General features: G+C 30.1%; 44 protein-coding genes. 21 read left to right on the top strand and 23 right to left on the bottom strand.

From position 1 onward, the window contains the following. The 6 genes from hypB to ACRBBL_RS24425 form a co-directional block, all read left to right on the top strand. A partial coding sequence (gene hypB, locus ACRBBL_RS24450) for a hydrogenase nickel incorporation protein HypB (RefSeq protein WP_431371724.1) occupies window positions 1–356 on the top strand: 356 nt, incomplete at its 5' end. 13 nt (window positions 357–369) lie between these two features. Then, complete coding sequence (hypF, locus tag ACRBBL_RS24445) at window positions 370–2,619, top strand: carbamoyltransferase HypF (RefSeq protein ID WP_431371723.1); 2,250 nt, start codon at window positions 370–372, stop codon at window positions 2,617–2,619. Between the two features lie 4 nt (window positions 2,620–2,623). After that, window positions 2,624–2,947: a HypC/HybG/HupF family hydrogenase formation chaperone gene (locus tag ACRBBL_RS24440; protein WP_431371722.1), complete on the top strand. Its 324-nt coding sequence runs from the start codon at window positions 2,624–2,626 to the stop codon at window positions 2,945–2,947. 18 nt (window positions 2,948–2,965) lie between these two features. Continuing rightward, a complete protein-coding gene (gene hypD, locus ACRBBL_RS24435; protein WP_431371721.1) occupies window positions 2,966–4,060 on the top strand; it encodes a hydrogenase formation protein HypD in 1,095 nt (364 codons plus the stop codon). A 23-nt stretch (window positions 4,061–4,083) separates the two neighbouring features. Next, entirely contained in the window at window positions 4,084–5,145 is a 1,062-nt protein-coding gene (gene hypE, locus ACRBBL_RS24430) for a hydrogenase expression/formation protein HypE (protein WP_431371720.1), read from the top strand. Between the two features lie 3 nt (window positions 5,146–5,148). After that, the gene (locus ACRBBL_RS24425) at window positions 5,149–6,243 is read left to right on the top strand and encodes a hypothetical protein (protein WP_431371719.1); all 1,095 of its coding nucleotides are present in this window, start codon (window positions 5,149–5,151) and stop codon (window positions 6,241–6,243) included. Here the strand turns inward: ACRBBL_RS24425 and ACRBBL_RS24420 are convergent. The 9 genes from ACRBBL_RS24420 to ACRBBL_RS24380 all read right to left on the bottom strand — a co-directional run bounded on the left by ACRBBL_RS24420 (window position 6,232) and on the right by ACRBBL_RS24380 (window position 20,260). Further along, window positions 6,232–6,933: a sulfite exporter TauE/SafE family protein gene (locus tag ACRBBL_RS24420; RefSeq protein ID WP_431371718.1), complete on the bottom strand. Its 702-nt coding sequence runs from the start codon at window positions 6,931–6,933 to the stop codon at window positions 6,232–6,234. The genes ACRBBL_RS24425 and ACRBBL_RS24420 overlap by 12 nt on opposite strands. A gap of 885 nt (window positions 6,934–7,818) precedes the next feature. Continuing rightward, on the bottom strand, window positions 7,819–8,586 hold the full coding sequence (locus tag ACRBBL_RS24415) for a hypothetical protein (protein ID WP_431371717.1): 768 nt from the start codon (window positions 8,584–8,586) through the stop codon (window positions 7,819–7,821). A 4-nt stretch (window positions 8,587–8,590) separates the two neighbouring features. Continuing rightward, window positions 8,591–9,103: a hypothetical protein gene (locus ACRBBL_RS24410; RefSeq protein WP_431371716.1), complete on the bottom strand. Its 513-nt coding sequence runs from the start codon at window positions 9,101–9,103 to the stop codon at window positions 8,591–8,593. Beyond that, the gene (locus ACRBBL_RS24405; RefSeq protein ID WP_431371715.1) at window positions 9,096–13,058 is read right to left on the bottom strand and encodes a hypothetical protein; all 3,963 of its coding nucleotides are present in this window, start codon (window positions 13,056–13,058) and stop codon (window positions 9,096–9,098) included. Before ACRBBL_RS24405 ends, ACRBBL_RS24410 begins: the two co-directional genes overlap by 8 nt. Continuing rightward, entirely contained in the window at window positions 13,058–15,355 is a 2,298-nt protein-coding gene (locus ACRBBL_RS24400; RefSeq protein WP_431371714.1) for a hypothetical protein, read from the bottom strand. The genes ACRBBL_RS24405 and ACRBBL_RS24400 overlap by 1 nt, the downstream gene beginning before the upstream one ends. Before the next feature lie 37 nt (window positions 15,356–15,392). Then, the gene (locus tag ACRBBL_RS24395) at window positions 15,393–17,348 is read right to left on the bottom strand and encodes a DUF3732 domain-containing protein (protein ID WP_431371713.1); all 1,956 of its coding nucleotides are present in this window, start codon (window positions 17,346–17,348) and stop codon (window positions 15,393–15,395) included. Continuing rightward, window positions 17,348–17,884, bottom strand: coding sequence for a three component ABC system middle component (locus ACRBBL_RS24390; protein ID WP_431371712.1), 537 nt, complete (start codon window positions 17,882–17,884; stop codon window positions 17,348–17,350). Before ACRBBL_RS24390 ends, ACRBBL_RS24395 begins: the two co-directional genes overlap by 1 nt. After that, window positions 17,874–18,989, bottom strand: coding sequence for a hypothetical protein (locus ACRBBL_RS24385; RefSeq protein WP_431371711.1), 1,116 nt, complete (start codon window positions 18,987–18,989; stop codon window positions 17,874–17,876). Before ACRBBL_RS24385 ends, ACRBBL_RS24390 begins: the two co-directional genes overlap by 11 nt. A gap of 137 nt (window positions 18,990–19,126) precedes the next feature. Continuing rightward, a complete protein-coding gene (locus ACRBBL_RS24380) occupies window positions 19,127–20,260 on the bottom strand; it encodes a hypothetical protein (RefSeq protein WP_431371710.1) in 1,134 nt (377 codons plus the stop codon). 30 nt (window positions 20,261–20,290) lie between these two features. Here ACRBBL_RS24380 and ACRBBL_RS24375 point away from each other — a divergent pair, with 30 nt between their 5' ends. The 12 genes from ACRBBL_RS24375 (at window position 20,291) to ACRBBL_RS24320 (ending at window position 31,998) form a co-directional block, all read left to right on the top strand. Then, complete coding sequence (locus ACRBBL_RS24375) at window positions 20,291–20,806, top strand: hypothetical protein (protein ID WP_431371709.1); 516 nt, start codon at window positions 20,291–20,293, stop codon at window positions 20,804–20,806. Between the two features lie 84 nt (window positions 20,807–20,890). Continuing rightward, a complete protein-coding gene (locus ACRBBL_RS24370) occupies window positions 20,891–21,337 on the top strand; it encodes a hypothetical protein (RefSeq protein ID WP_431371708.1) in 447 nt (148 codons plus the stop codon). A 4-nt stretch (window positions 21,338–21,341) separates the two neighbouring features. Continuing rightward, window positions 21,342–22,847, top strand: a complete 1,506-nt coding sequence (locus ACRBBL_RS24365; protein ID WP_431371707.1) for a hypothetical protein — start codon at window positions 21,342–21,344, stop codon at window positions 22,845–22,847. Window positions 22,848–22,859: 12 nt separating this feature from the next. Beyond that, complete coding sequence (locus tag ACRBBL_RS24360; RefSeq protein WP_431371706.1) at window positions 22,860–23,591, top strand: hypothetical protein; 732 nt, start codon at window positions 22,860–22,862, stop codon at window positions 23,589–23,591. Next, complete coding sequence (locus tag ACRBBL_RS24355; RefSeq protein WP_431371705.1) at window positions 23,588–23,860, top strand: hypothetical protein; 273 nt, start codon at window positions 23,588–23,590, stop codon at window positions 23,858–23,860. The genes ACRBBL_RS24360 and ACRBBL_RS24355 overlap by 4 nt, the downstream gene beginning before the upstream one ends. A gap of 573 nt (window positions 23,861–24,433) precedes the next feature. Next, entirely contained in the window at window positions 24,434–26,194 is a 1,761-nt protein-coding gene (locus ACRBBL_RS24350; protein ID WP_431371704.1) for a helicase HerA domain-containing protein, read from the top strand. Next, window positions 26,191–27,057 (top strand): replication-relaxation family protein, encoded by an 867-nt coding sequence (locus ACRBBL_RS24345; RefSeq protein WP_431371703.1) that lies wholly within the window; start codon window positions 26,191–26,193, stop codon window positions 27,055–27,057. Before ACRBBL_RS24350 ends, ACRBBL_RS24345 begins: the two co-directional genes overlap by 4 nt. 180 nt (window positions 27,058–27,237) lie before the next feature. Next, window positions 27,238–27,780, top strand: coding sequence for a hypothetical protein (locus ACRBBL_RS24340; protein ID WP_431371702.1), 543 nt, complete (start codon window positions 27,238–27,240; stop codon window positions 27,778–27,780). 17 nt (window positions 27,781–27,797) lie between these two features. Then, window positions 27,798–28,610, top strand: coding sequence for a hypothetical protein (locus tag ACRBBL_RS24335; protein WP_431371701.1), 813 nt, complete (start codon window positions 27,798–27,800; stop codon window positions 28,608–28,610). Further along, complete coding sequence (locus ACRBBL_RS24330) at window positions 28,611–31,049, top strand: hypothetical protein (protein WP_431371700.1); 2,439 nt, start codon at window positions 28,611–28,613, stop codon at window positions 31,047–31,049. Continuing rightward, a complete protein-coding gene (locus ACRBBL_RS24325) occupies window positions 31,039–31,506 on the top strand; it encodes a hypothetical protein (protein WP_431371699.1) in 468 nt (155 codons plus the stop codon). Before ACRBBL_RS24330 ends, ACRBBL_RS24325 begins: the two co-directional genes overlap by 11 nt. A 306-nt stretch (window positions 31,507–31,812) precedes the next feature. Beyond that, entirely contained in the window at window positions 31,813–31,998 is a 186-nt protein-coding gene (locus ACRBBL_RS24320) for a hypothetical protein (RefSeq protein WP_431371698.1), read from the top strand. Here ACRBBL_RS24320 and ACRBBL_RS24315 read toward each other — a convergent pair. The 3 genes from ACRBBL_RS24315 to ACRBBL_RS24305 form a co-directional block, all read right to left on the bottom strand. After that, the gene (locus tag ACRBBL_RS24315) at window positions 31,995–33,386 is read right to left on the bottom strand and encodes a hypothetical protein (protein WP_431371697.1); all 1,392 of its coding nucleotides are present in this window, start codon (window positions 33,384–33,386) and stop codon (window positions 31,995–31,997) included. The genes ACRBBL_RS24320 and ACRBBL_RS24315 overlap by 4 nt on opposite strands. Before the next feature lie 132 nt (window positions 33,387–33,518). Further along, a complete protein-coding gene (locus ACRBBL_RS24310) occupies window positions 33,519–34,955 on the bottom strand; it encodes a hypothetical protein (RefSeq protein ID WP_431371696.1) in 1,437 nt (478 codons plus the stop codon). Further along, entirely contained in the window at window positions 34,948–35,292 is a 345-nt protein-coding gene (locus tag ACRBBL_RS24305; RefSeq protein WP_431371695.1) for a hypothetical protein, read from the bottom strand. The genes ACRBBL_RS24310 and ACRBBL_RS24305 overlap by 8 nt, the downstream gene beginning before the upstream one ends. Window positions 35,293–35,727: 435 nt before the next feature. Here ACRBBL_RS24305 and ACRBBL_RS24300 point away from each other — a divergent pair, with 435 nt between their 5' ends. Beyond that, entirely contained in the window at window positions 35,728–36,615 is an 888-nt protein-coding gene (locus tag ACRBBL_RS24300; protein WP_431371694.1) for a tyrosine-type recombinase/integrase, read from the top strand. Here the strand turns inward: ACRBBL_RS24300 and ACRBBL_RS24295 are convergent. Continuing rightward, window positions 36,607–37,485, bottom strand: coding sequence for a tyrosine-type recombinase/integrase (locus ACRBBL_RS24295; protein WP_431371693.1), 879 nt, complete (start codon window positions 37,483–37,485; stop codon window positions 36,607–36,609). The two genes, ACRBBL_RS24300 and ACRBBL_RS24295, sit on opposite strands and share 9 nt — an antisense overlap. A gap of 15 nt (window positions 37,486–37,500) precedes the next feature. Continuing rightward, a complete protein-coding gene (locus ACRBBL_RS24290; protein WP_431371692.1) occupies window positions 37,501–38,043 on the bottom strand; it encodes a JAB domain-containing protein in 543 nt (180 codons plus the stop codon). A gap of 184 nt (window positions 38,044–38,227) precedes the next feature. On the opposite strand from ACRBBL_RS24290, the gene ACRBBL_RS24285 reads away from it, so the two are divergent. Both ACRBBL_RS24285 and ACRBBL_RS24280 read left to right on the top strand, forming a co-directional pair. Next, window positions 38,228–38,521, top strand: a complete 294-nt coding sequence (locus ACRBBL_RS24285) for a hypothetical protein (RefSeq protein WP_431371691.1) — start codon at window positions 38,228–38,230, stop codon at window positions 38,519–38,521. A 39-nt stretch (window positions 38,522–38,560) separates the two neighbouring features. Beyond that, a complete protein-coding gene (locus tag ACRBBL_RS24280; RefSeq protein WP_431371690.1) occupies window positions 38,561–39,349 on the top strand; it encodes a DNA adenine methylase in 789 nt (262 codons plus the stop codon). Window positions 39,350–39,397: 48 nt separating this feature from the next. Here ACRBBL_RS24280 and ACRBBL_RS24275 read toward each other — a convergent pair whose 3' ends face one another. From ACRBBL_RS24275 to ACRBBL_RS24235, 9 genes are all read right to left on the bottom strand, one after another. Continuing rightward, a complete protein-coding gene (locus ACRBBL_RS24275; protein WP_431371689.1) occupies window positions 39,398–40,114 on the bottom strand; it encodes a hypothetical protein in 717 nt (238 codons plus the stop codon). Continuing rightward, window positions 40,083–41,510, bottom strand: a complete 1,428-nt coding sequence (locus ACRBBL_RS24270; RefSeq protein WP_431371688.1) for a hypothetical protein — start codon at window positions 41,508–41,510, stop codon at window positions 40,083–40,085. Before ACRBBL_RS24270 ends, ACRBBL_RS24275 begins: the two co-directional genes overlap by 32 nt. 3 nt (window positions 41,511–41,513) lie before the next feature. Continuing rightward, window positions 41,514–43,850 (bottom strand): hypothetical protein, encoded by a 2,337-nt coding sequence (locus tag ACRBBL_RS24265; protein ID WP_431371687.1) that lies wholly within the window; start codon window positions 43,848–43,850, stop codon window positions 41,514–41,516. A gap of 588 nt (window positions 43,851–44,438) precedes the next feature. Continuing rightward, window positions 44,439–45,248, bottom strand: coding sequence for a hypothetical protein (locus ACRBBL_RS24260; RefSeq protein ID WP_431371686.1), 810 nt, complete (start codon window positions 45,246–45,248; stop codon window positions 44,439–44,441). A 3-nt stretch (window positions 45,249–45,251) separates the two neighbouring features. Beyond that, window positions 45,252–47,282, bottom strand: a complete 2,031-nt coding sequence (locus ACRBBL_RS24255; protein WP_431371685.1) for a hypothetical protein — start codon at window positions 47,280–47,282, stop codon at window positions 45,252–45,254. 224 nt (window positions 47,283–47,506) lie between these two features. After that, complete coding sequence (locus tag ACRBBL_RS24250) at window positions 47,507–48,766, bottom strand: HNH endonuclease (protein ID WP_431371684.1); 1,260 nt, start codon at window positions 48,764–48,766, stop codon at window positions 47,507–47,509. 77 nt (window positions 48,767–48,843) lie between these two features. Continuing rightward, window positions 48,844–49,701 carry a hypothetical protein gene (locus ACRBBL_RS24245; protein ID WP_431371683.1) on the bottom strand — a complete coding sequence of 286 codons (858 nt, stop codon included), beginning with the start codon at window positions 49,699–49,701 and terminating at the stop codon, window positions 48,844–48,846. A 72-nt stretch (window positions 49,702–49,773) separates the two neighbouring features. Further along, on the bottom strand, window positions 49,774–50,979 hold the full coding sequence (locus ACRBBL_RS24240) for a phage integrase SAM-like domain-containing protein (RefSeq protein ID WP_431371682.1): 1,206 nt from the start codon (window positions 50,977–50,979) through the stop codon (window positions 49,774–49,776). A gap of 593 nt (window positions 50,980–51,572) precedes the next feature. Then, window positions 51,573–52,391 (bottom strand): T9SS type A sorting domain-containing protein, encoded by an 819-nt coding sequence (locus ACRBBL_RS24235; RefSeq protein ID WP_431371681.1) that lies wholly within the window; start codon window positions 52,389–52,391, stop codon window positions 51,573–51,575. Between the last annotated feature and the right edge of the window lie 101 nt (window positions 52,392–52,492).

Raw genomic sequence — 52,492 nt, 5'->3', positions numbered from 1 at the left:
TAGACCAATTCGATTTGCCAAATATTGACTTACTTTTCATAGAAAACGTTGGTAATTTAGTATGTCCAGCATCTTTTGATTTAGGAGAAGATTACCGTGTGACACTAATGGCAACAACAGAAGGTGATGACAAGCCTAAAAAATACCCACGCATGTTTTTAACAAGTGATATGATGTTAGTATCAAAATCAGACCTTCTGCCCTATTTACCATTTTCTGTCGAAGCAGTAACTAAAGACGCTCATGAAGTAAATCATGAATTAGAAGTCATTCAAATTTCTTCATTGTCTGAAGAAGGTATTGACCAATGGTGCGATTGGTTGGTTGAAAAAGTGAAACAAAAACAACAAGCATAATTTTTTATTATTGGTGAATAAAACATTTAAAATACAAATTAAAGGACGTGTTCAAGGAGTTGGATTTCGTCCCTTTATTTTTAATCTTGCTATAGAACACCAACTGTTAGGTTTTGTTTCAAATAATGAAAACGGGGTTATTATTTATTGTAATGCTTCAAAAGAAAAAGCAAACGATTTTTTTGAAGCTATTCTTAATAAGAAACCAGAAGTTGCAGTAATAACATCGTATACAATTGAGGAAGATATTTATGTTGAACATGATGTTTTTAACATTATTCCTTCTAAATCAAATACACAAATAAATATACCATTAACACCAGATTTTGCAGTTTGTAAAGCTTGTAAAACTGAAATTACTGATCCAGAAAATAGACGCTTTAATTACGCTTTTACAACTTGTGTACATTGCGGACCACGTTATTCAATTACCACAAAGTTTCCTTTTGAAAGAGCACACACTTCAATAGCTAATTTTAAAATGTGTAGTGATTGTGATGAAGAATATACCAATCCAAATGACAGACGATTTCATTCGCAAACCAATTCTTGTTCAACCTGTGGTGTGCAATTATATTTAACAAATAATTTAGGAGATAGTATTAAAGAAGATAGTATTAGCAAGGTCTCTCAATTGCTTTCCGAAGGAAAAATTATAGCAATTAAAAATACCAACGGTTATGTGTTGTGTTGTGATGCTTCTAATCCAGAAGCCATTAAAGGGTTAAGGGAACGAAAGAAAAGACCCAATAAACCATTTGCTGTCTTATATCCTTCAATTGAATTAATTAAAAAAGAATTTGAATTATCTTCTTATGAAGAAACAGCTTTGCAATCTAGAATTGCACCAATTGTAATTCTTAAAAACACTAAAAATATAAGTATTTCGGTAAATGCTATCGCGCCAAATTTAAATCAAACAGGTGTGATGCTCCCATCGTCTAGTGTATTAGAATTGATTATAAAAACCTTGAATAAACCAATGGTTTGTACAAGTGGGAATAGTCATGGTTCACCAATTATTTCAATAGAGAAAGAGGCGAATAAGCAATTAAAGGACATTGCTGATTATTTTTTGCATCACAACCTCGACATTCAGTTTCCCCAAGATGATTCTGTGGTTAGGTTTGCCAACGAACAGAAAATTTTACTGAGACGTTCAAGAGGTTTAGCACCAAATTATATTAACGCTAAGATCAAGTCTAGAGAATCCATTTTAGCTATGGGAGCACATTTGAAAAGCACTTTTACATTTGTTCCTAATGCGCAAACATATGTGAGTCAATATTTCGGAAATCTCGATAGTTATGATGTTTTAGAACGTTACAAGGCAACGATTAGCCAATATGTAGATTTGTTTGAAACAAAACCGAGAACTATTCTTATTGATAAACATTTGCAATACCAAAGTAGCATTCTTGGAAACGAATTTGCTTCAGAATGGAATACTAGTATTCAGGGAATTCAACATCATAAAGCACATTTTGCAAGTGTATTAGGAGAGCATAATCTATTTGCTTCCAAAGAAAAAATATTAGGTGTCATTTGGGATGGAACTGGCTTAGGAACTGATAATGCTATTTGGGGAGGTGAGTTTTTCACTTATCAAAATAATGGAATAGAAAGATTATCCCACTTTGAATATTACGATTGGTTAGCGAATGATAAAATGGCAAAAGAACCACGACTGGCATTGTTTACTCTTTTAGATGATGATTCTAAAGCTATTATAAAGCATAAATTTTCTAAAACAGAATGGAGTATCTATTCAAAAACTATTAAAACGAATACCTTAAAAACTTCCTCAGTAGGTAGACTATTTGACGCAGTAGCTTCGGCATTAAATATTGTGGATATTAACACCTTTGAAGCTGAAGCTCCTATGCGACTTGAAAATTGCGCAAACACTTATTCTAAAAGCTATTACATTGATTTTTTACATAAAAAAACCTATGATAGAGTTCCATCAAAGTATATTATTGAGGCAATTGTAAAAGCGTATAGAGAAGGGTTTTGCAAAGAACGATTGGCTTACAGTTTTATCTATACATTAGCCAAATCTATTATAAAAATTGCTAAGGAGAATCAAATAAAAACGATTGCTTGTAGTGGAGGTGTTTTTCAAAACTCATTATTAGTTTCAATATTAATGCGCATGATGAAAAAAGAAAAATTAAATTTAAAATTAAATCGTAAATTGTCTGCTAATGATGAGAATATATCATTTGGACAATTGATGTATCAACAACATATAAAAAATTAAAGAAATGTGTTTAGCAATCCCAGGAAAAATAAAGAGTATTGAACTACAATACGGTGGTGCATTACGAATGGCAAAGGTTAATTTTGGAGGTATCACCAAAGAAGCCAGTTTAGAGATGTTACCATCTGCAGATATTGGAGATTATGTGTTAGTTCACGTTGGTGTTGCCATAAGTAAAGTGGATGAAGAAGAAGCAAAAAAAACCTTTAAATACCTAAAAGAAATTGGTGAATTGGGTGATTTGGTAGATGTGGATAACTATATACCTGAAGATACAGTTTCTGGAGAGATTTCATTAGATGAAGTCACTAAACGCATGGATAAATAATTTATAAAAGGTGCTAGTATGAAGTATATGAAAGAATATCGAGATCCTGAATTAGCAAAACAATATCTCGAAGAAATTAAGAAAACTGTAACGCAATCTTGGTCTATTATGGAAGTTTGTGGCGGACAAACGCACAGCTTAGTTAAAAACGGAATTATAGATATGTTACCAAAAGAGGTGACTATGATTCACGGTCCAGGTTGTCCTGTATGTGTAACACCTTTAAATTTAATAGATAAAGCCATTCATTTAGCATTAAATGAAAACGTGATTTTATGCTCGTTTGGTGATATGCTTCGTGTTCCTGGCTCTAAAATTAATTTGTTGGAAGCAAAAGCAAAAGGTGCAGATATTCGTATTTTATATTCGCCTTTAGAAGCTGTAAAGATTGCAGAAGATAATCCTGATAGAGAAGTTGTTTTTTTTGCTGTAGGATTTGAAACTACTGCACCAGCAAACGCATTATCTGTTATTCACGCGCACAGAAGAAATTTAAAAAACTATTCTATTTTAGCATCTCACGTATTGGTGCCACCAGCAATAAAAGCGGTGATTGATGATGATGAAAGTAAGATAGATGGTTTTCTAGCTGCAGGTCATGTGTGTACTATTATGGGAAATGCTGAGTATTATCCTATATCCGAAAAACACGAAGTCCCAATAGTTGTTACAGGTTTTGAACCTTTAGATGTACTACAAGGTATTTTGATGGTGCTTCGCCAATTAGAAGCCAATAAAGCTAAAGTTGAAAATCAATATTCGAGAATCGTTAGAGAAGAAGGTAACATTGAAGCACAAAAAATCATTTCTGATGTTTTTGAAATTAAAAACCAGATTTGGCGTGGTATTGGTGAAATTCCAGAAAGCGGTTACGCTGTAAGAGAAAAATACGCCAATTTTGATGCCAATAAAAAGTTTTCTATCACTATTGAGGAAGCGCCAGAACATCCAGATTGTATATCTGGTCAAATAATGAAAGGCATTAAAAAACCTTTTGAGTGTGCTCAATTTGGTAAAAAATGTAAACCTTCATTTCCTCTTGGCGCACCAATGGTTAGTAGTGAAGGTGCTTGTGCAGCTTACTATCATTTCTCTGGCTTAATCGAAGCTTAATTTTTAATCAAATAACCCCTTAAATGTCGGATTCAAAAAAATTACGAATGCAATTGCAATGTCCAATGCCTAAGTTAGACTTTGATGTTATAACACTTGGTCATGGTAGTGGAGGCACATTAACAAATAAACTGTTAGATAGCGGTGTTTTCGATTTATTAAGTAATGATATTCTTGATGAAAGACATGATGGTGCTTTCCTAGAAATGAATGGAAAAATGGCATTCTCTACTGATAGTTTTTTAGTCTCACCTATTTTTTTTCCTGGCGGAAATATTGGAGAATTAGCAGTTAATGGTACAGTTAACGATTTGGCTATGTGTGGCGCTATTCCTAAATATTTATCCTTAAGCTTTATTATTGAAGAAGGACTAAAAATGACTGAATTTTGGGAGATTTTAGTTGCTATTAAATATGCTTGTGAAAAAGCAGGAGTAAAAGTTGTTACTGGAGATACTAAAGTTGTTGAAAAAGGAAAAGGAGATAAAATATTCGTCAATACTTCAGGTGTTGGTAACATTCATCCTAAAGCAAATATCAGTGAAAAAAACATAAAAGTTGGCGACAAAATTATCGTTAGTGGAAACATAGCAACACACGGAATGGCAATTATGTCTGTTCGTGAAGGTCTAGAATTTGATTCAACAATTGAAAGTGATACAGTAAATTTAAATCACACCATTATAAACTTACTTGAATTGTTTGGGCAAGACATTCATTTGTTAACAGATCCAACTCGTGGTGGTGTAGCTACTGTTTTAAAAGAAATTGCGCTATCCTCTAATATTGGGATTGATATTGCACAACGTGATTTACCAATAGATAATCAGGTTGCAAGTGCTTGCGAATTATTAGGTTTAGACCCATTATATGTTGCTAATGAAGGCTTGTTTTTAAGTTTTGTAGATGCTTCTATTGCTGACCAACTTTTAGAAACGCTACAAAAAGACAATAACGGTAAACACGCAAAAATTATAGGAACTGTTGTTGAAGCACACCCTAAACAAGTAATAATGGAAAGTGCTATTGGCGGAAAACGTGTTGTTAGTATGCTTCCAGGAGAACAATTACCTAGAATTTGCTAATTTATGGACTATACTACTTTAGGTAACAAAGTTACCAATTCTTATATTTTTAAAGGCTCAAAGCATAAACCATTTTTAGCACCAAGAGGTGTCTTTGTAGCTAATAATATGTTATTTGTTTCAGACACTGGACAAAACCGTGTGTTCATTTGGAATAGTATTCCTACTTCAGAATTTAAAGAACCTGATGTTATTTTAGGTCAAGAAGCGATTGCAGATTCTGGCAGAAATTCAAATTCAGATGTATCTTCAAAGACCTTGCATTATCCTTCTGGTATTTGGAGCGATGGAAAAAGACTAGTTGTTGCTGATGCTTGGAATCATCGTGTATTGATATGGCACACAATACCAACAACAAATGCACAACCAGCTGATGTTGTGTTGGGGCAACCTAATTTTGAAAACAATCAACCTAATGTAAAAGGGCAAGCTGCGAATCCAGAAGCAAATACTTTAAATTGGCCTTATGGTGTCTTTTCTGACGGAAAGAACCTGTGGATTGCAGATACAGGAAACAGACGTGTTTTATTCTTTGATAGCATTCCTACAGAAAATTTTGTAGAAGCAGATAAAGTCATAGGAAAGTTGAATTTCAAAACTCGTGATTACGAAAACAATGAACCTATTTGGCCTTATTCAATTAAGGTAAGCAAAAAAGGCGTTTTAGCTATTGCTGATACACAATTCTACAGAGTTCTAGTTTGGAATAATAAAAATGATGCTTTTAGTAAACCTGCGAATATTATTATTGGACAAGACAATTTTGATAATGCTGGTCAAAATCAATTTAGATTAGCACCAGAATCCAACACTTTAAATTGGACGTATGATGCCTGTTTTTACAAAGATGGTATTTTGGTAAATGATACAGGAAATAGCCGAATTCTTGTATTCAATGATATTCCGAAGGAAAATAATAAAAATGCAGATGCTTTAATAGGAAGACCAAACTTTAATATTAGCAGTGAGTTTAAAGCAAATATGCATGGAACTAGTAGTGCTATTTATTGGCCATTTTCAATTACTACCGAAGGCGATAAATTGTTTATCGCAGATACAGGGAATCATAGATTAGTAATTTGTGATTTACAAACTTAAATACAGCCAATAAAAGCCAATCACAATAGCAAATAATCCACCTGCAAATCGAATACCTTTGAAGAAATTACCATTATGCTGATGCTTTGAATAGGACGCTAATTTTCCTAAAATTAAAGCATATGCAGACATTGCTAGTACTGTTCCTACTGCAAATCCTATGATGTATTGAGCACCATCAAAGTTATCTTTAAAACCTAATACTGGTAATAATAATAAAAAATGTGCTACACCTGCTAGTCCATGCAGAAAGCCAATTCCTAAAGAAGATAGAACGTTTTGCTTTACAATTTTATCATGTGTATGTTGGTGACTTTCTTTATGATTATACTCGTGTTCATCAATATGTGCATACGTTTCAGTTTCAGTATGTACATGTGGTAGCTGATGTCTCTTTTTCTCATTAAAAATACGGTAAAATGCCCAAAGACCAACACCAATTAAAACAATCGCAACTAACTGTTCGCTATATTCTGAAATAGTTTCAATAGGAATAATATCTTTAAACAAAATAAATAAAACACCTATTAAAAGCATTCCTAACAAATGCCCAATTCCCCAAAATAAGCCAATTTTCCATGCTTTCCTTTTAGTTTCTATAACTAGAGGTGTAACTGCAGCCAAATGATCTGGACCAGAAATAACATGCAACATTGAAGCTAGTGTACCAGCAATTATGGGGAGATTCATCATTTAAAATATTTAAGAGTTAAATATAAATAAAAAATTAATAAGGTCAATTATTTTTAATTCTACTGCTTTTTAATTAATTGATGAACTGTAAGTCCTGTTTCTTTTTTTCAAGATTAAAAGTTAATTTGTCTAACTCGAAATCTCACAACCTGATGTCCACTTTTGATTTAAAAAATTAAGAAATCAGATAACGAATAATAATTATCTAGGCTTGGACAGCAGATTAGAAAAAATGTGCTTGTATTCATTAGTGCCAGACAAGTATAACATAAATTAAAAAAAATCATTGCAGATTTTTACTATATTTGAACATTATTAATCATCAAATGATAAAAATCTAAACGCATATACAAACGCATATAGATTGTCTATTATAAGTAGGGTTTTAAAAAGTTAATTAACTGATAATCAGATATGATTATTTTAGTAATTGAGTTCATAACCCGGAGGTCTCGGGTTCAATTCCCGATCTCGCTACAAGTATCTAAAGGGCTTCACAGAAATGTGAAGCTTTTTTATTTTTATGAGGTACAACATAGGTACAACAAAACAAATCACTTTACACCTTCAATTCTCTAATTTTTAATGAGTTAACCTCATTTTTTTAGATTCCATTCTTTCTGCGTTATTATAATCACATTAGATTTCTAATATTTTTAGATACAATAAAAAGCTACAATGTTTTATACGAAAAGTACATAAAACTTAGTATTCAAATTACTGTCGAAATCTTTTATTCTATTCATAGTGCTTACTAGAACTGATTGAAAATGTAATGAAACAGTTCATAACACGAAGTTTAGTAATCCCGTTCTAATTACTATTTCCAACCATTAACTCTTATCTTTTGGTAAACTTATTCTATTTAATAAGTTATGATAGTTACTTTTTTTTAAGATATTCATTAACTTTTTTATCAAATAATTTCTTGTCTATCCGATTCAATAAATAGTTTTTTAGAGAATAATCATTAAAAAGACCTGACTCTCTTATTTTCTTACTTAACTCCTTTTTTTTCACATCATCATCTTCAATAGTATTAAGCTTGTCGTAGTAAATATATAATAAAGGCGCTATAGTATTTGAAGATAGGTTTAATTTTAAGGTATTATAGTACTCTCTTTTCTCTTCAGCACTTATTTCTGATTCAAATATTAAATCAATTATATGATTAACAAAATTAAAATATCTTACAAAAACATCTTCATATGTATTTACCAAATTACTATTTAATATTGAAGATGAATCCGTTAAATCAAACTCCTTATCTGGTGAGAAATTTTCACGAAGATATTTATAAGTATCTGAGATAAGTTCTAAACCATTATTTTTAAGATATGTTTTGCCGCTGGGATTATCAGCATTATGATGTTCAAGGAAAAAAATAAAATTATTCAATGATAAAGTAAGTTTACTCGTGAAATTGTTTTTATATAAAACTGAGAAATATAACATCACTCCAGTAAATGTAATTATTACACCTACAGAACCTAATAAAATAGTTGCTAAACGTGATAAATTATTTAAATGCAATAATGAAGAGTCAAAAATACCATATCTAACAAAATAAGTTAAAACTATACCGATTAAAATAATTATGGCAGTATAAAATAAGTTAGTGGCAAATTTTCTTGTAAACTTTGGTTTCATAAGGTTAAGTTAGTAAATTATTCAAATCTTCAATAAAATCGTCATGTAGAAGACTTAATTCAAATTTTTTCTGAACATAGGTGAATGTTATTTTTTTATCTAAAAACTGCTTATTTAACTTTATAAAGTAAGGTTCTATCAATTCTTCTTCATATTTAGTACAAATTATAATCTGTTTATTAAATGCATTGAGCGTTAGATCAATTTGCGGTAAAATTAAATCCTTAAGTATATTAATACCTTGTTGTAATTTTTGTGATTCACTTTTTGCTGGATATAAATTTAAATCACAAAGTAGAGTTAAATCACCTTTTACTTTAGATAATAAATGACCTATTTTCTCATTAATGGGTTTGTAGTTATTTTTAGGCTGATTGACTTGCAATACTTCCGTAAACTCATTAATTTCATTATACTCATTAACCACATTTCTATAATCATCAATACTATCAAATACATCTTTAATTTGATTATACTGATTTTCTCTATCTTCTATTATTAAATAATATTTACTCATTTCTTTTAAACTTGTAAGTTACATAAAAATATTTATCATCTATATCATATACTGGTATTGGATATTGTAAGTTTTTGCATATTAGATAATTTAAATACAATCCCTTAGGTTTTTTATCCCTATAACCATCTCTTTTTATTTTCCTTTTATCATTATCATTTAAATCATCTGGGTTACTCATCAAATTATAAATTTTAAGCTCTTTATTACCAAATAAATCATTTGATAATTTTATAAAAATGTCTTTACCTGGTATACCATTCTTTTTACAATTTATAAAAACCTCTTTCATTAAAGTTAAAAAAACATTCTTGTTCATTGTAATCTCAAAATCAATGTCATTAGAAATGAAATCGATTTTTCTAACAGAATCTTTATTCTTAGCTAGTTGCCCCTTAAATACAAAATCAAAATATTCTTCTAATTTATTTTTTATTAGATATGGTTTCCTTTCTTCTTTGATATTTTTTGATAAGTCAGGGAAATACTCTTTAATTTTATGTTTAATATCTAAATCCAACATTAAAAAATTTGCGTATTTCTTATAAAAGATAGACTCCCATTCTTTAATATGGCTATGACTAATTCTATGTAATTCATTAACTGTAAGGTCTTCACCGTGCTCAGGAGCCGAATAATCAATGAGTCTATTTTGTTCTTCTACAAATGCCCTAAGACTATCATTGATTAAATGATTATTTATAAAGTTTCTAATATCTTCTCTTAAGAGTAAGAGTAATCTAAGTTGCTTAGGATCAAAGCGTTTAAAATGTAATGTATTATTACTTTTATTAACTGTATTATTATCATAGAAACATAAAACTGCAACAGGCGTAGATTTATAATTTAATTCTTTTTTAGACTTATCTTTATTTATTTTTGCTATTCTTAAAAAGAAAAGGTTTTTATATTTTTCCGAACCTGTTACTTCTATTTTATTTTTAAAGTCAATCTCTTCAATACTATCCTCTTCATATGACTTACGATAATGATATTCGTCTTTATCACAAAATGAAACCTCAAAAGTTGAACGAGGCTTATGCGTTTTTAATTCATAAATACCATTAAACATTTGATTAACTATACTATTTTCAATTTTTTCTTTGCCTATAAGGCTATGTTCCTTAGATGTAGAATATTCGCCAATTACATTTAAATTATCATAATTAGTATCGTTTTCTTCTCCCTTATATTTTACAACCAAAAAAGCTCCTCCATTATTAACACCTAAGATTTTACAGGATAGTTCTAATATTTTTTCAATTTTCTTTTTAATTCCCGTATTACCAAGACCACTTTTTTGTTTAATATCATTGCTTATTAACGATTTTGCAATAATTAAATACTTAAATGATTCAAACAGAATTTGTTGAGGATTATGTTCAGGCATAGGAACATTGTTATTAAATTTTGATAGCATTTGCTTAACACCTTGAAAGATATAGATGTCATTCTTATTATACTCTTCAAGCCTTTCCTCTATTATCTTTACATCCTTGCTATCAAAATTAATTATTAACTTAGCATCAGACTCTAATTCATTAATAAACTTGTCACAAAATGTTTTAAAGATGAAAGTATTTTCTAATACTAGTAATCTCAATAAATGTAAAAAAGGGTTATCATAGTCATTTCTTAAATTAACTTTCTCGTCACCATTTTTATTGATTATATCAAGCATTTTCTTAATATTTTTCACCAACTCTATAGCTTTTGCTTCGTGATCCACAATTAATTCTTGTATGAGACCAACATAATAGGTTGTAAAACCAAATATATATATGTTTTTAGGCTCAGTTTTAATTTCATAATTATTTGACTGTATACTCCATTTATACTTATTTGAATAAGATTTCTGGGTAACCGAAAAACTTTTTAGTAAAATTCTTATAGCTTTAAGCATATCGATTGAATAAATATAATTCATATTCAATTTAGTTGCTCTTTTTAATAAAAATTTAAAATTATGATACTCAGAATATTTAGTTAGATTGTTAACTCTAAAAAAATCTTCTTTGTTCCAATTATGGCTACATATGCTATTTACTAAATTAGAAAGATCTAATATAACCCATTGAAATGCAGATTTCTTAATATTATGATACCTAACATAAGGTTCTATAGTACATATTTTTAATAATATATTTTTTAATTCTGTTTTATAAATTGAATATGTTTTCAAAAAACCTTTGATAGATTCTCTTCTTCGAAAATAACGTAGCAGTTCTTTATGATCGCTATTTTGAAAGAAGCAAATTATTTTATCCTCTTCAGAATAAATAAAATTATTTTCTTCTTCCGAACAATTGAAAAGATTATTTAACTCGTGCTCTAGTAAAAATTGAAATAGACTTTTGTGTTCGGAAATTTTATCATCAATATTTGCAGTTGTATTTAAATTTAAAGGTTTGAATTTGCTCTCTCTCTCCTTAAAATGCATTTGCATCATATCAAGAACAGAATTTTTGGCTAAATTTTTAAATGCTGACTTTAATCTTGTATATGGATATTCATTTCTATATGGAATAGGCGGTACATTAGTTCTTAAAAAGTATAAAAAGCTTTTACTATTTGGCAATTTAGAGATTAACTTCTTCTCATTAAAATAACCCAACCTATTTATTAAACATAAAGCAAAATCTACTCCCTTATGACCTCTTATATTTTTCACATAAAGATTAATTAACCCAAATGAATCACCTGTTGCCATAACATCATCTACAAACAAAATCTTATATGCAGATTGCAAAATACTCTTATAGAAGATTTGAAAATTATGTATAAGTTCGTTCTTTACGTCATATTGTATAATCGTTGCATTATCACTAAAAAGCTTATCATTAACCAAATTTACAAAACCAGAGTTTGAACCACCAGTTGGTGTAATAATGACTATATTATTAGAGCTTCTAAAATCTGGAATAGTTTCTCTTTCTTTTTTCAACCATACATCGCCAACATTCACTTTATTATTCCTCAAAAACTGACCAGCCTTGATATAATAGATATAATTAGAATCATTTTTTTTAAAATGCTCTCGTAATACAATTCTGTTTTTATTATTAGCAAAATTTAATTCATCAAAAATATCTGATACATTGTCGCTCTTCGCTCTAGGGTATTGAAATATTAAATCAGGTACAAGGGAGTTTTTATCAGTTTCTATGAGTACTTTTTCTTCTATAAGATTTAGTGACGCATCAGATTTATTAGGATAACATTGAGAACAATTATATGTTTTCACCCAATCAGTATTTAAAGGAACAAAGTATTTAACTTTTACAATCTCTTTTTCAAAAAATTTATCTAATTGAGGTTTTATATCTATAATGCCTTTATCAATTTCTGCTTTTTGCCAACCATATTCATACTCAATATCTTTATCATTAAACTTATGATTTCTATTATCATTAGGGATAAACGAATCTTTATTTCCAATTACTAAGCAACTAATATAAGGTTCTAAAAAATTGACATTTTGTTTAGCATATTTTTTTTGTAAAGTGTTTTTAATTTCTGACTGAACTCTTAATGAGGTCGAAAAAGTAGTACTAATAGGTGTTATAAGAATAATATTTTCATTTATTTTATTGGGGTTTTTAGAAAAAAGTTTATCGCGTTTATAAATATGGTGATTGAATTTCTCAAAGTTAAAATCAACAAGATATTTATCATTTAGAATTTTTCTAATACTACTTACTAATAACTCAGAGTACATTTCATAACCAATCAATGTAATTTTATTTTTTTCAGCTAAATCTTTTATAAAAGAACTGTGATTTTCTACAATATATTTGCTTATTAAAAAAGCAAAACGATTTGCGAAAAAACTATTATAAAATAACCTTTTAGCATAAAAATAGTCCGTTATATGAATACGTGAACCTAATTTTAAATGGCCCCCAAAAATTTTATACCCCTCAATTCTTTCAAAATATGTTTCTCTTTTACTCATTAAATCTTGTCTTTAATTTCAATATTCAGAAATGAATGTGCCGTTTTTTCATATATAGTTAGATACTCGTCTGCCTTTAAAAGTAATTCAAAATTTAACAACCTTCCTTCTTTTAAAATGTTATTCGTAAATAACATTTCTTCATTGGGTAAGTCTTTCTCATCATAATCTGGTTCTGTTATTAAAAACATATTCAAATGATAATTAGAAATATTCTTATTCAACTTCACATATTTCATGTAATCTTTAGAAGTTAATAAATCATTAAAGTAGAATATGTTATTATTGTTAACTACCTCAACAAAAAACAGAATAAAGTCATTATCACTCCAAAACCCAAATTTAGTATCTTTAAATAATTTATTGAGGCTTATTATTTCATTATGTATATTTTCATTTACCCTTTTAATAATAATATTGCTATTTTTTTCAGGATTTTCTATATGCAAAGAACCTAATAGTCTAACCCAATCACTTGAATTATTTATGATATTTGAACATTTTTTTGCATCAATTACGACAACAATATCTTTAGAGTCTTTAATGACTGATATAGAATGATTTATTAACTCCTTTGCTCTTTTGATTTTTTCATATTTATCTCTTTCTGTGATAATAGATAAATCAATATCCAATAAAGCTATTGAATTTGAGAAATCAGTTTTAACATTTCCATATTTATAATTAAATAACTCTACAAATAAAGTCGAATCTGAAGTAGGTAAAATAGCTACAACTTCATCTTCTGATACTGCACCTCTATACTCATCAAAAGATTCATTTACAGGTATATTTATATTATAGTTTGTTCCTAACTCTATTGTATTATTAACTTCATCTGAACTCATATTTATTTGTTTGTTATTAAAACTTATATAAGATGATGCTGATGAAATATCCTTTAATCCATAAGAAGAAGATCTAATTATTCCATTTTTTTTATCTAAAATTAAATTAGAAAAAATTAGCAACCCTAATCTTGCATATACTCGTTTTACTTGATGGTTTAGATAAATATTTGTAAAGTCTAAAAATCGAGATATATTAAACATTCCGCTTTTTAGATTCTGCAAGTCTTCTTCTAATAGCACTTTAGATGAATCATCGCTCATTAAAATTAAAGATTCAATATTATTATAATAAGTCTCTAAAACTGAATCTTCTCCTAAATCAAGAACATTGATTTGTAGAATGTTTGGTTCATTCTCTAATGTATCATCCTTCCAATTCGTTAGAGTTTGATTTTTTTCACTATTAGTAATATCATTAAAACCTTCATTGCTTAATACTCGAACTGTTATAGCTCCTTTAAAATCCGATTTAGTACCTGAAACGTGTTCAATAATATTCTTTGAAAGTTCTTCAATACCAAAAGAAATGTCTGTGGTGTATTTTATAATATATTTTAAGTGGCTTAAATACTGTTTTTTATATACTTCGTAACCCTCAAGATCATCGTTTGGGTCAATTAATTTTGAAGCATCAAAGAGAGTGCTATTTTGAACGAGAATTGAAAATATAAATACTTGAAAATAGTTAAAGTTATAAAATTGACTTTTCTCTAGAGTATTGCTTATGTCTTGTATTATATGTGTAGCTGTACTTCCCTTTCTAATTTTACCAAAACTAAACTCATTCTTTCTTTTTAAAGAGTCACTAACTGTTTCATTATATTTTTCTTGGATTAAATACCTTAGTATATTTAGGTGCGAAAATGCTTTAAACATATACCTCCAAGCATAGTTTACAGCATCAGTATCAAATAATGATTTTAATACAGCTTTTTTAAACTCTTCTTTTCGAGTTATTTCCTTAAAAATAGTTTCTAGTTGATTTTTTATTTTCTGCCTTTCAATAAATTTTAGTAGGTCACTATCATTTTTTCTTTCTTCAATAAAAAGTCTGTCATAGACTTCTTGGTTAATTAAAAGAGGTGGTAAAAATTCTTTAGAGCCCTCAAAAAAATACGCTTGTCTTTTACCTTTATTAAATATATCAAGAAATAGTTCATAAGGTGCTTTTCTTAAAACACCAGAATACTGAACGGATAAACGTAGCACCTTAGACGCAGGCTCTTGATTTGAAAAATCTATTCTTACTTTATTAATATTATGTTTTTTACAAATAAGACTTAAATAAGTATATAATAATTCATCCAACCGATTCACCTCATTTGTGAAAGTGATTTGTATAGCTAAGACTGTTTTTTTTTCTAATAGTAGTTTTTTATATGGTTTAATGAGATTCTCATTAATCACATTTAGTGAAACTATATTTTTATTAATTTTTATATTCAACCTTTCTTATTTTTGTGTTTATATTTTCTATTAAAAGTTATATCAAAGCCTCTTCTTCTTGACCTGCCCACCACCTTTTTATTACATAACTTTCATAATTATATTCATCTTTTAAATTTAGATAATCAGCATGATCAGTCACTATGACTTGAGGTAAATAACCAGATTCTTTTTTTACATCCTCAATTTGATCCAAAATTGTATTGTATATATTATCTACTTTTTCAAATTCTTTATTTCGACTTTTTTTATCATCTATCGAAGGTTCATTTGGAAAATAAATTTGACTTGGTTGATCTAAAAACAATACGCTTGGTATTTTTGATTCTTTTTCAATTGTAGAAAGTTTTAAAAAACTTAGAAATACTCCTATATGGCTGGCTAACCAATTAGACCCACTACCCAATTCACTTAGACGAACTCGTGTTTTATTTGTATTATCAAAAATTGAAAAAGTAAATTCTCTAATATCAAATTGAGAATTAACGGGTAAAAATCTATCTTCAAAATCTAAATTCGAACATATTTGACCAATATTTTGATTTAATAACCTCTGCGCATTATTTAATTTACTTTCAATATCAAAAACACCTAATTCTACCTTGAGTCGATCAATAGCCTCCTTTATATTTTTAAGTTCTTCTTCATAATTAGATAATAATGAAGAATTAGTAATGTTATCAATTATTAAATCGAGTTTTGCTTTTGCATATATAGCCCTATCACTTGTAGATTTGAAACTTTCTATATCTTTAAATTGTCTTTCTAGATATTTTATCTGTGAATTTACTTTTCTTAATTCATTATCATATCTGTCCTTTTCAATTTTTAATTTTTGAAGTTCAGAACTATAATCTTCTTTAAAATCTTTCGTTTTCTTTAATTCCTGCTCCAAATCCTGACGAGCTTCATGTAGTTTTTTTAGTTCCTCTACAATAATTTCACTACTATCTTGACCACATAACGGGCAATTGCTTTGTCTATCTTTTATTTGCGAACCTTTTTTAGCTTTATCCCTTAGCTCAAGTAAACTGACTTGGTAATTAACTGTGTAGTTATCATATAATTCTATGTTTGCAATTCTCTTTTGAATTAAATCTCGTTTAGCCTTTAATTTATCTCTATATTCTTTTTGTTCTATATATCTAGTTGATAAAGTTTCGCTAACAAAGGTTTTTTCATTGTAATCAGGTAATTGATTTCTTAAAATTAATAATTCTTGAACTGAATAAGCTGCTGAAAAGCTTTTTCCAATAATTGAATAATAATTTTTGAAATGAGCGTTCAACTCTTTAGTTTGCTTTTCAATTTGCTTCTCTTCTTTCTCTTTTAATTTCAACAATCTATTCTGCTTATCAAGAAGTAGTTCTTTTTCTCTGATGTAAGAGTAATACTTATCTCCTACCCAACCTAAAAAAACAGGTAATTGACTAATTGTATCTTTCTTTCTTATCGGGTCATCAAATCGACTAAATAAAGTATGTTTACTTGCTATTAAGTTTTGATGCTGAAACATAAAAGAAGTTAAGTTTCTAATACTTGCTGTATGCCCTTCTTTTTTTGAATTTAGAGTTTCATTTGTATTCTTAACATTGACACCAAAGAATTGAGCTATTTGTTTTTTTACAGAGGTAAGTTTTTGAGGTGAAGAATTATTAAAATAAGATAAATCTATGTCCTCAATTTTAGTATATTCTCCTACAACATTACAATACATATTTAAATTCCCGCCAGAATCAAAACGCCTTCTTCCTATTATTATAAATTCACCTTGTTTCTCAATAATAATAGCATATAGCTCAGTCCAATCATGTATCTTACCTCTTGGAATAGAAGAAAACTTACTACAAAAACAATAATCTACTATTTCTATCAAGGCACTTTTACCTGTTTGTGAAGCTCCTGTTATAATATTTAAGCCTTGCTTTAGCGGTACTATACGTTTCTCTTTATCTCCTCCAAAAAGGAGAATATCTTTAATGTAACAATTCATTAGATTCTACTTATTTGACATTTTCTATAAAGATTTGAAATTGATTCTTTCCCAAAAACAACACCTAAATTGCGCATGCATTTGTAATAATCAAAAAGAAAATCTTCTGTATCCTTTGTTTTTGTATAGTCATACATTTTGAGAGGAATAATTTTTGCATTTTTAATACTAAAACACCCCCCATTATAAGCTATTAATAAAACCTTATTCATTAATTCTTTATAGTTATGATATTTTTCTTCAATTACTACCAAAGATGTTTTATTCATTAATGATTCATTGTAAGTTTCAAATATTTTATCTTTTTTATTTTTGGCCTTGCTTGCAGGCGCATAAAACAATGAATCAAAAGTACTTGAAGAATTCGCAGAAAATAAAATTCCATTCCGAATACTTTTGGTCAAGATAAATGGTAGAATAAGATACATAACATTAACATCTAGTTTTTCTTTTCCATAACCTTCAAAGAAATATGGTAAGGTTTTACTTAACCAAAAAGGGTTCTCTGTAATATTTTTAATATTTTCAATCTTCATCTATTAACCACCTATATAAACCATCATCTACAATTGAATGAATATTTCCCCGTTGGAAAAATGTTTCATTATCTATAGATTCTAAATCAATCAAATCAATTTTATAAAGACAATTAAAAAAGTTTTTCTTTGACTTTTGAATTTTTTCGCCAGACTCTAGTTCTATTAATTTCTTATTACCGTTGAGGTATCTATAAAGCTCTCCTCTTCTGTAATTCATTATGTCTTGTTCAAAAAGAATATTTTCATCTATTAAATCAATGATTGTGTCATATGTCCTACAATAATCACCAATCCCAAGTTCAATTTCAGAAACATCTAACTCAATTTTCTTCATTTCATCAACAAAAACAGTTTCTTCATAATCTTCTATGGAAATATCATCATATTTTTTGAGTAGCTTTGGTAACTTTTTCTTAGTACTATAAGCTGAATGTTTTAAGACTCTATGCAACTCAGAAATATTTATTTGCCATTTATCATCTCCTTCCAAACCTTTACGAAAAATGAAGTATATAACATCACTTATAATTGTTTTCGTCATAGCTTTTGTATGAAGTTTGAATAAATCAAGTTTTTCTAATTCCTGATATTTCTCTTTATCATTAACGCTTGACAAACATATATGGAATCTATCTAGTATATCTAATAAGTCGTTTTTAGTATATAAATCATTAAATTTAAATACCTCATCAAATAGTTTGATCTTTTCTTTAGAAGCATTTTTTCTTCCTCTAATCTTGTTGGAAGCTTCAACCAATTTTTTAAGTTTATTCTCTTTGGTCATTTCATTCCAATCAGGAATACTTTTATCACTTACAACAGGTGAAGTACTAAGCAGTAATAGCTTGTCAAATTGATTGAATTGTTGAAAATCAACAACCCAATTCTTTAATGTATTCCAGATTTGATATGAACCTAAAGTGATAGCTTCTTCTAGGTCTTTTACTTCAATAGATGTAGTCAAGGTTGATATATCGCCATAATTTTCAATATGTATAATATCATCTTCATTAGCTTTTAAACATATTTCAACAGCCTCAGCATAGTGTCTTAGGTCTCCTCTTTTTTGTTTATATGCATCTCCAACTGTTGTTTTGCCCATTAACTATTTTAAAATTCAGCAAACATAACTTACAAAAGTTAAGTTTTAAGCTACAAAATATAGATATAATTTTCTTTATAAAAAAATATTCTGGTTTACTGTCTATTATTTACACACAAAAACTAATAAATAAAATATTATGACTGCTCTTCATAATATAAGTTTGCCTTTAACCTCAGAATTTTTTCAATACGTGGCAATTCATTCTTTATTGTATCGGTTAAAAGTTTCCCTTTTTTAAAAAGTTCTGCATAAATTTCGTCTCCATTTCTTTCCGTATTATTTTTTTTATTTATTGAGACACTGGTTACAGGAGAACATATACGAAATAAATTAGCATCTAAAGTGTCTAAATCTCGCCTAGGAAGAATAAGTTCAAAAGGATATTTGACCCTAACAGCAAAGCCAATACCTGCAAAACGTTGATATCCCTCTTGAGTTGAGCCTAGCTGTAAAATTGAAAATTCATCCAAAATACCCTCGTTTTCATCTGGTCGTTTAAAACTAAACATATATGCCCAATCAACATCTATTTCCTGCACGTAAAAATTACTTTTAGGCGAATTTTCTAGTGGAAAAAGATCATTATATTTTAGTTTTTCTGTATCAAGCTCTTTATAAAAAAACTTTCCTTTGTGATTTTCAAAAATAAAATTCGCTACTTCGAATTTTGGTGGTTGTCCTTGATTCTTTTTAAAAACAGTAACCTCATCAATAAAGAAAACATTGTAAAAGCCAGTATAGTGTTTGTAAAAATCTTCTTTTGCTTGATATTTTTGTAGTAGCACATCAGTACTGACAACGCCGATATCGGGATAGATTAAGCGTTTTAGAAAAGATTTTTCTTGAAATTTTTCTTCATTACTGGAAACTAAAAAACAATTGTAGAGACTCTCATTGGCTATAAAACCATTGATGCCTGCAAAACCGCAATAGATTGCATAAAAATCAAGATATTCTTTTTTGGTAGGATTTGAAAAATTACGTTTATGTCGATTAACTATATCCGTATTAATAACATCCTTTAAATCTTTACTCTGATTTAAAATCCAAGATTTAAAAATAGTGGTTTGAAAATAAGCCTGAATTTTGGTTTCAATAATTGTATTTTTTTCGATGCTTAAGTGATTGTAATATAACTTTAAATGCTTCATCACCTGTTCTACCTTATGAATAATATCATTCGCAGAAAAGTTATCTTGAGAGTTTCGAGCTTCAAAATACACCCATAATGTATTGCCTGTTATTTTATTAAGTAGGTTTCTTGACATACAGATAAAAGTAAGAAATATTCCCTATAAATGGAACAAGAAAAACGGTTTCGCCTGCTCTCCACGCCTAAAAAACACAAAGTGAAGCCTTTTACGGGTATTCCTTTAGCTCGAAAAGATGTCTTGGGTATTATTGGAATGGATGAAATTCATCAAATAGACACCGAGTTAAAACAAGCTGCTGAAGATAACTTAGAAGGCTATGCCCGTAGTGTTATATTGGTTGATTATATTACCAATAGCATTTTCTTTATCATGGACGGCGCCAAAGAAAATATGATCTATCCTGAGGATTGGGAAACTTCACTTTTTAAACCTATAAATGAATTTAAAACTCAATATTACACAAGTGAAACTGATTATTTAGAAGAGGAAGATATTAAAGAAGCTCTAAAGGACAAACTCTATTATGTTATAACTCTTTTTGACCACTTCTCATGGTCGCCTGATAAGTCAAAAAATAGAGCATCTTTGGAACACTATTTATCATTTCTGGAACAAGGAAAAACACTTGTGCGGAACTTTTCTATAAAAAAGACGGATTAGGCTCCAGAAAGACGCTAAATAGTATTTAAAAGACGCTATCACTTTTGAGCACCGATTGTAGCTTGAATGGAAAATTCAATATCCATGAAAACAACAATTCAATCTTTCAATCTACTTTCAAAAACCATCAAAAAACGTTTTGGGGAAAAACAATTCCAAGAATATTTTTCAAAAGATCCGCCCGAAGTTTTAAGCGATCTAATGCAAGAAAATTATTTACTCTTAAAATATGCTCCGAGAGAAGCAGATTTTTTGATACTTCCAAATTATGAATTCTTGCATGAGTCTAATTTCTGGAAATTCAGAGGTGCCTTTTTTTGTTGTACGCTTCCGTTGTTACTAAAACTACTCCTACTTGATACTATCGTAGTACAAGCAGATAGTTTAGGTATTGAAGCTTTTCAGAATTGGATTCCATTTTTCCGAGAGAGCTATAATCGAAAATTTATTGATCGTCGCAATTTAGAATGGGAAGCCTTTTTGTTTCTCGATACCGATTTTATTCAAACATTCACAAATCCAAAAAAATAACTCTATGAAACCAAAACAAACACTCAGTCACTTGCAGACGGCTGTTTTAGCAGTTCTGAGTATTTACTTAAAACTCACTATAACAGAGTGTAAAAATGTTGCCTTCGACTTTTATAAGACCGCAGGGAGACGAGTTAAAATATCATTTTTTAAACAAGCCGAAGACTTACTCAAATCGTGGCAATCACTCTACATGAAACAACAGGAATATGTTGAACGACTGATATGGAATTACAAACATGTACATATAAATTTCTCAGAATCGAGAGACAAATATTGTGATTTTATTACACAAATAGACAAACAAGGCATTCCGATACACAAGCAAGATCGTGAACCACAACTGGTGCCATTTCCTGAATTTTCAGAACTTCCGAAAACGAATTTTATACCTCTTAAGCAACGTGCACTCTCCAGAGTAGCACTCAGCCCTGAAATACATGAAATTCCTGGCACTTCTCCCAAACTCATTGCCAAAATTAGTGGTATTGCTAATCAGCTTGGACAAATCAGTACACAAGATTTACGAGAACAATTAAGTTTTAAAAAGTTTGCCGAGAAATTGCCACAAATAACCAATCAAAAAATCCGTGAAATCCCAGTACTGCAAAATGTACTCGCCGCTCTCTCTAATGGAGTCGGGATGCTATTGATACTCATTCTAATTTATCTATGTGCGTTAATATCTGAAGTTATTGTCTTCCTTAATCTTGGGACAACTGTTTTAGGGCTTCAATTTTGGAAGGCTATTTTTTTCTCTTTAGTATTGGTAGGAGCTTCCTATTTACTTGGATTATTGTTTTACAACTCAATTGTGAAGTTTGCTCGTTCAGTCAAATATATGCCTTGGATTTACTGGTTGTTTTTGGCTTGTGTGCTTTTTTATGTTACTAGTGCGGGCTATCTCAATTACGAACAATACAATAATACTAAGCGACAAGAAAAATACACCATCGCAAATGAAGATTTGAACAATTTATACACCATTCAATTTACTAATCCGAATGATCCCAATATTAAAGCGGATATTGACCAAAAAGAAGCGGAAGTTTCCAGACTCAAAGCACAGTTACAAACGGACAAACCAACCACAAATATTATTGGTCGAATGCTATATATCTGTATTAGCTTGGTTTCTTTGCTGGTATCTTCAATGCTGTTAGCTTTTAAAATTATTGTTGGACGCGTCTATTGGCTGAACCGACAACAAAAGCGTGCCTTAAAATCCATTACTAGTTTTCCGAGTATGTACGAACATGAACTCAATAAACTGCAAAAAATGCAAGAACTTATGAGTTTGTATTGTCATTTCTTAGGCAAGAAAACGGCTCTGCTTTCATTACAAGCAGCACCTCCACAGGTAGACGAGTTACTGCCAACAGCATCTCAATCACCAATACCCGACACTCCACAAAACCAAAAAACAACCATCCAATCTGAAAGTACCAAATCAACAGCAAATCAAGACATTCTTGATACCGCAGATTATGAAACATTATATCAATCTTAAAAATTCCAAACTATGAAAACAAAAACAATTTTATCAGTGATTCTCTGCCTTGTATTCTCCATGGGTTTACAGGCACAAAGAAATACCGTTTTGATCTTCCAAGATTATAGCGGTTCAGTAAAAGCAAATGAAAATCATATCGCTAAACAAAAAACCGTTTTAAAAACAATTTTACTCAAACACATTCAAAAGCCGAATGACAGAGTAATTGTGTCGTACCTTTTCCATAACAGCGCATCAGTGACCAATCAACGGGAATTTGTCTTTGAAAATCCAACTAAACGAGAAGCAAAAACGAAAGTCGAAACAACCCGTCAAAAATCACAACTACTTAGAGCCAAGTTCCGATTTATCACTAATGTTTTACAAGCTTTTGAAACACGTCAAAAGCGGAGCCATCAAACGAGGATTTTAGAAGCGATTCCAAAAATCCATGCTCTTGCAGGAGATAAAGACACGCTCAAAATCATTTTTCTATCTGATATGCTAGAGTCTTCTCCAAGGAGAGAACTAAGTAGAATAAATTCAAAATTAGACGCAGAGACCAAAGCCAAGTATGACGCCCAAAGAATCATAAATGATTTTGGAATATCAAAAGTAAAATACCCCAATATAACCATAGATTGTTACTTGCCGCTTGGCATGATGGAAAACCAAACGGCGTATCAATTTCTAAATTTTTATTGGACAACTGTTTTTAAAATCGTCTTTGATACGGAGAACCTTAAATTCCACATATTATGAATAATAAAGAAATGGTCTTAGTGAGTAAGACAAAACTTTTAGACGCTATACAAAAAGTCGTAGAGAATGCCTTAGAAACTCATAATACAGACAAACAGCCTAAATATGTTTGTCCAAAAACGGCTATGGCTACGCTGAATGTAAAGACGAGTAAGTTGCAACAACTTCGCAACTGTGATGAGATTAAATACAGTAAGACATCTAGTCGTGGGCTGATGTATGACTATCAATCTTTGATAGATTATTTGGACAGAAAAGTGGTTGAATAAACCACTTTTTTGAACCAAAAATGTGAACAAGAACAAACATTAAGACTTAATGAAACAGGGTTCGGTGTCGCGCAACTTTGTCGGATCAAACGCAGACGAAGGGCGTTTGCCCTCGGAGAGGAGGCGGTTGTAGATGATAGGCATTCATTGAATATGAATGAGTATCATCACAGAGGCTATTTAAGATAGAGAGAGTAAAGAGAGGCAAGAAATAATGCGGATTTTGAGCGTTTTATCATGCATTTTTAAGCGTCTAAATGAAGCCTTAACGAAGTATAAATGCAGTCAAAATGTAAATTTTAAAAATCAATTTTTCAGTAAAACACAAAACTATGCTTATCGGCGCACTCATTTATTTTGGTCTTATTATCGGCTTATATATTGATAATTCTTCGCTTCGAGATACGAATAAAAAACTCAAAGAAAAACTCGGAAAATGTGAGAATGATTTGAAAACTTCTCAGAAAATAAGACCCAAATTCAACCCGAAAAATATTTCAATCATTACGGAAAAGCACTATTTAAAAACCTGCGAAGAAAACAGACAACTCAGACAAATAATTCAACAGCACATTGAAACCTTTTAATATCAACAAAACCGAATTTTTAGAAAAAATCTATGGTGAATTACCATTAGAAATTCTTTTGTCCAAAGACAAAGCAAATGCGCTCGATATTGGAGAATTTGAGATCAATATGGAAGAAATAAAATCAATCATATTAGAGAATGATGAGGCGTTTGATTACTTAGTAGAAGTCTATAACCAAGATTTTTATACGCGTCTAAAACGTATGCATGATTTTAAGTTTTCGATGTCGTCAGAAATACAAAGGCAATTTCGGAACAGTTTTGATACCAAACGTAAAAAGTTAAAACCCGTTCTGAAGATTGCAGAAAAGAGGCTAGAGTATTTTTCCGCTATTCCAAATGAAGATGAAAAATCGCCGACTTTATCCACCCACGAATCAGAACTTAGACTTCATAAGGCTCAATTTTTATCCCAACTGGATCATGAGCAGACGTTTTTTTTTGAAAAAAGTTTCAAAGCTCTTTTCCCATATTATAACCTATGTCGTCATACCTACTGTATTGGTGCGAGTGGTTCAGGGAAATCTGAACTGCTTAAAATTATGACCTATCATTTTAGCCAAAATAAGGCGGGGTGCCTCGTTTTAGACCCACATGGCGATCTAGTGAAGGATTGCTCATTTTTTAAGCACAAAGACGAAAAAATCATCTATTTATCACCAGAGTTCGGGAAGTTCAATTATTACTTTCGTTACAATCCATTCTTTCACGAATACTTTGACAAACCCGAACGTGAAAAACAGGCATTTATCAGTGTAAAAGCCAGTGAACTTCTCAATGCATTTGCTGTGATATTTCATACGGAATTTAGTGAGAACATGCGTCGCATAATCTATAATTGTCTCTTGGTTCTTCTGAATACCAAAGGCAGTAACTTGCGTGACTTTATGCAGTTTTTACGTCCTGCAACCAGTGAGCTATACGAACAACTTGCCGCCCAGCATTACAATGAGAACGTTCGACTTTTCTTCGCTCATGATTTTAACCAAAAACGTTTAGAAATCACAAAAGCAAGTGTGTTAACCCGTTTTGAGAACTCACTTTCCAACTATTATCTGGCTGAAATTTTTGATTGTAAAGAACCATCTTTTAACCTTAAAAAATCACTGAATGACGGATACACCATACTGGTAAACGCCAGTCAAGGATTGCTTGGTGAATCTGGCTGTAAAATTCTTGGTTCATTTCTTATTTCTGAACTTACTACCCAAGCATTGCAAAGAGCCAACATTCCAGAACAATTTCGCAAGCCTTGGTTTGTTGTCGTTGATGAACTCCAAAACTTCCTAAGCGACAGATTTGATAAAATTTTATCTGAGGCGCGCAAGTATTCGCTCCATTTAGTACTTGCAAATCAATTTTTACAACAAATCGAAAATACTCGCCTTCGAAATAGTATTCTCGCCAACACCAATATCAAATGTTGTGGATTTACCAGTGCCAAAGATTTTGAAGTTATGAGTAAAGAGATGGGGTTTCGAGGTAAAAATGTGCCAATTCTCGGAAAAGGAAAATTTATAATTCGCATAGGTAGTTTTAAACCGATTTTGATTCAATCATATAGCTTTTTATTAGGGCATACAGGATCAAATTATCTATATAAAGAACAGCATAGAAAACGCCTCAATCAAACCCTTAAAACCTATTACACTAAAACTGAGTCAAAGAAGCAAAAAACGGCCTCTACACAACCGAACATACCAAAACCAATTGTACCACTTCCGAAACCCGAAAAACTCTTATGAAAATACTCAGTGTCAAACACACTCGCATTCTCTTATGGCTCGCTCGATACAAATATTTATGTACTGAGCAAATACACCTTCATTTATTCCCCAATAATACAGTAAGAGCCGTACAACATGCCTTAGAATATCTTGATAAACATGGTTACATAAAACGAGCTAAATTGCCAAAAAGTAAGAATCTCAATTTTGGTTACCTATCCTACCTCACTAAACAAGGACTTGAGCTTGTACAAAATGAACAACAAAGTGATAATTATAAGTATATTAAATACACCGTAACCAAGCCTTTTTCGTCTATAAATCATTATTATCATCGGTATCAACTCATTAATTTTTGGATAAAATTAGAAGCTGATTTACGACAATTACCGATGCTTGAACTCAAAACTATTTTGACGGAATCTGGACAAAAGAAAATCGGTAAAAAAAGTTTGATAGAAACCAAACTGATTATGGATAAATTGTCGATTATTCCTGATATGATTTTTATTTTGAAAAATATAAAAACTCAAAAAGAAGCACTCTACATGGTAGAAATTGATACAGGAAAAGAAGCTATTGGTGGGCAATTTAACACCATTCCAAAAGGTTCTTTACTCTACAAATACAAGATATATGAAAAGTTTTTACAGTCTCTTTCTTGGCAAAAACAACTTGAAACTACAGCGCAAACTTTCCAAGTTTTAACTGTAACAGAGCGAAAAACACATTTAGAAACGCTGATGAAACGAATTCAAGAAAATATGACCTATCCAGATCATTTTTTAGGGAGTACCCATGAAAGTATAAAACAAGCAAATGTTTTTACTGGTGTAACTTGGTTTAAATCAAATTCTCTAATGATTGATAGTTTGTTATAGCAAATTGAGGAAAACCGTAATTATTTATCTAGATTAATTTTTATGTTTGAAAACATAAAAATATTTTATTAATGACATAAATATAATTTAAGTATTTTTCTTTAATAATTGAAAAAAAATTACTACTTTAAAAAACTTTAGGTATTTTAATTTTTAACACCGCAGACAAACTTACTTTTTATGAATCTGGATGATAAAGCAAAAGAAACAACTGAACAACAACAAGTTCCAGAGACAATTAAACAAGATGGTTTTCTTTACTCTAGACTTTTTCTTTTTTTAATGTTATTTTTATTAGCAGGATCTTTAGATATAATAATTACTTCTTTCAAAGAACTTTCTAATGACTCAGATGTGGATATCTATGATTGTTTAATTAAAAATGCAAGTAATACTAGAAAACTTTTTTATTATGCTTTTTCTAGTTCTTTATTATTAGCTTTTGAAGTTATTGATAATATCTTTTTTAAATTCAGTCGACTAGTTAAATGGATCTACTTATTAGTTGGTTTCCCCTTCTTTGCTATAATATTATCTTTAGTTATAAATAAAGACGGAAAAAATGAAACATTCAATACAGCTTTTTATGAAATAGGAACAATTATTGTTTTCATATATGTATTTATTTGGGCAGTAACAATTAAATGTATCCTTTATTACAATAAAAAACTATATGCTTCTGATCTTATTTCACATTATGATAAAATTTCTAGAACACAATAATTATTAATCAATCTTTTATGATAGTTAAAATTTCTATTATCCTTTTCTTCTGTCTTTTTATTTTTGGCTTATTAATGATCTTTAAGATTATAAAAAAAGAATTAATCCCAAAAATTAAAATTGTAAATACTTTTGAAAGTTTAAAAAAAATAGTTGACACTAATCAAATACAATCAAAAGATGTTAGTTATCTATATAGAAAGAGTAATTCTCTAACTTCAAATGATAATATAGAAATTCCTTTATCATACAGAATGTTCATTCATAATAATTATTCCAAATTAGATTCATTATTAGATTTAGGACATGAAAAAATTATATTTTCAGTTTTAAATATATTATCAGTAAGTAATTTAAATAAGAAAGAAATAAAGTTTTTAAATGAAGAATTTTATTTTAAGAAACTAATTACCAATGAAAATCCTAAAATACTAAAACAAATTTGTTTTTTAGGTTTTAAAAATAATGCTCTTGAATTAACAAATGCAAGTTTTAATCAAGGATTCAACAATGACCAATTTCTTGAAGATAAATTAAACTTTATTATTGAGAGATACGAAATTGATTCTTCAAATAAAAGCTATTGCTCTTTTATAATGGGACGATGGAGAAACCAAACATTATATCTAATTGAAGAAAGTAAAGATAATAGAGAATCTACTATTCAATATAACAGGTTTTTGAAGATTACTAAGAACATTTTGAAAAGTCGAAAGAAAATTCCAGAATATATAACATCTTCAATTGATGAAGTTTCATTAAAAATTAAACCAGCTTTAGAAATAGAACAATACCAGAAAGTATATTTTGAGGATATTAAAAATTTATAAATGAAAAAGCAACTAGAAAACACTTTACTTTATCAGCTTGATCCCGAAGAGATTGATCAAATTATAAATGATTATGAGTGCTTTAACACTATTAAATTTTGTTTTAATATTGACGCATACGATATCCAAAAATATATTGACCCATTTGATATACTTTACAAAAAGTATAATAAAAATGAAATCTCATTAAGTAAAAAATTACAACAAGATTTAGTTATCAGAGCAGATAAATTCTTTGCCCTTGATACTTTATTTGTAACTAGTAAGCATAAAAACTATCTTTTAAAAGAGTATAAAGTCGAGTTGAATCAACATAAAAACCAATTCAATTCTCACAGAAAAAATTATGAGATGGTTCTTAACATTTTAGATGGTGTTGATCATGAGAAAATCGAGTCTTACATTTCAGAAAACTTTTCTGAATTTTATTTTCTTTTATCTGGTTATAGTATCAGTGTTTCTGATAGGTTTAAAAAATTGGTTGATAATAAATTGATCAAAACAAATGTTGAATACGAAGAAAAGTTTTTTTCAAATTTAAATCCATTTCAGGAAGAAGATAGAGAAAGAATTGTTTCAATTTATAACCTATTTAAAAAGAAAAGCTACGCAGATTTTTTAGATGCAGTAGCAATTTACAAAGTATTTATTCTTAACGACAAAAATATTCAAGGGAAACGTTTTATATATTTTTCTTCAGCTTCAAAATCATATGTGGTTTTAGAAAAAATCAAACTACTATTAGAAGAAAATCATAAAGATTGGATTTGGCTTAAAAATATAGTTAAAAAGCATCAGGGCGAAAAATTACTATTCTTCAGAAATGATGCTTATTATTTCGGTTTTTATGTATATAAAACTTTACTTAAACAAAATCTAGAGTATGATAAAGATAGATATAATCGTTTTTTTAGATTAGCTTGTCTTAATCGAAAGTTTTTGAACGAATCAGCATATATAGATGCGGTTTCATCTTTAATTTTTAAGCAAAGAGAAGTATATGAAAATTTTACTGTTTTTTATGAAAGGTTTGACTTTATTAAAAAATTAGAAGCTTCATCTATAAAACATAAAAATTCTAGACAGTTATTAAATAAAATTCAAGCTTTAATTAATAATATTGGAGAAAAAAATAATTTATTTGAAGCACTAGATATTAGAATTTCTGATGCAGTATTATCATTTGATATAATAGAGACGCTATGGAATTTTTGCTGTTTGGGGACAGAAATGGAATTTGACAGAGGAAATGATAAAGTAATCTCCCTTTTTAATACTATTCCTCCACTATTTATTCTAAATAGAAAAAAGTTTCCTGACTCAGAAAAGAAATCACTATTACAAAATAATGTAGAGGGATTGATTCTTTTTGCTAGCTTGAATGAAACAGAAGAATCAAGAGTTGATCTAGAAAAAATTATTGACTTACTACATGAATGTAAGACCAATAGAAATGATTATAATGACTTACTTTACATTTTTCTTCTAATGTTTATCAAATACACTGAAAAAGAAAAAGATAGTAATGAATTAGCTTTTGAGTATAGTGAAAGAAAACTTTCAGAAATAGAAAATAAATATGAAAAATTTAAAGACTTTCCGCATAAATTTAACAAAGAAGATAAATTTCTTATACAAGAATTAAATGTTTTAAAATTATGGGCATTCAGAAGGGTTGGTCATAAATTTTCTAATCATGCTTTAGATGAAATCGACAGACAGCATAAAAATCTAAAAAAACTATATAATGAAGATTATAGATTTAAAACATCTCATTTTCTTTCAAGGATTGATTTTCTTTACCCTTTTATTAAAGGTAATTCAGATAATTTAGATTTAATTATCAATTATGTAAATCAAACCATTAATTTTGGTAATGATGCTAGACATTCTTTAATGGAAAGTAATTATAAAACTGATGCTTTTACAAGACGTAACTACTTAACTCTAACTAATAGTTTATGTTTCTCTTATTGTGTGAAACTAGACTTAATTCTATATAAAGAATCAAGAAAATCACCAAACACTTTTAACTCTATCAAATTAATAAAAATATCCAATATAAATGAAATATATAAAAATTTAGTTGGTGATGACGGTCTAAAATATAAGCGTAAAGAAAATTTTAAAACAAAACATCAAAATAGTTCAATGACATATGAAGAGTATCTATACAAGCACCCAGTATTTGCATATGTTGAAGCATACGTAGAATACCTAGAAGCTCATCTAAATATTAATAATAAAGAGAAAAAAATAAAAGAAGCATTAAAAGCTCTTAGAATTGGTATGAGTGCGATGAGGAAAGATAGTGAAAGAAGACCTCTTTTAATTAAAAGTTTTGAAATACTAGAAAAAATATTAGAAGAATTCAAAACACAAAAAAATAAATTGACAAATTCATATTCTTGCTTTATTTTAAAGCTCGATGCTAAATAAAAAACCTTTATATGAAATCTTACCTAGTAAAAAATACTCTTTATATTTAGATTTATTAAGTCTCTCTATTAGTAGATATCACAAAAGTTTTAATAATATATTTGATAAGGAACATTATGCTTTAGTTCAAAAATTAGTTAAAGAAAATGAAAATATAAATAGTATTTTTTCACTTTTTGAGAATGCAAGAGCAAGTTGGAAATTTCATACTGTACATGAATTTTTCGCTTTTATGGGTTTTGATAATGACATAATTAATCAAATTGATACTGTCGTAGATAAGTTCTCTACAAAAGTAGAGTTAGTATTAAATGCATTAGAATCTAAAAATAAAGCGTCAGTTTATTATGCCCCAGAGTATCTGCAAAATAATAAAATATTTATTGAGTATTTAGAAAAATTAGATATTCAAAATTCTAAAGCATTGAAAAAAATTCTTAATTCATATCCACTTTAAAAATCATAGAATTAATATATTTCAAAAATATTTGATATTATTCTTCTATGGTTATTTATTTTGTTGATTATTAGTCCAATCATAAAGCAAACATATACAACACAATATTAACTCTTGTTCCTTAGTAAGTTTCTTTAAACTAAAAACATTGCTCGCATCGCAAAGATGTTTCATCACTTTTAGAAAGTCTTTTTCGGTTAACTGAGTTTTATTTAAGGTCATTCAACAACACTTTATGATTTGTAAGTGTTTGAGTCAAGAAATTTTCTTATAATTTTTTGTATGGATATACAAAAAATAGGTTTAATGAGTAGTAAAGATGTTTGTAAATTTATCAATATAAGCAGACCTAGATTGCGCGAATTGATTGATGATTATAATTTACCAAATGTTTCTTTGAGTTGCGGCATGGTTTTTCTAAAATCTGATATAGAAACATTCCAAAAAAATCGTCAGCATAAACTTAAGCATAGACGAAAAAGAAAGAATTAAAATTGAATGTTATTGTTCCAAAATTGAATTTTACCTAACAATCTTTTAAAAAACTGCACTAATCTTTGTTTATAAGCCAATTCTTCTTCTCTTCGATATATCACATACCTATGTACTGGGTGTGATTCAAAATAGCTTGCTTGCGCAGAGTGGTAGGCACCTGCGTTGGATACCCAGAGATAATGTCCTTCTTTAGTTCTTCTAGGTAAGAAAACATTCTCTACAAAATCCTTTTCATGAGAAGTTCTTCCAAAAAGAGTAAAATTAACCTTTCTTGATCGCAATTTTTTTCCACTTTTTTTCATGGCTTCAAAAGGAAATTTCCATTTGTGTATTGTATAATCACTAAACGAGGTGAAAATACCATCTCGCATCCACAGATAATATTTTCCATCTCTTTTTCTTTTTCTAGAAATAGGAATCATTAAATCTATACATGTGCAGACCATACCTCGTCCTGGTTCAATGATGATTTTCCCATTTTCACCCAAAAGAGGTTCAATAAGATTCGTAGAAATTTTATCTAATTCGGACAAGTAATTTTCAAGGATTTCCATGTTCTCTTTTTGTCCTTTAAATTGATTTACTGGTATTCCACCGCCATAGTTAAAAACGGTAATTTTCTTATCAGTCTCTTTTATCACTTTTACAATTTCCTCGATGTAAGCACAATGAATATCAGGTCTGAAATTTTGTGAGCCTATGTGTGTTGAAACACCTATGTTTACTTTCATACCTGATTGTTTTGTCGCCTTGTCAATATGCTCAATAATTTCTTTCCCTTTTTCAATTGTAGCTCCAAATTTTTCAGATAAGGCTATTTGAGCTTCTGATTTAACAGTTAATTTTGGAGAAATTCGAACGACTATTTCATATTCTTTCCCTGATTGTAGTTCGCTAAATATTCTATCAACTTCAAAAATAGTATCTGTTGTAAAGTGATGAACACCTCTTTTAATAGACTCTTTAATGTCGCTTACTGATTTTTCAGGGTGGTTATAAAAAATTGTAGGAGGACTTAAATTCTGATCTTGAAATATTTTTTGAATCGTTACAATCTCCATTGGAGAAGCGCAATCAAATGAATTAATACCGTTTGTTGCTAGAGTATTCAGTATCGCGTTATGTGGATTAGCTTTGATTGCATACGCAACAAACCGATTAGATTTATTTTTCTTAAAATATTTAAAAAAAGTTTTTATCCTATTTTCTAACTCTATTTGGTCATAAAGATAAAAGGGCTCATCAAAACATTTTGTTGTAAGTGTTTTAATCAGCTTTTTTTGATTGATTTCTCCTGGCCAAATACTTCTACTTTTTTCAATATCTACAAACATTTCGTTTGTTTTGTCATAATCTCTTGTAAAATTTATCTTCCCTTCTGACATAATTAGTTTTTGACTAACTAAAAATACCTTTTTATTTTCAACTTTTCTTACGAATTTTCTTATTTTTCTATTCTTTACTTGTCACAATTTTTATTGTTTTAAGTAACTTCTTAAACTAAGATACTAATAGATTTAAACAACATTTTTAACTTGAGTTTTTCCGAATTGTTTTACCCAAAGTAATTTTTTGGTTAATTTTTGGTGGTTCAACTCTCTATTAGTGAATACTTCCAATTCTAACAATCTGTTTGTCGCATTTTCTTTGAGCGTTAGATTAGAATTATAAAAATTCGACAACATAAGGCTTTCAAAGAGTTTTTGCAGTTTATTAATCTCTGATTTTTTAAGAATTGAGCTATCATAAGAAACTCCTAACTTATGGAGAAACGCATTATTTCTGTCTAAGGTCATTTGTGTCGGATAATCCCCAATAAAATCTGATGGATAAAACAAAAATGATTCAAGTCCAAACGTTTCATATAAATTATACATCAAATGTGCATTAACTACTTTAGCAATGTCTTTGCTATCGAAATGATCGGGAACAGAAACTTTAGTCTCGGAGTCTGGTATAGTTAGGATAATTTTTCCGCTTTGTAATTCTGCTGAAATACCTTGAATAAAGATAGTATCTGAAATTACTTGATTTATGAGTTGTTGTTTTTCTTCTTGTTTGAATTTTGCGTCTTTTTCTAATCGTTCGAGCAGTTCTTCTAATTCATCATAACGTTTTTGTAACTCTTGCCGTTTTTCTTCATCTATTTCCATCAAAAGAGCAGTTTTGAGCTCTCTTAACCTATCTTTAGTGACTACGGTCTGCTCTTCTAAAATATCGAGTGATTTATCTAATTGTATTTGTTGTTGTTTTCGTTTTAAGATTTGTGCTTGCTTTACCAATAAATTATCTCGTAAGTCGTCTCCTGTCAAAATCGGTTTAAGATTGAAATATTTTCCTAGTTTGATTTTTGTAGCTTCACTAATCGTCTCATCCTCAAAAATAGCAAACACTATTTGGTTCATTGCTTTTGGAGAAGACAAGTCAATATTTGACTGATTAATAACCGTAATAATTGTAGTAGTATCTTCCGCGAAACTGTTATTTTGAATAAGGTCTAAAAACGCCTCAAACTGTTGGTGTTTTTCCGGCAATAAAACAATTTTCTTAGTTTCATGTGCCTTAAGCAGTTTTTGTAATATTTCATACTGAGAGAAGCCTTCATCTTCCCATTTATCTACGAATGCTTCAGTAGCTTTAGCTTCTGATTTATTTATTTTCCACTTCTCTTTTTCGCTATCACTCTTTAGCGATATAATTTCATCTTCTGAAAAATCTTCTAATGAAAAGTTTTCATCAAATGATTGCCTTTCTTGAAGAAGCTGTTTTAATTTTTGACGACTGCTTTCTGAATTCGTTATTTGATTTTCTTCTAAAAAATCAGTTAAACGTTCCTCCTCTTCAGCTTTTCTAATTTCAAGGACTTTTACCTTATTTTTTCTAAAGTTCTGTTTTGGTCTATTATCAGAACTTGACTTTGTGATAGTTTCAGGAGATTTTAGATATTCATTCATTCTTTTTTTTCATATCAAGCTTCTGCTCAATCCTATCATAAATTCTCATGGTTTCGCTACTATCCTTTTTAATTTGAATTTTGTTTAAATAGATTTTTGCTCTCGCACGAGCTTTGAAATAATCATTAATACTAATACCATGTTTTTTGATAAAAGCTTTTCCCTGTGAGACAGAAAAAGATAAGATTTTTTCAGCTTTTAAACCATAAAATAAAGGAATCGAGTCTTTTGCAATTTGAAGTTTTGATATCTTTTCCTTTGAGTTAGGTTTAGATTGGCATCGAACAGTTTGAAAGCAAATAAGCATCAGAACAATAAAAGCAATTTTTTTCATCATAAAATGTTTTTTGTTTTATCGCGCTCCTCGATAAAAGTGAAAAATTATGTTATGAAAAAAAGCGTGGAACAAATCACCTATTGAGTCCGAGGTACTGGTATACCCACATCACAAATAGAGACAGCCCACGCCACAGCATGAGCATTCTACTTTTTACTTCTGTGATGTGTTTAAATTACCAGTTTTCGGACATCGAAATAAAAGCGAACGCTTTAACTTTAATATTTTTAGGCGCTACTATTGTTCACGCTTATAGCAAAGTTAAACATTTTGATTGACTTCTATTTTTTTAAGAATTATCTTCTACCCGTAGGTCGCCGGTTCGACTCCGGCAGGCGGCTCCAGATTTAACTCTATAAGCGGTTTTGCGAGGACATTGAACAAAAATTGCATACACTCAGCGATCTACGTGTTTTACCCGTAGTCCGCTCAATTATGCATATTAATCACCTTCACTCTCAATTTTGTCTCGAACAAAAAACGTTCAAAAATAATACCCCAAGAACAATTCATTGGCTAAAAGAAGTTTTTAAATACTTCATTAAACAGACTAATGTTACTTCTATAAACGAGATCAATCGTCATATTGTAAAACAATGGTTTATTCAAGGGCAATGCCAAAAGAATTGGTCAGCAAAGACAATTCGTACCAGAATGTCAGCACTAGGGCTTTTTTTTCAGTGGTGTGTTTCTGAAAAATACCTCGATGAAAACCCTATAAAACAACTCCCAAAGCCGAAACTAGAGAAACGTATTCCAAAACATCTTACCTTAGAAAAAGCCTCTTTTATTTTGGAATGGCTTAAATGTTACAATTTTCGCTATACTTATGAGAGAGCAAGGGCATTAGCAATCTTTGCAACTTTTATTTACACGGGCATACGTTTACAGGAATTACTGAACTTGAAGTTTTCAGATGTTCAGTTTGAAGAAAAAATCATTTTTATTCGTTCTGGAAAAGGAAATAAGGATCGTACAATTCCAATTCTTAGTCGATTGGGAAAGTATTTAAAGGATTATGTGAAAGAACGAGGACGTTTTGGGACAAATAGTGTCTACTTCTTTGTATCTATCAAAAAGGATGGAAGCATGTCTTATCAGGTCATTAAAAGGCTTTTTACAAAGACTTCTAAACAAACGAAAATTCATATTTATCCGCATTTATTGCGTCACAGTTTTGCAGTGCAAATGCTAGAAGGTGGGTGTGATATTTTTACATTATCAAAACTATTAGGACATTCTGATATAAAAACCACCACGATTTATTTGACAGCAACAAACGCTCAAAAACAAAAACAGATAGAAAAGCACCCATTATATTAAAGTTATTTTATCAAAACTGCTTCTAATGTTTTCTTGTGAAGCATATACATAAATCTGCGTAGTACTAATGTCCGCATGTCCCATAATGGCTTTGAGTTTAAAAGGATTGAGATTTGCCTCTATTGAGAGCTTTCCAAAAGTATGACGGAGCATGTGTGGTGTTACCTTAAAGCTGCAAACCTTTTGTAGTTTTTGAAATACTGCATACAGATTTTTTTCGGTGAGTTTATTATCAGAACGAACACTACTAAAAAAATATTTATTTTTTCGTTTTCCTTTTTCATTGAGATAATTTTTGAGATACGGAAAAAGCATTGGATGGATAGGGACAAGACGATCTTTGCGTCCTTTTCCTTGTATAATAGTAATGGCTCTTTCTTCTAAATTGACGGCTTCTGTCCGAAGATATAAGAGTTCACTTAATCGAATGCCTGTAAAGAGAAACGTGCGAATAATAGCTTGGTTTCGTTTCATTGATAAAGCGTTATACCATTCTACTGTATCGACATGAAGTAAAAGTGTTTGAACTTGTGCTTTGGTCAAGCAACGAGGCAATTGTTTGGATAAACGTGGTTTTTCAATTTTCTCTACGGGATTGTTTGTCCTGTATTCGTAAATAATACAAAAATCAAAGAACGTTTTTAAATATTGACGAGCATTCCGAAAGGTTTTATTACTCCATATTCTTTGTTGTTTCCGTTGATATAAAAATGCTCTAATCTCCTGTGTTGTAATTGATTTTACAGTTTGCCCTGTGAAAACATCTAAATCCAATACAATACGTATAATCTCTTTAATACTTTTTGGTTGCATTGCTTTTTCATACAAGGCAAATCGTTGAAAGGTCGGGATAAGGTCACTCAGAAGCATTGATAATAGGGTAGATTATAGTAAAGATTCATCAGCAAAAGAAAAATAACTTTCCTTGGTGACGATGATGTGATCGAGTAGTTTGATATCGAGAAACTCTCCTGCTCTACCAAGTTTTTTTGTAATGGCTTTATCCGCCGCAGATGGCTTTAAAGTTCCACTTGGATGATTATGACTTGCAATACAAGCTACAGCACCACAATTTAATGCGGCAGAAAACACCAATCGGACATCAACAACAGTTCCTGTCATACCGCCAACACTAATGGGGAAATAGCCCATAATTTCGTTACTGTTATTCAGAAACAGAATTAAAAACTGTTCCTGCAATTCAAGGGAATTAGGTTGAAAAAGTCTTCGCAAAATATCCGTCGCCATACGACTACTAGTAATTTTTAAGCGGTCAGATTTAGGAATTTCAATATTGTATTGTAATTCAATCTTAGCAACAGGGATTTGTGACAATACTTTATCTCTGACTGTTTGAATTACCTCATCTGTTTCGTTAGGCATAACCCTTTGTTTGGCGTTGTTGGATACAGGTTTTTCAATACTCATATTTTAGAAAAAAGTAAAAAGGTGTGTTTGGTTATAGAGAAAAACAGTCAAAAAAAGGAACATTATTTTTAGATGAAAGAGAAATTTTAGAGAGATTAAAGTACCTGTTACAAACCATTCATCTTCAGAACGTCTTATTCCTTTTAGGAGCAGGCGTTTTTTTTATTTTTTTATCCTTTTTCTCATGAAGAATGTTCCAGAACACGTTATTGCTCAAAAATATTTGCGTTGTAAACAACGCAATTTTGAACTAGATCATGGCGCGCTTATTTTCTTGCGCGATGCCTCTTCTCCTATGATCACATGGCTTCAAGAGGTTCATATTAATGACAGTGAAGCTCTTTTAGGAAATACCGATTTTTTAATGCGTATTCCAACAGTTTTAACAAACAAAAAAACGGAAACAACTAAAGTCAAAGCTTGCAAACAAAAGAAAAGACAATTGTATTTCCGTTTGCGCCCTAAAAATCAAGATTAGTTAAAACTTTTCTCTCTATTTCTTATTTACTCTTTTCAAATGACCAAAACACCTATTGCATACTATGGTGGCAAACAAACCATGATAAAAACCATCCTCCCATTAATTCCAAAACATGAAGTCTATACCGAAGCCTTTTTTGGTGGTGGAGCTATTTTCTTTGCGAAGCAACCTGTCAAATCAGAAGTTATAAATGATCTTAATAATCTCGTCGTGAATTTCTATGAAGTCGTACAAACTAATTTTGAGAATCTAAAAGCAAAAATTGAAAGCACACCATTTTCTCGAACAACCTATTGCGTAGCCTATACCATGTATCGAATGCCTCATTTATTTTCTAAACTTAATCTAGCTTGGGCATTTTATGTAGCAACCAATATGGGATTTTCTGCTCAAATTGGGAGTTGGGCGTATGATAAATACGGAAAACGAAATCGAGGTTTTCAGAACAAAAAAATGCAGTTTACTGATGAAATTTTTGACCGACTCCAATTTACCGAAATTGAGTGTAATGATGCGTGCAAAGTGATTGCTTCTCGTGATTCAGAGAAAACTTTTCATTATGTTGACCCGCCGTATATTGATATGAACCAAGGGCATTATAAAGGTTATACTCGGGAAGACTTTCAAAGACTCTTGGAAACCCTTTCTAATCTCAAAGGAAAATTTCTATTGAGTTCGTATGGTTCTGATATTCTTACTGAATATTCAATAAAAAATAAGTGGTTTACTAAAACTATTGAAAAACCACTATCCGCGTACAAAGCTGAAACAGGTTTAAAACGGAGAAAACGAATTGAAGTTTTGACTGCAAATTATACTATATAAAAAAACATTAAATTATGCCTTGGAAATACCTCCAAGGCATAATATTTATTATTCTCCAAATGAGGCAAGAAAATAGCCTTCTGATAAAACTTTTTCTTGAATTAAACTTTTTGAATTGTTTTCAAAATCATTATTAAAAAGAGTGTTCTTAACTGTTATTTTAAACCCTTTTGTACCATTTAAAGTCATTAAACTTGGATATTGCCTTTTGTAATCTTTACCAAAAACTTTTATTGCTTCCTCATTGTTTATTTGTCTTAGTACTCCTTCCCAAGACCACATTTGTAAAGGAATTTTAAACCAAAATATTTGATCGCCCTCCATATCAACTTTATTTATATATAAGTCTTGAATCGGTAAACCGTTTAAATAAAAGAGTATTTCTGAAGTATCTGTTTCAGGATTATTAACTCTATATAAATCTGTTTTATCATTTATTTCAACAAAAAAAATTAAATCATTATACGGATTCCAATTTAAGTCGTTCATCAAATTAATCTCCTTAAATTTCTTTGTGTCTAATTTTGTTTTAATCCATTCAAGTTCCTTTTTACAGTTTGAGACACAATCATCTTCTGAATAATATTTCTCATCAAAAAGATAATTACAGTATATCTCTACATTTGAATTTGTATTTAAACTAAGTGTATCCGAACTTAAAACTTTATCACTTTTAGTAGAAGTACAGCTATAAATGAAAAAAATGAAAATTCCATAAAAAAGTAAAATAAATTTACTTTGAAGATTTTTTAGCAATGGTATCATGAGTTTTTAATCCTTTTGAAATTATACCGTCTGGTGTTACTTTTAGTATATATTTTTGAAAACCAACAATTGCATTAACAAAAGCATTATCAAAATTATCATTGACTAAAAGTTCATTCTTCATAAAGTCCTTACATAGCCCTTTTTTGAAACAGATATTTATAGCCTTTTTTACCTCAATAATATCTTGTGGAAAATTGGTTTGATTCTTTCCTAAATTACCATATAAAGTTAAGCTTTTAAATGTTTTCTTGTTTTTTATTACATTTCCTAATCTTTTATGGGTATTGCCACCTGCTAAAATCTTACCAGTTTTTTTGATTTTAATTTTGCCTTGGAATATTGATATTTCACTCGAAACATTAGTAGAAGCTGGAACAGTACCTATACCAAGCGTTTTTAATGCTTGTTGAACGCTCAATATATCTGTTTTGATATTAGCATCTCTTTTCTGGTTATTAATAGGTCCAACACTAAAATATAATGAAAGTCCTCCAATCGTTTTTTGTTTAATCATTAATTTTAATAAGGACTCTGGGAATCCTTCCCTTATTAATCTTGCACCATAGTAATTCCTATTTATTGCTAATATGTTTTTGTAACCATTAACTAAATCTTTTTTTGAGTATATTTCCCTCAAAGCTTGGTACATAGTCAATGAATCTCTTTTCTCATAATGCCACCATTCTCGTTTATTAGAATTTTTTTGCCAACCTTTATGTGCATCAATTCTAGTGAAACCATAATCTTTAAGTATTTCAGTAACGTCTATTAAATCTATATCATACGCCTTAGCATAATATGAATAAAACTTATCTTTAGTAACTTGTGCCTTTGTTAGCTTTACAACATACTTGCTTGGTGTTGTTGTCGTTCCTTGCGCCGGTGGGTTCAGTAATTTCTTTTTTAAATATAACCTAAATTGCATTGTCGGACTACTTCCCTTATCTTTTAAAATCACCCACTTTAAACCTTTTTTTACTGCACTACTAGTTCCTTGATTCAAGTCTAGTGCTCTACCTGTTTTATGCCAAGAAATATTTGAAGCGCCAGCTTTGGTTGTTGTCATACTGATTCTTCTACCAATATCTCCAAAAGGTATTTCTTTTATTCCAAATTCAACTGATGTAAGTTTTTTTACTTCATCAATTACATTTTTTAAATCAGGCTTAATTTTTTGATTTATTAAATTAGGTACTGTTTTACTATAAGGTACTAATTTATATGGAGGTGGAGTCGTGTAATCACTAGGTAAACTTGATTGATAATCATCTTCAACTAAAAAACTCTCAAGATTATTGCTCCATAAATCGAAGTTGTTTTCTCCTTTATTCCATACATTTTTTTCATTTTTCCAGATATTTTCTTTCCAAACATTTTCTAATACATCTGCCATATCTTAAAAATTAATATTAGTTACGATTTCTTTTAGCTTTCCTACTGCTTCTTCACATGCTGTTTTTGTTGGATATGACATTTTCTTTCCAATGATTTTTCCATAAATATCTGTAACCGTGAAATACCATCTATTGTCCTTAGACTCTTTGATTTGAATATTATTTCCTTCATCATTGATAATCTGCTCAACAGTTTCTTTCAATGCCGTATATGCTAATTCTTTGGTCGTGTATTTTTTGCTACTACTTAAAATAATATCATCTTCATCATTGAGAACTCTAAAACGGAATTCATCAATACCATCATTATCTTCTTCATTGTAGACTACGACATTTTCTAAATTAGCAATAGACGCACTAGCTGTATCTGGAGCTATTTGAAAATCTCCAATACCGCCTAGACCGTTTTGCGGTACATCACAACAATCACCAAATACTTTCTTGTAGAGTTCAGCTTTTGCAATAGGATCTTCTATTAAATCAATAACTTTTAAGGCTTGTTCCTTTTCGTTATTGTTCAATATCGCTTCTTTTACAGCTTCATTTTGCAGTTTGATGTTATAGCAATCCAAAGTTTCTCCTTGCCCTAATAATGCTTCTGCAATAAGCGCATCTGTACGAATGGTTCTATGCGTTACATCGAATATGATTCCTGAAACTGTATGATCTGCATATTCCATTTCTAAGTCTGTACGTTTACGCACATATTCTGAAGTTAGTGGCGTACTAGATGTATCTAGATGATTTGCGTAGGTTTCTGTTATTTTTTCAACAAATTGCACAGAATTCCCTTGATAGTCTTTTATGTTACATAAATAGGCTAAGATTTGATTTTTAATGTCGCTCACGGCTGTATCTGTAAGCACCGTTTCTAACAAATCGTCCATATCTTCTAATTTGGCTTCTATTTCATCATTACCATTGGTAAATAAAATAGAAACTTGATCTAAATAGATTATAGAAATATATTCTTGTAATAATTGGCGAAACGTAAAGTTTAAAACCCTACTTTGATTGATATTTTTCAATTCACGTACAATCGTTTGTTCTGTTTCTGATTGTAAAGTCTCGGTAGTTTCTACATTGACTTCAATCTCTCTAAGTGCATCTGTTTTACTAGATTGCTTAGAAGTACTTCCTGCCAAATTACGTACTTGACTTGCCGTAGTAGCACTAAATGATTTTGTTGAAGAAGCACTACTTCTACCACCAAATTTCACGATTCCTAAGTTCAAACCACCACGTTTACGTTTTTTCTTCGTTCTTGTTTCTGAGCGAGTTGTAGAATTTGCAAGTATGTTTTCGTTTTCAATCGTATTCTGTAAATCATCCATACTAGATTCACTAAAAGAATCTAAAATATTTTCTGCTCGCTTTTTAGTAACTTCATTTCGTTGCCAATTACGGACTGAGATATTTGATGTTTCTCCAGGCAATAAACTCATAGTTTTAATTACTTTTCCAGCACCATAATTCCCTAAATGATTTCTCATTTTAAAATTTAAAACGATTTCTAACGTCGGAGTTATAGTTTCTGGTTGTGATATAAATTCAAGACTTACCAAGCCAAAACCATTTTCAGTAAGTACAGGTTTGAATCCTCTTTTTATTTTTGCTGCAATTTCAAATAAAGGAACTCCAGCAATACTATACAATCGTAATACATATAGACTTGGAATGTCATAGTTTAAATCGCCTAAATTGATATCTCCAAACTGCCAAATTAAATCTGTTGGAGAAACAGTATTTGTATTTACAGTGTTTCCTGAAGAGCTTATTCCTGTATTTGAAGAAGTGTTTGTTGTGCTTCCTCCATTGCTTGAAGAGCCACCACTTGGATTATCTGAAATTTCATAAGGATTGCTATTGCCATCATCAAAGAAATCATCATTTGGACCAACTTCGTCTATAACTGGTAATATTCTAGATTCAATAGTTTTATTTACTAAATCTCCAGTTGTATCAGAAGCTTGTTCTTGTGCATAGCTATCTACTAATAAAGCATCCAATAATCGTTTTTTTCCTCTGGAAATAATGCCTTGTTTGTATAGCAAGTAACTATTTTCAAAAAGTGAAATGTTTACTGCATGATCAATTTCATCCAATAGTAATTGCACTATTTCTTGCAGTCCTAAATTTGCTGTTCGTTCCCAAAATGTATCATACGGTAAATTTGGGTTGAATTTATTCGCAGACAATTCTAAATCTAGATACGAATATGCATCATAGGTAATTGCCTGTGGTAAATTATAATTGATTATAGCTGCGCTTCCATTATCATCAAATTTTGATAACGGTTCCTTCAATCCACAATTTGTAGTTGATATTATTGTACTCATAAGTCTGTGTATATTTTGTGTAATTTTACTCTAGACGATAAATACAAATAGTATTAATTGTCCAAATATTAAATGTGTATAGTACGATGAATAAAGCATTCATCTAAATTAAAAGTAAATGTCTTGACACTTTTTAAATCAATCTTTAGAAAAACTATTGGGTGTAATAACTTGATAGTAGTTTTTTTCCAAAGAATAATTGTACTGTATAGATTAAAATGCTACATGCTATTATGTAAGGAACTGTTACTACTAAGTTTTCAAAAAATCCATCTAATTTTAGTCCTCTATCTGTATAATATAGTTGAATAACTACACCAAAAAGTATTATTTGTAACACGGTTATAAATAAGATATGGAATTTGTAATTCTTTATTAGATATATTAGAAATGTTGAGAAAAAAGAAACAATAAATATATTAAATATTGCCAATTCGTTAGAATATCCTTGACTTCCAATAAGAAATTTAGAATCTATTGAACTTTTTACTAAACAATAACAAATATAACTTCCCAAACATAATAAACCATTAGTAACATAGCAAAGTAAATGATATAAAAATTTATCATATGGTATACCAAATAGTTTCATAATTTGAAATATTTATTATCTGTATTTTCAATTTCCCTAGTTCCTGCAAAAGTGGTCCCGCTATCACATTTTATACTTCCAGTTTCACTTTTGGTTCCCCTGCCAGCACCTATTGAGCAAAATCCTTTATCTGAAAAGTAATATGTTTTTAAAGACGTAATAATTTCAACATGTATTCCATTAAGCATTACAGCTATGGTTCCTCTTTTTACATCTTTGGCATTTATTTCTTTTAATGGACTTTTACCCTTACTGATTTGATCAGGATCGTAATAATGTTGCCCAGCATTTGTAATACTTCTTTTATATAGAAACATAGCATCTCCAACAAAAACATTACACATCCAGGCTCCTCCATAATTACTAGCCCAATGTATACTATATAAATTAGCACTCCACTTCTTATAAGCTTTTCTTAACTTATCTAAATCTGTGTCATTTTTTTTAACATTAGTAATATCTTTATTAAAGCCCGCAAGATTTCCTATCGTTTTTTTTACTTTAGAGCTAAATTTCTGCCAATCATTCCAATTATTAAACTTACTTGGTTTTTTTGTAGCTGACTTTAAATTATAATTTGGAGAAAAAAACCAATCATACTTATCATCTTGAAAATTCCAATAGGATTCCATAACTATAGTCTGATTTCCTAAATATTCTGCTGCATCTGCCAAATTACTAAAATTTGGTTTGTCATCTTTTAAAAAATCAATGGCACTATTATTTCCTTTAAACAATTTATCTTTCTCTATATTGCCCCAAGGTGCGTTATTTGCACTCCAAGGATTATCAAATAAATCTTCCATAATTTACGAATTTATTTGTTGATTACAGTTACATCCGCTTTGTGCTACATCACAACAATCCCCATATACTTTTTTATATAATTCAGCTTTTAATTTTGGATCTTCCAATTGGTCAATGATTTTCATTGCCTGTACTTTTTCATCATTGTTTAAAATGGCTTCTCTAACAGCTTCATTTTGTAATTTGATATTGTAGCAATCTAAAGCTTCTCCATAGCCTAGTAAAGACTCTGCAATAATTGCATCCGTTCGGATAGTTCTTCTAGTTACATCTACAATAATTCCTTTAAATGCATAAGCTTCATATTCCATTTCTAAGTCTTGGCGTTTTCTGATGTAAGACGATGTTAAAGGAGTAAATCCTTCTGGAATGGTAACACTAGGAGTTAATTCTTCTCGAACTTCCTCTATAAAATTAGTTGCATTTCCTCTGTAATCTTTGATATTACATAAATAAGCTAGTAATTTTCCTTTTACCTCATTTACTCTGGTATCAACTAAAAATCCTTCTAAGAACTCATCCATTTCTTCTAAACCAACCACAATATTTTCTTGTCCATTATAATAGGATAATGATATTTTATCTAAGTGTGTAACAGAAATATATTCTTGAAGTAATTGTCTAAACACAAAGTTTAAGACTCTACTTTTATTAATGTTCTCTAATTCTCTTGTGATGGTTTCTTCAACCTCATTTTGAAGTGTTTCAGAAGTTTCTACATTTACCTGAATTTCTCTGAGTGCATCCGCTTTGTCAGTTTGTTTTGTGGTGCTATTTGCCAAGTTTCTGACTTGATTAGATATTGCTGAATTTAACGAACGTGCTCTTGCGGAAGAAGAACCAAAGCCTAAACCTAATGAGCCTCCAAAACCGCCTGTTGTTGATGGTGGAGAATATGATAAATTAAGACTCGCACTAAAGCTTCTATTCTTATTTTTTGATGAACCAGAACCTGAAGAACTCGCGCTTCCTGTTTCTTGCTCTATAATATTTTGTAATTCTCCAACACTAGACTCGCTGAAAGAATCTAAAATATTCTCTGCCTGCTTACGTGTTACTTCGCTTCGCTTCCATGAGCGAATAGAAATGTTTGTTTTTTCACCTGGTAATAGACTAAATGTTTTTACTGTTTTCCCTGCACCGTAATTCCCTAAATAATTAGTCATCTTATAGTGTAATACGATTTCTAATGAAGGAGGTAACGTTTCTGGTTCAGGTACAAATTCTAAGCGCACTAAACCAAAAGGTGTTAATCGTAATACAGGCATGAATCCTCTTTTTATTTTTGCCGCAATTTCAAATAATGGAACTCCAGCTACATGATATAATCGTAATACAAATAGACTAGGTATATCATAGTTTAAATCTCCAAAATTGATATCACCAAATTGCCAAATTAAATCTGTTGGAGAAACAGAGCCTGTATTTGCAGTGTTATCGGTAGAGTTTACTCCAGTATTTGTATCAGTTGGATTGTTTGTAGTAGTTCCTCCTGTTCCTGTAAAACCTCCATCTGGATTATCTATAATTTCAACAGGATTTCCGTTGCTATCATTAAAGAAATCATCATCGGGACCAATTTCGTCAGTTAAAGGTAAAATTCTAGCTTGAGCAGTTTTATTCAATGTAGTATCTCCTGTTGTCGGTGTTCCATCAGGATTTTGCTGTTGTTGTGCGTAGGTATCAACTAATAAAGTGTCTAACAAACGTTTTCTTCCTCTTGTAATAACACCTATTCTGTATAACAGATTACTATTTCCAAATAAAGAGTTATTTGAAGCGTGATCTATTTCGTCTAATAATAATTGTACAATGTCTTGTAGTTCTAAATCTCCAGTTCTAGTCCAAAAATCATCTACGGGTAAATTGGGTTTAAAATACGATTCTGGAATTCCCATATCTACATACGATATGGCACTGTAAGCAGTAGATTGTGGTAAATTGTAATTCAGAACAGAAGCTGTTCCATTTGATTCTAATTTCATTAAAGGTTCGCTCGTAGTACACGAGTTAGAATTGATAATGTCTGACATGCATTTATAGTTTTAATATTAATAATTCACAATGTGATCTTCTATTTTGGGAAATAGAAAATTGAGTTGGCTATTAAAACTTTTTAGGTAGAACACTAAATTGAGGAGATATAGTGCTTTTTAGATTGAATCAAATATATAAATAAAAAATTGATTCTAATGAAATTTATTACTTTTTTAACAATCTTAATCTTATTAAATATATTGAAGGTTGTTAGAAATTTCTAACTTACTTTACCATCTAAAATAAAGACAAATGGCGACTTTTCATCACTCGAAAAATCTATATCTGACCAATTTGAAGTATGAAAATGAGTAAACTTATTCCACCAAGTTTCTTTTTCTGAATGCGTTATAAATTGTTGAGTATCTAAATCAGCAAACGGAATTACAAAAACGTATTCATAACATGTAAATTGTAGACTGCCAATAGCATAAGGTAATGTCTTATCTTCATTTTTTCGTAAATAACATGTAAAAATTGGTTGCCGAGAAAAACCGTTGTAATTCAGTCTATTTGAAATCAAAGGTAGGTTTTTAGTTGATATTTTACCATTTACCCAATCAATCGTTTTTGAAAAGTGCTGTAATTCATTTTGATCTATCAGTGAGAGAAAATATTTGGTTAGCATTCGATAAACATTTTGATACTTAATCTGGTCTTTGAGCCTAAGAGTCATTTTGTACTCATTCGGGTTTTCTTTGGGACGGTCTTTAATGTCATAAAAAAGTATGTTAAGGGAATTTCCGCTTTTAGACATTTCAAAATTAATTCCTTTTATTTTTTTAGCCCCACCTTTACCTTTAACATCAAAAATTATACGCAATACTGAGAAGAAAGAAACAATATCTGGTTCAATAGTTTCACTAAATTGGTTATTGCATGTATCACATTCATCATAGAGAACAAGAGTCTTATTACCTAATCCCTCAGAAATAGCATGTGCTTTTTTCTTAAATGTTACTTCTGAGATTTGTTTTGAACAAAATCGACATTGCCTTTGATCTTTATGCTTGTTCCCAATTCCATGTCTATATGTACCAAGAGTTTTTACAGAGTAAGTCTTCATAAAGTTTCTGATTGGCTTATACTCAGCAAGTATATCTTCTCGTTTACGCCCTTCCTGATCTGCCTTTAAATAACTAAACATATCTATTCCTAAATCATCATTGACTATACTTTCTGGCAAGATCCAAAAAACTTGATTTTCTTCAAGATTATTAACGAATCTTTTTAATTCTCGTAATTGGGGGAAAGTACTTTCGTATTTATTGAAAAAAGTCTCAAATCGTTTTTTAAATTGTGCGTTATTTCTTTGTATAGCCTCAATTTGTCTATTTTCAGGACTACTTGATCCTGACTCAATTAATTCAAAACATGAAATCATAAATTCCTTTATGAATTTTTCATCATTGGTCTTGGCTTCAAACTGAGTTCTCTTCTGCAAGTCTGCAAAAATTATTTTAAATGAATATTTATTCATGAGTTAAAATCCAATAACTTTATCCAACATCTTATCAACTTCTTTTTTTATGAGGTTTCTTTTACATTTTTAAGATGTTAAGACTTAGTTCTTTCGCAGAATTTATCTACTCCAAATAATAAAGCCAGTGCGGAAATTGAACCAATAATAGGAGAAGAAGTTATACCTATTTTTTTTAAAGTTAAAAAAATTAGTTTACGAATTTTATCTAAGTCAAAAATTGCCCCTGTAGTTTTATTTTCATCACCACAAATAATATTATATAAATTCTTTTTCAGGATATTGAATAGTTTTTTTCCGAAAGAAATATTCTCTTTTTCAACTTGTGTAGTTTCTAAAACCTCGTTATCGATATTTTTCCCAGACCCTAAGAAGTAGATGTCTTTCCCTTTAGATAAAAGAAGAACTTGAAGTTTTGAAGCAAAATAAATTTCTTTTATATTTTTAGAAACGTAACTCCCTAAAGTTTCATATAACTCATCTTCAGATTTTCCTAAAAAAGGAACAACTATAATCATATTAAATTTAGAAGATTTCTTTTTCTTTTTTTGTTCTTTCAGGAATTCTTTTAGCATACACTTAAGGGCAAATTTTTCTGCTAAATCATTGATTGAATTATCAATTTTTTCTTTAGCTTGTATATCATAGTATAAAGCTTTCTTAGCTTGGAAAGCCTCTTTGCTTAACTTTGTTAATGTTTTTCTTGCTTTATTAATTTTACCTTTATTTAAGAGAGAAAGGATATTTTCTGATCTAACTCTTAAATTATTCGGTCTAAAATATGTCTTTTCTACATCCCTATATCCATATCTAGGATTTAACATACTACGTATCGCTCCAAAACCAAAAAGCCCAAATGGTATATCCTTATCGTATGATACATATGGTTCGTTTTCAGTAACAGTTTCAAATATAGGAAGCTTCTCTTTTTCCATTTATTTCTGAAATAACTATGATTTATCCTGCTTAAATATAAGAAATATTTTACAAGAAAATATTGTTTGCAGCTAATTAATAACTTTGTCCAATGCTTCATCAATTTCTTTGTGCATAAAGTTTTGTTGGTAGTTTATCGTGGTTGTGATAGACGAATGACGGTAGAGCTTTTGTAGCGTCTGAATTGGAATAGAATCTCCCGAAATATTCCCAAAACTATGACGGGCTATGTGCATCGTCATTTTTTTATCAATCTCCACTTTTTCTGCCACCATTTCTAATCGACGATTAAGATTGCGTGTAATAGTCTTGATACGTATTTGCAGTCTTTTTAAATCTTTAAAATTCACTTCTTGCAATTCTGGAAACACCAAGTCGATTGTTTTAGAATCGTTTCTTTTGTATAGATTGAGAATGTTTTGTGCTTTTGCAGGAATCTTTAGAGATACTAATTTTTCATTCTTTCCCATTCTGTAATACAAACGTCCATCTTTAAAATCATTCCAACGTAGTTTTAACACATCTCCTACTCGCACGCCTGCAAAATAAAAACTCGTTAACCAAATATTCAAAGCGTGTTGTTGGGCTTCACTTAGGTTTTCAACATTTTCCAACAATTGTATTTCTTTTCTACTCAATCCTACTTTTTTACTTTCAGGAATTCTAATTTGGATTTTCCCTTTTCCGAATGGGTAATTTCTTTTATCGACTATTGCATGTGAAACTGCCAAATTATAGATTGTTCGTATCAAGATAAAGTAATTCACAACGGTACGAGGTGTTCTTTTTTTGGTGTGCAAAAGATGATTTTCAAATTTTCTGAGTAACTGTACATCAATTTCTAAAAAAGAAATTTCATCTTGTTTGAGAAATTCTTTGAAAATCTTTATTCGTCCTTTATCTGATTGTACTTGGTTAAACTTCTTGCGCTTTTCAGTATTCTCATGGTGCATTTTTGCAACTGCGAAAAAATCAAGTCCCGTACTTTTTATCAATTGCTTTTTAATCGTTTTAACAGACGTTTTTTCGTTGTCTTTTTCAGATTCTAACAGAATATCGTTTGCATCAGCTAATTTGCTTGCAATACGGTTATTAAGCCTTACTGAGTTTGGATGTGACTTCTTTACTTTGAAGTTTGCATTATCCCAAAATTTCTCGTCAAGATATTGTCCTGTGTAGAGAAACGTAGTTTTTCTATCTTTGGTAATACGGATCGTAATCGGATACAAACCTTGTTTGTTTGGCTTCTTTCTTAGGACTGCTTTTATCGAACTCATCACATTTTGTTTTGTTTCCTAAAGATACAGAACATAATTAACTTGGGTACAACATAGGTACAACAAATTGTACTTTTGTATAACTTTTTATAAAGTCTAACAATCTTTAATCACCCTAAAAACAATTGATTTTAAACTATTTAGCATTTTTTCAGATCACTCCAAGATGAATTCATAACCCGGAGGTCTCGGGTTCAATTCCCGATCTCGCTACTAAATAACCCACTCATTTTGAGTGGGTTATTTCATTTTACAACTCTTCATTTCCAAGACCTCAGTACCGTTAAGAGTACCTCTTTTAAAATTTTCATATTTTCTACCAATCACTTAATCAGACTTTTATACTACAGTCCTTTAGGTTAGAGTGTAGGATAAGAATTTTAATATTACATTTTCATTAATATAGATAGTATCATTGTAAGTCCCCAAAACAAACTGCGAAGTAAATTTTGCAGAGTAATGATTATATCAAAAAAAGAAAGATGGGAACTACCCCATCTTTCAACCATAATTAAAATAAACTAACTCTCAATTATATCCATTATATAAAATAGACACTCATAAAAAGTAGTTTTCTTTAGATATTTTCCTGTTTACTGTTTGATAAACTTGATCGTTTTTTCTGCCTTTTCAGAATAGAGTTTTAACATATATATCCCACTTTGTAAACTATTCACATTCATTGTGCTTAAGTTGTTTTCTTTAGAAAGTACCAATTGTCCATTTAGATTGAGAATTTCTGCTTTGATCAAGTCAACATTTGTATTTGTAATGCGAATGATATCTTTTACAGGATTTGGATAGATAGAAAGTGTAGCTAATTCGTTTGTTTCTTCTACTGAAAGTGTAGAAAAGTCAAACGAAGACATTCCCGAAACTCCTTCAGTATTCGGGTCCACAACATTGACAAATTCTGCCATTCCATTATCAATCATATCAGCTTGCATGAAACTTTTTAATGGTGTTACCGTTGTTGCTAAGGCAGAATTGTTTTCTAAAATATACATGCCTCCTGAAGTTGGCGCTCCATTGATTTGAATGGTCACAATATTAGAAGTTGTTCCCGCAGACGGCGCAGTTAAAGATGCTGGACTTCCTAAGGTTTCTGTAATTAGATAACCATCGTTAGCAGGTTCTCCTACAGCACCTCCATCAAAAAAGGTAGCAGAAGCAGCACCTCCTAAAGAGGAAGTGATGCTTGCAGTAACACCATCTGGTAGGATAATGGTGAAACCATAACTTTGTACGGATGTAGCAAAATTATTGGAACTCGTATTCGGAACAGCTGCAATAGTAAAGTTGTATGAACCATTGTCAATTAGTGTGTAAGTATATCCATCTTGTGCGTTTGCTTGGTACGAGAATAACGCAATGATAATTAGGACTAACGTTGATATTTTGTGTGTTTTCATAATAATGTAACTTGTCTTTTTTGTTTGTAGGTTTATTGTTGTATTAGATTTTCTGGTAATTGTTCTATGATTTGATAGGTACTAAAGTTTAGGAAGTTTCC

The sequence above is a fragment of the Kordia sp. genome (assembly GCF_050633145.1).
GTDB lineage: Bacteria > Bacteroidota > Bacteroidia > Flavobacteriales > Flavobacteriaceae > Kordia.
This window is presented reverse-complemented; position numbering and strand designations above follow the sequence as displayed.

Coding starts and splice junctions, on each gene's coding strand:
- ACRBBL_RS24235 (WP_431371681.1), bottom strand. CDS start 52,391: ATGAAAACACACAAAATATCAACGTTAGTCCTAATTATCATTGCGTTA.
- ACRBBL_RS24410 (WP_431371716.1), bottom strand. CDS start 9,103: ATGAGTAAATATTATTTAATAATAGAAGATAGAGAAAATCAGTATAAT.
- ACRBBL_RS24340 (WP_431371702.1), top strand. CDS start 27,238: ATGAATCTGGATGATAAAGCAAAAGAAACAACTGAACAACAACAAGTT.
- ACRBBL_RS24270 (WP_431371688.1), bottom strand. CDS start 41,510: ATGGCAGATGTATTAGAAAATGTTTGGAAAGAAAATATCTGGAAAAAT.
- ACRBBL_RS24335 (WP_431371701.1), top strand. CDS start 27,798: ATGATAGTTAAAATTTCTATTATCCTTTTCTTCTGTCTTTTTATTTTT.
- ACRBBL_RS24395 (WP_431371713.1), bottom strand. CDS start 17,348: ATGAATTGTTACATTAAAGATATTCTCCTTTTTGGAGGAGATAAAGAG.
- ACRBBL_RS24375 (WP_431371709.1), top strand. CDS start 20,291: ATGGAACAAGAAAAACGGTTTCGCCTGCTCTCCACGCCTAAAAAACAC.
- ACRBBL_RS24305 (WP_431371695.1), bottom strand. CDS start 35,292: ATGATGAAAAAAATTGCTTTTATTGTTCTGATGCTTATTTGCTTTCAA.
- ACRBBL_RS24440 (WP_431371722.1), top strand. CDS start 2,624: ATGTGTTTAGCAATCCCAGGAAAAATAAAGAGTATTGAACTACAATAC.
- ACRBBL_RS24240 (WP_431371682.1), bottom strand. CDS start 50,979: ATGAGTTCGATAAAAGCAGTCCTAAGAAAGAAGCCAAACAAACAAGGT.
- hypE (WP_431371720.1), top strand. CDS start 4,084: ATGTCGGATTCAAAAAAATTACGAATGCAATTGCAATGTCCAATGCCT.
- ACRBBL_RS24315 (WP_431371697.1), bottom strand. CDS start 33,386: ATGTCAGAAGGGAAGATAAATTTTACAAGAGATTATGACAAAACAAAC.
- ACRBBL_RS24425 (WP_431371719.1), top strand. CDS start 5,149: ATGGACTATACTACTTTAGGTAACAAAGTTACCAATTCTTATATTTTT.
- ACRBBL_RS24355 (WP_431371705.1), top strand. CDS start 23,588: ATGAATAATAAAGAAATGGTCTTAGTGAGTAAGACAAAACTTTTAGAC.
- ACRBBL_RS24380 (WP_431371710.1), bottom strand. CDS start 20,260: ATGTCAAGAAACCTACTTAATAAAATAACAGGCAATACATTATGGGTG.
- ACRBBL_RS24245 (WP_431371683.1), bottom strand. CDS start 49,701: ATGGAAAAAGAGAAGCTTCCTATATTTGAAACTGTTACTGAAAACGAA.
- ACRBBL_RS24370 (WP_431371708.1), top strand. CDS start 20,891: ATGAAAACAACAATTCAATCTTTCAATCTACTTTCAAAAACCATCAAA.
- ACRBBL_RS24330 (WP_431371700.1), top strand. CDS start 28,611: ATGAAAAAGCAACTAGAAAACACTTTACTTTATCAGCTTGATCCCGAA.
- hypD (WP_431371721.1), top strand. CDS start 2,966: ATGAAGTATATGAAAGAATATCGAGATCCTGAATTAGCAAAACAATAT.
- ACRBBL_RS24390 (WP_431371712.1), bottom strand. CDS start 17,884: ATGAAGATTGAAAATATTAAAAATATTACAGAGAACCCTTTTTGGTTA.
- ACRBBL_RS24345 (WP_431371703.1), top strand. CDS start 26,191: ATGAAAATACTCAGTGTCAAACACACTCGCATTCTCTTATGGCTCGCT.
- ACRBBL_RS24275 (WP_431371689.1), bottom strand. CDS start 40,114: ATGATACCATTGCTAAAAAATCTTCAAAGTAAATTTATTTTACTTTTT.
- ACRBBL_RS24285 (WP_431371691.1), top strand. CDS start 38,228: ATGAAGAATGTTCCAGAACACGTTATTGCTCAAAAATATTTGCGTTGT.
- ACRBBL_RS24260 (WP_431371686.1), bottom strand. CDS start 45,248: ATGGAAGATTTATTTGATAATCCTTGGAGTGCAAATAACGCACCTTGG.
- ACRBBL_RS24320 (WP_431371698.1), top strand. CDS start 31,813: ATGAGTAGTAAAGATGTTTGTAAATTTATCAATATAAGCAGACCTAGA.
- ACRBBL_RS24415 (WP_431371717.1), bottom strand. CDS start 8,586: ATGAAACCAAAGTTTACAAGAAAATTTGCCACTAACTTATTTTATACT.
- ACRBBL_RS24405 (WP_431371715.1), bottom strand. CDS start 13,058: ATGAGTAAAAGAGAAACATATTTTGAAAGAATTGAGGGGTATAAAATT.
- ACRBBL_RS24360 (WP_431371706.1), top strand. CDS start 22,860: ATGAAAACAAAAACAATTTTATCAGTGATTCTCTGCCTTGTATTCTCC.
- ACRBBL_RS24310 (WP_431371696.1), bottom strand. CDS start 34,955: ATGAATGAATATCTAAAATCTCCTGAAACTATCACAAAGTCAAGTTCT.
- ACRBBL_RS24295 (WP_431371693.1), bottom strand. CDS start 37,485: ATGCTTCTGAGTGACCTTATCCCGACCTTTCAACGATTTGCCTTGTAT.
- ACRBBL_RS24255 (WP_431371685.1), bottom strand. CDS start 47,282: ATGTCAGACATTATCAATTCTAACTCGTGTACTACGAGCGAACCTTTA.
- ACRBBL_RS24385 (WP_431371711.1), bottom strand. CDS start 18,989: ATGGGCAAAACAACAGTTGGAGATGCATATAAACAAAAAAGAGGAGAC.
- ACRBBL_RS24280 (WP_431371690.1), top strand. CDS start 38,561: ATGACCAAAACACCTATTGCATACTATGGTGGCAAACAAACCATGATA.
- ACRBBL_RS24420 (WP_431371718.1), bottom strand. CDS start 6,933: ATGAATCTCCCCATAATTGCTGGTACACTAGCTTCAATGTTGCATGTT.
- ACRBBL_RS24250 (WP_431371684.1), bottom strand. CDS start 48,766: ATGAATAAATATTCATTTAAAATAATTTTTGCAGACTTGCAGAAGAGA.
- ACRBBL_RS24365 (WP_431371707.1), top strand. CDS start 21,342: ATGAAACCAAAACAAACACTCAGTCACTTGCAGACGGCTGTTTTAGCA.
- ACRBBL_RS24265 (WP_431371687.1), bottom strand. CDS start 43,850: ATGAGTACAATAATATCAACTACAAATTGTGGATTGAAGGAACCGTTA.
- ACRBBL_RS24300 (WP_431371694.1), top strand. CDS start 35,728: ATGCATATTAATCACCTTCACTCTCAATTTTGTCTCGAACAAAAAACG.
- ACRBBL_RS24290 (WP_431371692.1), bottom strand. CDS start 38,043: ATGAGTATTGAAAAACCTGTATCCAACAACGCCAAACAAAGGGTTATG.
- ACRBBL_RS24325 (WP_431371699.1), top strand. CDS start 31,039: ATGCTAAATAAAAAACCTTTATATGAAATCTTACCTAGTAAAAAATAC.